Origin of the sequence: Streptomyces sp. NBC_00483 (assembly GCF_036013745.1) — a bacterium.
Lineage (GTDB): Bacteria > Actinomycetota > Actinomycetes > Streptomycetales > Streptomycetaceae > Streptomyces.
Window position 1 is genome coordinate 7,117,218 of sequence record NZ_CP107880.1, and the last position, 57,671, is coordinate 7,174,888.

General features: G+C 69.6%; 44 protein-coding genes and 1 pseudogene (2 of these 45 cut by a window edge). 27 read left to right on the forward strand and 18 right to left on the reverse strand.

Features of this window, described 5'->3' with window-relative positions; translation table 11 throughout:
• Positions 1-1,823, forward strand: the 3' portion of a protein-coding gene (locus OHA73_RS31985) for a bifunctional salicylyl-CoA 5-hydroxylase/oxidoreductase (RefSeq protein ID WP_327656746.1). The gene continues 466 nt to the left of window position 1, outside the view; the window shows 1,823 of its 2,289 coding nt (coding positions 467-2,289); its start codon lies beyond the left edge, outside the window; it ends in the stop codon at positions 1,821-1,823.
• Between the two features lie 125 nt (positions 1,824-1,948).
• Here the strand turns inward: OHA73_RS31985 and OHA73_RS31990 are convergent, their stop codons facing one another.
• Positions 1,949-2,614 carry a TetR/AcrR family transcriptional regulator gene (locus tag OHA73_RS31990; protein ID WP_327656747.1) on the reverse strand — a complete coding sequence of 222 codons (666 nt, stop codon included), beginning with the start codon at positions 2,612-2,614 and terminating at the stop codon, positions 1,949-1,951.
• Positions 2,615-2,708: 94 nt separating this feature from the next.
• On the opposite strand from OHA73_RS31990, the gene OHA73_RS31995 reads away from it, so the two are divergent.
• Complete coding sequence (locus OHA73_RS31995; protein WP_327656748.1) at positions 2,709-3,515, forward strand: enoyl-CoA hydratase/isomerase family protein; 807 nt, start codon at positions 2,709-2,711, stop codon at positions 3,513-3,515.
• Positions 3,516-3,586: 71 nt separating this feature from the next.
• Positions 3,587-3,928, forward strand: a complete 342-nt coding sequence (locus OHA73_RS32000; protein ID WP_327656749.1) for a VOC family protein — start codon at positions 3,587-3,589, stop codon at positions 3,926-3,928.
• Between the two features lie 12 nt (positions 3,929-3,940).
• On the opposite strand, the gene OHA73_RS32005 is transcribed toward OHA73_RS32000, so the two are convergent.
• From OHA73_RS32005 to OHA73_RS32040, 8 genes are read right to left on the reverse strand one after another with little or no spacing between them, the layout of a single operon-like run.
• On the reverse strand, positions 3,941-5,149 hold the full coding sequence (locus tag OHA73_RS32005; protein ID WP_327656750.1) for a sulfate adenylyltransferase subunit 1: 1,209 nt from the start codon (positions 5,147-5,149) through the stop codon (positions 3,941-3,943).
• Between the two features lie 2 nt (positions 5,150-5,151).
• Positions 5,152-6,066 (reverse strand): sulfate adenylyltransferase subunit CysD, encoded by a 915-nt coding sequence (cysD, locus tag OHA73_RS32010; RefSeq protein ID WP_327658562.1) that lies wholly within the window; start codon positions 6,064-6,066, stop codon positions 5,152-5,154.
• Between the two features lie 35 nt (positions 6,067-6,101).
• Positions 6,102-6,659 (reverse strand): adenylyl-sulfate kinase, encoded by a 558-nt coding sequence (gene cysC, locus OHA73_RS32015; protein WP_266715049.1) that lies wholly within the window; start codon positions 6,657-6,659, stop codon positions 6,102-6,104.
• On the reverse strand, positions 6,656-7,903 hold the full coding sequence (locus OHA73_RS32020; RefSeq protein ID WP_327656751.1) for a glycosyltransferase family 4 protein: 1,248 nt from the start codon (positions 7,901-7,903) through the stop codon (positions 6,656-6,658). Before OHA73_RS32020 ends, cysC begins: the two co-directional genes overlap by 4 nt.
• Positions 7,900-8,379, reverse strand: a complete 480-nt coding sequence (locus OHA73_RS32025; RefSeq protein WP_327656752.1) for a hypothetical protein — start codon at positions 8,377-8,379, stop codon at positions 7,900-7,902. Before OHA73_RS32025 ends, OHA73_RS32020 begins: the two co-directional genes overlap by 4 nt.
• A complete protein-coding gene (locus OHA73_RS32030) occupies positions 8,376-9,257 on the reverse strand; it encodes a sulfotransferase family protein (RefSeq protein WP_327656753.1) in 882 nt (293 codons plus the stop codon). Before OHA73_RS32030 ends, OHA73_RS32025 begins: the two co-directional genes overlap by 4 nt.
• Before the next feature lie 58 nt (positions 9,258-9,315).
• Positions 9,316-10,170 (reverse strand): PaaX family transcriptional regulator, encoded by an 855-nt coding sequence (locus tag OHA73_RS32035; RefSeq protein ID WP_327656754.1) that lies wholly within the window; start codon positions 10,168-10,170, stop codon positions 9,316-9,318.
• Between the two features lie 4 nt (positions 10,171-10,174).
• Entirely contained in the window at positions 10,175-11,806 is a 1,632-nt protein-coding gene (locus tag OHA73_RS32040; protein WP_327656755.1) for an AMP-binding protein, read from the reverse strand.
• A gap of 205 nt (positions 11,807-12,011) precedes the next feature.
• Between OHA73_RS32040 and OHA73_RS32045 the strand changes: the two genes are divergently transcribed.
• The 3 genes from OHA73_RS32045 to OHA73_RS32055 are packed head-to-tail and all read left to right on the forward strand — an operon-like array spanning position 12,012 to position 14,526.
• Complete coding sequence (locus OHA73_RS32045) at positions 12,012-13,223, forward strand: acyl-CoA dehydrogenase family protein (protein WP_327656756.1); 1,212 nt, start codon at positions 12,012-12,014, stop codon at positions 13,221-13,223.
• Entirely contained in the window at positions 13,220-13,654 is a 435-nt protein-coding gene (locus OHA73_RS32050; RefSeq protein ID WP_443063149.1) for a RidA family protein, read from the forward strand. The genes OHA73_RS32045 and OHA73_RS32050 overlap by 4 nt, the downstream gene beginning before the upstream one ends.
• A 26-nt stretch (positions 13,655-13,680) precedes the next feature.
• On the forward strand, positions 13,681-14,526 hold the full coding sequence (locus OHA73_RS32055; RefSeq protein WP_266715056.1) for an alpha/beta fold hydrolase: 846 nt from the start codon (positions 13,681-13,683) through the stop codon (positions 14,524-14,526).
• 82 nt (positions 14,527-14,608) lie between these two features.
• Here OHA73_RS32055 and OHA73_RS32060 read toward each other — a convergent pair whose 3' ends face one another.
• The 3 genes from OHA73_RS32060 to OHA73_RS32070 all read right to left on the reverse strand — a co-directional run bounded on the left by OHA73_RS32060 (position 14,609) and on the right by OHA73_RS32070 (position 17,933).
• The gene (locus tag OHA73_RS32060; RefSeq protein ID WP_266715057.1) at positions 14,609-16,030 is read right to left on the reverse strand and encodes an FG-GAP repeat domain-containing protein; all 1,422 of its coding nucleotides are present in this window, start codon (positions 16,028-16,030) and stop codon (positions 14,609-14,611) included.
• Positions 16,031-16,087: 57 nt separating this feature from the next.
• Entirely contained in the window at positions 16,088-17,617 is a 1,530-nt protein-coding gene (locus tag OHA73_RS32065) for a UDP-N-acetylglucosamine 1-carboxyvinyltransferase (protein ID WP_266715058.1), read from the reverse strand.
• Positions 17,618-17,717: 100 nt separating this feature from the next.
• Complete coding sequence (locus OHA73_RS32070) at positions 17,718-17,933, reverse strand: DUF4236 domain-containing protein (RefSeq protein WP_267068864.1); 216 nt, start codon at positions 17,931-17,933, stop codon at positions 17,718-17,720.
• A gap of 342 nt (positions 17,934-18,275) precedes the next feature.
• Here OHA73_RS32070 and acnA point away from each other — a divergent pair, with 342 nt between their 5' ends.
• Entirely contained in the window at positions 18,276-20,990 is a 2,715-nt protein-coding gene (acnA, locus tag OHA73_RS32075; protein ID WP_327656757.1) for an aconitate hydratase AcnA, read from the forward strand.
• Between the two features lie 64 nt (positions 20,991-21,054).
• Here the strand turns inward: acnA and OHA73_RS32080 are convergent, their stop codons facing one another.
• Both OHA73_RS32080 and OHA73_RS32085 read right to left on the reverse strand, forming a co-directional pair.
• Positions 21,055-21,297 carry a DUF397 domain-containing protein gene (locus OHA73_RS32080; RefSeq protein ID WP_327656758.1) on the reverse strand — a complete coding sequence of 81 codons (243 nt, stop codon included), beginning with the start codon at positions 21,295-21,297 and terminating at the stop codon, positions 21,055-21,057.
• The gene (locus OHA73_RS32085; protein WP_267068861.1) at positions 21,294-22,118 is read right to left on the reverse strand and encodes a helix-turn-helix domain-containing protein; all 825 of its coding nucleotides are present in this window, start codon (positions 22,116-22,118) and stop codon (positions 21,294-21,296) included. Before OHA73_RS32085 ends, OHA73_RS32080 begins: the two co-directional genes overlap by 4 nt.
• 119 nt (positions 22,119-22,237) lie before the next feature.
• Here OHA73_RS32085 and OHA73_RS32090 point away from each other — a divergent pair.
• The 4 genes and pseudogenes from OHA73_RS32090 to OHA73_RS32105 form a co-directional block, all read left to right on the forward strand.
• A pseudogene (locus OHA73_RS32090) lies at positions 22,238-22,603 on the forward strand (ATP-binding protein); the annotation flags it as partial.
• A gap of 76 nt (positions 22,604-22,679) precedes the next feature.
• The gene (locus tag OHA73_RS32095; RefSeq protein ID WP_327656759.1) at positions 22,680-25,865 is read left to right on the forward strand and encodes an NACHT domain-containing protein; all 3,186 of its coding nucleotides are present in this window, start codon (positions 22,680-22,682) and stop codon (positions 25,863-25,865) included.
• A 106-nt stretch (positions 25,866-25,971) separates the two neighbouring features.
• Complete coding sequence (locus OHA73_RS32100; RefSeq protein WP_327656760.1) at positions 25,972-28,128, forward strand: ATP-binding protein; 2,157 nt, start codon at positions 25,972-25,974, stop codon at positions 28,126-28,128.
• Positions 28,128-29,648, forward strand: a complete 1,521-nt coding sequence (locus tag OHA73_RS32105) for an ABC transporter substrate-binding protein (RefSeq protein ID WP_267068857.1) — start codon at positions 28,128-28,130, stop codon at positions 29,646-29,648. Before OHA73_RS32100 ends, OHA73_RS32105 begins: the two co-directional genes overlap by 1 nt.
• Positions 29,649-29,681: 33 nt before the next feature.
• On the opposite strand, the gene OHA73_RS32110 is transcribed toward OHA73_RS32105, so the two are convergent.
• Entirely contained in the window at positions 29,682-33,554 is a 3,873-nt protein-coding gene (locus tag OHA73_RS32110) for a GH92 family glycosyl hydrolase (RefSeq protein WP_267068856.1), read from the reverse strand.
• Between the two features lie 259 nt (positions 33,555-33,813).
• On the opposite strand from OHA73_RS32110, the gene OHA73_RS32115 reads away from it, so the two are divergent.
• On the forward strand, positions 33,814-34,878 hold the full coding sequence (locus OHA73_RS32115; RefSeq protein ID WP_267068855.1) for a PP2C family protein-serine/threonine phosphatase: 1,065 nt from the start codon (positions 33,814-33,816) through the stop codon (positions 34,876-34,878).
• A gap of 45 nt (positions 34,879-34,923) precedes the next feature.
• Here the strand turns inward: OHA73_RS32115 and OHA73_RS32120 are convergent, their stop codons facing one another.
• The gene (locus tag OHA73_RS32120) at positions 34,924-35,775 is read right to left on the reverse strand and encodes an SDR family oxidoreductase (RefSeq protein ID WP_267068854.1); all 852 of its coding nucleotides are present in this window, start codon (positions 35,773-35,775) and stop codon (positions 34,924-34,926) included.
• Between the two features lie 92 nt (positions 35,776-35,867).
• Between OHA73_RS32120 and OHA73_RS32125 the strand changes: the two genes are divergently transcribed.
• From OHA73_RS32125 to OHA73_RS32175, 11 genes are all read left to right on the forward strand, one after another.
• The gene (locus OHA73_RS32125) at positions 35,868-36,239 is read left to right on the forward strand and encodes a winged helix-turn-helix transcriptional regulator (protein ID WP_267068853.1); all 372 of its coding nucleotides are present in this window, start codon (positions 35,868-35,870) and stop codon (positions 36,237-36,239) included.
• Between the two features lie 410 nt (positions 36,240-36,649).
• Positions 36,650-38,053, forward strand: a complete 1,404-nt coding sequence (ngcE, locus tag OHA73_RS32130) for an N-acetylglucosamine/diacetylchitobiose ABC transporter substrate-binding protein (RefSeq protein WP_266715071.1) — start codon at positions 36,650-36,652, stop codon at positions 38,051-38,053.
• Between the two features lie 7 nt (positions 38,054-38,060).
• Positions 38,061-39,119: a carbohydrate ABC transporter permease gene (locus tag OHA73_RS32135; RefSeq protein WP_267068852.1), complete on the forward strand. Its 1,059-nt coding sequence runs from the start codon at positions 38,061-38,063 to the stop codon at positions 39,117-39,119.
• On the forward strand, positions 39,116-40,024 hold the full coding sequence (locus OHA73_RS32140) for a carbohydrate ABC transporter permease (RefSeq protein WP_267068851.1): 909 nt from the start codon (positions 39,116-39,118) through the stop codon (positions 40,022-40,024). Before OHA73_RS32135 ends, OHA73_RS32140 begins: the two co-directional genes overlap by 4 nt.
• 196 nt (positions 40,025-40,220) lie before the next feature.
• On the forward strand, positions 40,221-41,432 hold the full coding sequence (locus tag OHA73_RS32145) for an ROK family transcriptional regulator (RefSeq protein WP_266715074.1): 1,212 nt from the start codon (positions 40,221-40,223) through the stop codon (positions 41,430-41,432).
• A 121-nt stretch (positions 41,433-41,553) separates the two neighbouring features.
• The gene (locus OHA73_RS32150) at positions 41,554-42,672 is read left to right on the forward strand and encodes an ABC transporter substrate-binding protein (protein ID WP_266715075.1); all 1,119 of its coding nucleotides are present in this window, start codon (positions 41,554-41,556) and stop codon (positions 42,670-42,672) included.
• 187 nt (positions 42,673-42,859) lie between these two features.
• A complete protein-coding gene (locus OHA73_RS32155; protein WP_266718957.1) occupies positions 42,860-43,651 on the forward strand; it encodes an ATP-binding cassette domain-containing protein in 792 nt (263 codons plus the stop codon).
• Between the two features lie 17 nt (positions 43,652-43,668).
• Positions 43,669-44,958: a sugar ABC transporter permease gene (locus OHA73_RS32160; RefSeq protein WP_266718959.1), complete on the forward strand. Its 1,290-nt coding sequence runs from the start codon at positions 43,669-43,671 to the stop codon at positions 44,956-44,958.
• 238 nt (positions 44,959-45,196) lie between these two features.
• Positions 45,197-47,119, forward strand: a complete 1,923-nt coding sequence (dxs, locus tag OHA73_RS32165) for a 1-deoxy-D-xylulose-5-phosphate synthase (RefSeq protein WP_327658564.1) — start codon at positions 45,197-45,199, stop codon at positions 47,117-47,119.
• A gap of 184 nt (positions 47,120-47,303) precedes the next feature.
• Complete coding sequence (locus OHA73_RS32170; protein ID WP_327656761.1) at positions 47,304-48,821, forward strand: amino acid permease; 1,518 nt, start codon at positions 47,304-47,306, stop codon at positions 48,819-48,821.
• An 83-nt stretch (positions 48,822-48,904) separates the two neighbouring features.
• Positions 48,905-50,374 carry an ArnT family glycosyltransferase gene (locus OHA73_RS32175; protein ID WP_327656762.1) on the forward strand — a complete coding sequence of 490 codons (1,470 nt, stop codon included), beginning with the start codon at positions 48,905-48,907 and terminating at the stop codon, positions 50,372-50,374.
• A gap of 14 nt (positions 50,375-50,388) precedes the next feature.
• Here the strand turns inward: OHA73_RS32175 and OHA73_RS32180 are convergent, their stop codons facing one another.
• Positions 50,389-50,742 carry an NTP pyrophosphohydrolase gene (locus tag OHA73_RS32180; RefSeq protein ID WP_266715079.1) on the reverse strand — a complete coding sequence of 118 codons (354 nt, stop codon included), beginning with the start codon at positions 50,740-50,742 and terminating at the stop codon, positions 50,389-50,391.
• A gap of 51 nt (positions 50,743-50,793) precedes the next feature.
• On the opposite strand from OHA73_RS32180, the gene OHA73_RS32185 reads away from it, so the two are divergent.
• Both OHA73_RS32185 and OHA73_RS32190 read left to right on the forward strand, forming a co-directional pair.
• Positions 50,794-51,819, forward strand: a complete 1,026-nt coding sequence (locus OHA73_RS32185; RefSeq protein ID WP_327656763.1) for a hypothetical protein — start codon at positions 50,794-50,796, stop codon at positions 51,817-51,819.
• A gap of 155 nt (positions 51,820-51,974) precedes the next feature.
• The gene (locus OHA73_RS32190) at positions 51,975-53,096 is read left to right on the forward strand and encodes a hypothetical protein (protein WP_327656764.1); all 1,122 of its coding nucleotides are present in this window, start codon (positions 51,975-51,977) and stop codon (positions 53,094-53,096) included.
• Positions 53,097-53,118: 22 nt separating this feature from the next.
• Here OHA73_RS32190 and OHA73_RS32195 read toward each other — a convergent pair whose 3' ends face one another.
• Complete coding sequence (locus tag OHA73_RS32195) at positions 53,119-54,216, reverse strand: LCP family protein (RefSeq protein WP_327656765.1); 1,098 nt, start codon at positions 54,214-54,216, stop codon at positions 53,119-53,121.
• A gap of 407 nt (positions 54,217-54,623) precedes the next feature.
• On the opposite strand from OHA73_RS32195, the gene OHA73_RS32200 reads away from it, so the two are divergent.
• Both OHA73_RS32200 and OHA73_RS32205 read left to right on the forward strand, forming a co-directional pair.
• Positions 54,624-56,240: a stealth family protein gene (locus OHA73_RS32200; RefSeq protein WP_327656766.1), complete on the forward strand. Its 1,617-nt coding sequence runs from the start codon at positions 54,624-54,626 to the stop codon at positions 56,238-56,240.
• A 15-nt stretch (positions 56,241-56,255) separates the two neighbouring features.
• Positions 56,256-57,671, forward strand: partial view of a sugar phosphotransferase gene (locus OHA73_RS32205; RefSeq protein ID WP_327656767.1) — the 5' portion only. It continues 198 nt past the right edge of the window; 1,416 of the gene's 1,614 nt are visible here — the first part of the coding sequence; it begins with the start codon at positions 56,256-56,258; its stop codon lies off the right edge, out of view.

Here is a 57,671-nt window from a genome sequence, read left to right on the forward strand (position 1 = left end):
TCGGGCCGCACATCGAGGAACACCGCAACCGCTACATCTGGCTCGCCGCCGACTTCGCCTTCGACGCCTTCCGCTTCGACATCGCCGAGACGGAACACGGCGTGATGCAGCTGCACGGATACCCGTTCAGCGAGGGTGGGTCCACGGTGATCGTGGAGATGCGCGAGGAAGTGTGGCGAGCGGCAGGCTTCGCCGACATGGACGTACGCGAATCGATCGAGGCCTGCGCGAAAATCTTCAAGGACGCGCTGGGCGGCCGGGCTCTGAGGACCAACAACTCCTCGTGGGCGACTTTCCGGACTGTCGTCAACGACCGCTGGTCGCACGAGAATTGCGTGCTCATCGGCGACGCCGCGCACACTGCGCACTTCTCCATCGGCTCCGGTACGAAGCTCGCCGTCGAGGACGCGCTCGCGCTCGCCGCGTGCCTGACCGAGCAGCCGACGACCGATGCGGCGCTGGCCGCGTACGAGGAGGAGCGCAGGCCCGTCGTGGCGTCGACGCAGCGGGCGGCGCGGGCCAGCCTCCAGTGGTTCGAGGAGCTGGGCCGCTATCTCGACCAGCCGCCGCGCCAGTTCGCGTTCAACCTGCTCACGCGCTCGCGCCGGGTGACGCACGAGAATCTGCGGCTGCGGGACGCGGGGTTCACGGAGGCGGTGGAGCGGGAGTTCGGCTGCCCCGAGGGCACGCCGCCGATGTTCACGCCGTTCCGGCTCGGTGGCCTGGAGCTGCGCAACCGGGTCGTGGTCTCGCCGATGGACATGTACTCGGCGGTGGACGGGGTGCCGGGCGACTTCCACCTCGTGCACCTGGGGGCGCGGGCGCTCGGGGGCGCCGGTCTCGTCATGACGGAGATGGTGTGCGTGAGCCCGGAGGGCCGCATCACGCCGGGCTGCGCGGGCCTGTACGCACCCGAACAGGCGGCGTCCTGGCGCAGGATCACGGACTTCGTCCACACGCAGTCACCCGGCACGGCGATCGGGGTGCAGCTCGGCCACTCGGGGCGGAAGGGTTCCACGCGCCTCATGTGGGAGGGCATGGACGAGCCGCTCCCGGCGGCGGACGACAACTGGCCGCTGGTCGCGGCGTCCGCGCTCCGCTACCGGCCGGACAGCCAGCTGCCGCGCGAGTTGGCGGTGGCCGAACTGGCGGATGTGCGTGAGCAGTTCGTGGTTGCGGCACGGAACGCGGCGGACGCGGGCTTCGACCTCCTCGAACTCCACTGCGCGCACGGGTACCTTCTCTCCGGCTTCCTCTCCCCGCTGACGAACCGGCGCACGGACGCGTACGGCGGCTCGCTGGAGGGTCGGCTGCGGTTCCCGCTCGAAGTCTTCGACGCCGTACGCGAAGTGTGGCCGGACGACCGCCCGATGACGGTGCGGATCTCGGCCACGGACTGGGTGGAGGGCGGCACCAGCGCGGAGGAGGCCGTGGCGATCGCCCGTGCCTTCGCCGCGCACGGAGCCGACGCGATCGACGTGTCCACGGGGCAGGTCGTCTCGGACGAGCGGCCCGCGTTCGGGCGCTCCTACCAGGTGCCGTACGCGGACCGGATCCGGGCGGAGGCCGGTGTCCCGGTCGTCGCGGTCGGCGCGATCTCGTCGTGGGACGACGTCAACTCCCTTGTCCTGGCAGGCCGTACGGACCTGTGTGCGCTGGCCCGCCCGCACCTGTACGACCCGAACTGGACGCTCCACGCGGCGGCGGAACAGGGGTATGCGGGGCCGGGGGTGGTGTGGCCCCAGCAGTACGGTGCGGGGTCCCGGCGGCCCCAGACGGGTCGGCTGGATGCGCCTAAGCCGAGGCTGGTGCTGCCAGGGTGACCGGGTGATCGGTGGGCGCCCATGGCGACGGTTGGGCGGTACCGGGGGTTCGGCGGCCCGGGGTGTCGGGGCCACTCGCTCCCGTTGCGCGGCACCGGCACCGGCACCGGCGCCGGTGGTTGCGCTTATGCCGGCGTCCCGGCCGCGTTTCCTCGCCCATCTCCCACCCGCCCGCCCCCTCCGGGGGCTCCGGCCGCGTCGGTGCGGGGCCGTACGCCGGTGATCACGACGTCGAGCAGATGGTCGGCCTGCCTCTCCCGGTCCGGCACGCGCTCGGTGGCAACCGCGATCCCGTTGGCCAGGTTGAGGAGATCCGAGATCGTGATGCCGCTCCGGGCTCCGCCCGCCTGCTGCGCCTGATGCAGAAGCTCTCCGCCCGCCGCGCGCACCTCGTCATGCCGTGCTTCCACATGATGTCCGGGCTCGGCAAGTTCCTCGGACAGCAGCGTGGCAAGGCCACGGAACGTGTTGTTGTGCGCCACGACCGCCCGTAGCCACACCTCAAGGGCCTGCCCGGGTTCGAACTCGGCCGAGAGCCGGCGCGCTCGTGTGCACAGGGCCTGGACCCGCTCGTCCATCACCGCGACGGCAAGTGCGCCTCGCCCCTGAAAGTGGCGATGCAGCGTCGCCGAGCCCACCCCGGCGTGCCGGGCAATCCGCTCCAGGGACACCAACACACCTTCTGCGGAGAACAGTTGACCGGCGGAGGCCACGATCCGCTCGCGGCTGATCCGGGCATCGGCACGCACGGGGCGGCCGTCGCCCGCACGTTCCTCGTTCGCCGGCTGCATTCTTTCCCGCCTCCTCATTAAGTGGGGTCTGACCCCACTTAATATGGCACAGTGAAGGCGCCAGGCTCTTGCCGATCGAAAGGTTCGATGCCCGATGCCCGATGCGCTGGATGATCGCGACAGGCTTCTCGGCGGCTTCGTGGAACGCCCGGCCCTGAAGCGGTACAAGGCCACGTTCGCCGAACACTTCGACATCCACCGGGACTCGGGGGTCATCGAGATCCGCATGCACACCGACGGTGGACCGGCGGTCTTCTCGCGTGCGCTGCTGAACGCTTGGGGCAGAGTGCTCTCGGAAGCCGGCGCGGACCCGGACAACGAGGTCCTGATCATTACCGGGACGGGCCGACAGTGGATGGCCGGGGTCGATCCGCAGTCGTTCGCACAACCGTTGTCACAGTGGTCCAGCGACCTGCTGTACGAGCAGTATTCCGACGGGGCGCGACTCCTTGAGGGGCTGGTCCTGGGCGTCGACGTACCGACCATCGGGGTACTGAACGGACCCGGTCCACGCCAGGAACTGGCCCTGATGTGCGACGTCACCCTGTGCGCCGACGATGTGGTGATCGCCGACGGGAATTTCGCCGCAGGGTCGGTGCCCGGCGACGGCATGTACCTCGCCCTGGAGGAGCTGCTCGGCACCAAGCGTGCCGCCCACCTCGCCTACACGGGCGGGGGGATCGATTCCGCGACCGCACTGCAATGGGGGCTGGTCAACGAGGTGCTGCCGAGGGATCAACTGATGGACCAGGCCCGCCGAGTCGCAGAAACAATCATGGCTGCGCCCCGCACTACCCGTCGGCTCACCCATGCGCTGATCAGCCGCCCTTGGCGACGCCGGATCACCGAGGAGCTGCGTAGCGGATACGCGACGCAGCTCCTCGCGAGCAGTGGCAATTAGGGCCCTGGCGTTGCCGCACCCCCCGCCGACACCAGCAGAGACGCACCCTACGAGGAGCTACGGCAACGACGATGAAGATCGACTCAGTGATCACACGACAGTGTGTCGACGACCTGGACGCGGCCATCACCTTCTACGAGAGGCTGACCGGCGGGACAGCCGCCCGCTTCGCCTTCGCCGGGGTGGATCTGGCGAGCGTCGGTCCCTTTCTCCTGTTCAGCGGGCCCGACGAAGCGGTGCGACGGGTCGCCGGAGTCGGGGCCACTCTCGTGGTCGCCGACCTGGACACGGCAGTTGAGGAAGCCGTGGCGGCCGGGGCCACCGTGGTAAGGCCGGCGCAGCCCACCCCCAATGGCCATCGTGCGGTGCTTCGTCACCCCCACGGGGGCGTGTACGAATACGTCGGCTCCTGAGCGGCCGCCCCGTCAGGGAGACAGATCCGTCATACCCGCCGTCAGCGTCGTTCCGTCCGACGGGTCGACCAAGAGGAACGATCCCGTGCGACGCACCTCCGCGTACGCGTCGAGTACCAACGGCTCGGCCGTCCGCAGCACCACCGACCCGAGGTCGTTCGCGGTCAACTCATGCGCTCCGCCAAGCGACTTGACGATCCCGCGCACCGTGCGGGTCGTGTGGCGCACCAGGACGCGCTGGCCGACCCGCAGCGCCCGGTCCGCCACATGGCACACCGAACCCCGCACATCCTGCGTCACCGTCGGCGCCCGGTCGGTGCTCGACGCGATCAAGTCGCCGCGTGCCACGTCGAGTTCGTCCGAGAGGCGCACCGTGAGCGAGGCCCCCGCGTGCGCTTCCGTCACCTCCGTGCCCAGTACGTCCAGCCCCGCGATCGTCGACGTACGGCCCGAGGGGTGCACCGTAACGGTGGAGCCGACCCGGAGTGTTCCCGATACCAACTGGCCCGCGTAGTAGCGGGATTCTCCGTGCCGGATCACGTACTGGACCGGGAAGCGGGCAGGCGCCGACGGGGATTCGGCCGTCGCCGGGACCGTCTCCAGGTGTTCCAGGACCGTCGGCCCGCCGTACCAGTCCATGCGCTCGGACGGGTCCACGACGTTGTCGCCCGCGAGCGCCGAGATCGGGATCGCGGTCACCTCCGGAATCCCCAACTCGTCCGCAAGCGCCGCGAACGCCTCCGTGATCGCGCCGAACGCGGACTCCTCGTACCCGACGAGGTCCATCTTGTTCACCGCCAGGACCACATGCGGGACCCGCAACAGCGCGGCGATCGCCGCATGCCTGCGGGTCTGCTCGACGACCCCGTTCCTGGCATCGACCAGGATGATCGTCAGCTCCGCCGTCGAGGCGCCCGTCACCATGTTCCGCGTGTACTGCACGTGGCCCGGCGTGTCCGCCAGGATGAAACGGCGACGCGGCGTCGCGAAGTAGCGGTACGCGACGTCGATCGTGATGCCCTGCTCGCGTTCGGCCCGCAGCCCGTCCGTGAGGAGCGCCAGGTCGGGGGTTCCCGTGCGGGAGATCGACTCCAGCTGGTCGGCCAGAACCGACTTGGAATCGTGCAGCAGGCGGCCGACGAGCGTGGACTTGCCGTCGTCGACGGACCCGGCCGTGGCGAGCCGCAACGTACCGACGTCGGCGATCGTGGAAACAGACATCTCTAGAAGTACCCTTCGCGCTTGCGGTCTTCCATGGCCGCCTCTGACAGCTTGTCGTCGGCGCGGGTGGCGCCTCGTTCGGTGAGTCGGGAGGCCGCGATCTCCGCGATCACCTGGTCGAGCGTCTCGGCGTCGGAGTCGACGGCGCCGGTGCAGGACATGTCGCCGACCGTGCGGTAGCGGACGAGTCGCTTCTCGACGTGCTCGCCCTCCTTCGGGCCGCCCCACGCACCGGCCGTCAGCCACATGCCGCCCCGGTCGAACACCTCGCGGCGGTGCGCGAAGTAGATCTCCGGCAGCTCGATCCGCTCCCGCGCGATGTACTGCCAGACGTCCAGCTCGGTCCAGTTGGAGAGAGGGAAGACGCGGACGTGCTCGCCGGGTGCGTGGCGGCCGTTGTACAGCTGCCACAGTTCGGGGCGTTGGCGGCGCGGGTCCCACTGCGAGAACTCGTCCCGCAGTGAGAACACCCGCTCCTTCGCCCGCGCCTTCTCCTCGTCGCGGCGGCCGCCGCCGAACACGGCGTCGAAGCGTTCGTCCCGGATGGTCTCCGTCAGCGGCACCGTCTGAAGCGGATTGCGGGTCCCGTCGGGGCGTTCGCGGAGCACACCCCGGTCGATGTAGTCCTGTACGGACGCCACATGGAGTGTCAGCCCATGTGCGGCGACCACACGGTCCCGGTACGCGATGACCTCGGGGAAGTTGTGCCCCGTGTCGACGTGCAGCAGCGGGAACGGCACCGGCGCGGGCGCGAACGCCTTCAGCGCCAGATGCAGCATCAGGATCGAGTCCTTGCCGCCGGAGAAGAGGATCACCGGCCGCTCGAACTCGCCCGCCACCTCGCGCAGGATGTGCACCGCCTCGGACTCCAGAGCGTCCAAGTGGCTGAGTTCATAGCTGAGTTCATAAGCGTTCAGGTCGTCCGAGTGGCTCGGCGCGTAACGGAAGTCGCTCACAGCAAACCCCTCGCCACCAGCACCGCCCGCACCGAACCCGCCGACTGCTGCGGCGTCTGGAACTGCGTCTCCAGGGCCAGGTCCGGGTCGACCGGAGGCTCGTACGGGTCGTCCACCCCGGTCAGCCCCGTCAGCTGGCCCGCGGCCTGACGCGCGTACAGGCCCTTCACGTCGCGCTCGCTGCACACCTCGACCGGCGTCGCGACATGCACCTCGACGTACGGGGTGTCGCTGGAGGCGTGCCGCTTGCGGACCGCCTCGCGGCTGTCGGCGTACGGAGCGATGACCGGGACGACGGCGAACACCCCGTTGCGGGCGAGGACTTCGGCGACGAGGCCGATGCGCTGCACGTTCGTGTTCCGGTCCTCGCGGCTGAAGCCGAGGCCCGCCGACAGGAAACGGCGGATCTCGTCGCCGTCGAGCACCTCGACGCGCCGGCCCTCCGCGCGCAGCTGCCCCGCGAGGGCGCGCGCCACGGTCGTCTTGCCTGAACTGGGCAGCCCGGTGAGCCAGATCGTGGCCCCTTGCGGGCGGGCCTTCGTGGCCGTGGTCATACGTGCAGTCCTTCCGCGGCGCCGGACGCGGGCCGCAGCTCATCGGAGTCGGAGGAATCGGATTCGGTCAGTTCGGTGAAGAGGGCCTCCCACCGCGGGTGCACCGCGTCGGGCCCGTAGGCGGCCGCCGTGAGCAGCGCCGCCGTGCCCATCTCCGCGCGCAGCTCGCGGTCGCCCATGAGCCGGACGAGCGCGTCGGCGAGGGCATCCGGGTCCTGCTCCGGCACGAGCAGCCCGTCCACGCCGTGCGTGAGCACGTCGGCGGGGCCCGTGGGGCAGTCGAAGGAGACCACAGGGAGGGCGTGCGCCATCGCCTCGATCATCACCATCGGCAGCCCCTCGAAGCGTGAACTCAGCACATACAGCGAGGACTTGGCGAGCTCGTCGTCGAGCCGGTCGGTGTGGCCCATCAACAGGACGTGGTTGTAGAGGTGGTGCTCCTCGATCAGGGCCCGCAGCTGCGCCTTCTTCTCGCCGCTGCCGTAGATGCGCAGTTGCCAGTCGGGGAACTCCCGGGCGAGCTTCGCCCACGCGGGGATCAGCAGGTCGAAGCCCTTCTGCGGGAAGAGCCTGCCGGCCGCGACCACGATCTTGGAGGCGTGGTTCGCCGGGACCTGGTCGAGGGAGTGCACGGCGTTCGGGATCCGTACGACCCGCGCGGCGGGCAGCAGCCGCGCGTACTCGCTCCGGTCGCGCTCGGTCAGTACGGCGACGGCCGAGAAGCACTCGTACGTCTCGACGATGCGCCGCTGCACGTCGGGGCGGTGCGTGCCGTGGTTCATGTGCTCCTGCGCCACCCGCACCACGCCGTTCGTGGCGTGCGCGGCGGCGAGGAAGTTCAGGCCGGGGCGCGTCGTGACGAGCACGCCGTCGGTGAGCGAGCGCAGGTAGTCGCCGAGGGCGAGTTCGAGTCGCCGGTCGAAGTAGCGGTGGCCGAACTCGCCGCGCGGGATCTCGCGGGCGGGGCTCGCGGCCAGCTTGTCGCGCCGCCGCGCACGCCACCAGCCGCCGAGCCCCGGCTCCGTGGCCTCGGGGGCGGCACTCTCGCGCAGATCGACGACCGTCGTCACCGGCACCCGCTCGTCCAGCGGGAACTGAAGCGCCTCGCGCCGCCGCACGGCGCTGACGATCTCGACGTCCCAGCCGGCCGCGGCAAGGGAGTTGGCCTGGTTGAAGACGGTGCGGATGGTGCCGCCGCGCCCGTAGGCGTGCAGCAGCAGGTACCGGATGCGGGTGTCCCTCATGCGCGGCGCTCCGGCGACAGGGCGCGGCTCTCCAGCGACAGGGCCCGGCGCTCCGGCGACAGTGCGCGGCACTCCAGCGACAAGTTGTCCTCGACGGTGAAGTACGGCCGTACGTCGAACCCCGCCCCCGGCACCGCCTGCCGCGGATAGACGTAGATCGCCTTCTTGCCGCGGATGTCGTCGAGCCGCCGCCCGACGCGCAACGTCCGCCGCCCGTCCGTCAGATGCAGATCCCACTGGTCGGCGCCGCTGAACCCGTCGTCGTACGCGGCGAGATCGGCCACGTCCCACGCGCAGTTGAACCGCTCACCGTTCAACTCGGCGTCGTAGCACAGCACTTGACCGACGTGCGACCGTCGAGTCACCGTCAGCTGCCACGCGCCACCGGCCCCCGCGCCCAGTCCGACCAGCCGCCCGACGATCCCGATCCGCCCGTCCCGTGGCCACACTTCCTCGACCTCGGCCCGGGGCTTCACTTCAGGTACCCCCACGCCTTGCAGATGGGACGCAGCACCTCGGGGATCTCGTCGTCCTTCGGTAGCTCGCGCCCCGCCTGCACGCTGCCGCTGCGGATCTTGTCCCGCCAGTCGCCGAGCCCCTTCTGGACCTGCGTCTCGTCGCGGGCGCCGTACTCCAGCATCGACGGCTCGAAGTCGACCCCGAGGAAGGTGCACAAGGCGCGCATCCTCCCCTCCGGATCGGCCGTGATCTCCTCGTAGCGCAGGGTGTGGCCGCCGGTGATGCCCTTGCGGGCGTTGTCGACGGCCTTCATGTAGCGCAGCGCGTCCGCGCAGGCCTCGTCGTACGTGCGCTTCTCGGGGTCGCCCTCGTGCCAGGACTGGGCGATGGAGACGGGGTGACGCAGCAGGAACACGAATCTGGCATCGGGCCAGCAGTCGCGGATCCGCTGGTAGGCGAAGGCGTTGCTGGGTGTCTTCTCGACGATGAAGTCCTTGCCGGACCTGGTGAGTTCACGGTGCAGGACGCGGTCCCACAGCAGGTGCTCCAGGTCGCCGCGGCTCAGGTCGAGGGCGTCCATGGCGCGCCGCGACAGCTTGCTGCCGTAGTCGACCTCGAGGCGCCGGATGTGCAGCTCGTGCGGGGCGTGCAGCCGGGGGTGCGCGTCGAGCAGCATCCGCAGCAGGGTCGAGCCCGAACGCACCGGAGACATGATGAACACGGGCCGGCTGAGCAGCCGGTCCGTCCCCGGGTCGTCGGTACATCGATACTCCGGAACGGCCCGCCGCGCCGGCGCCGCCACCTTTTGCACAGGGGCGGGCCCCTTGGGCGCACGGCGCACCTGGAGGCCGGTGGTGGCGGTCAGCGCCCGGTTCATGTTGCCCATCAGACTCATGCGAACCGACGCTAAACAGGCTCTCTGAGAGGAGCCGTGGAAGAACCTGAGGGTTCCCTTAGCGAGCCGAAGCCGAAGCGGACCCCGACCCTGGCCCCGCCCCCGGCGCGTCCGCGAATTCCGCCCCCGCCCCCCGCAACCGCCCGTCCAGCGCCCGGAACACCTCCGCCGCCCGCACCCCCGGCCACCCCTCCGGCAGGAGTTCCGGTGGCAGGCCCGGGTCCGCGTACGGGAGGTGGCGCCAGGAGTCGAGGGCCAGGAGGTAGTCGCGGTAGGCCTCGCGCGACGGGGTGTCCTCGCGGGTCTCCCACGCCCGCAGTACCGGCTCGTGCTCGTCCAGGAACGCCTCGTGGAGCTTGGCGAGGGCGGCGAGGTCCCACCACTGGGCCACCGCGTCGGCCGTCGCGGCGAAGCCCAGGTGTTCGCCGCGGAACAGCTCCACGTACCCGGCGCAGCCGATCCGCTCCAGCGTGTGCCGGGTTTCCTCGTAGACGGCGAGGGGCGCGAGCCACACGCCGGGCGCCGCCGTCCCGAAGCCGAGGCCGGTGAGCGTGGAGCGCAGCACGTGCCGCTTGGCGCGCTCGGACTCCGGCACGGAGAAGACGGCGAGCACCCAGCCGTCGGCCGAGGAGCCGCTTCCGTAGATGCGGCGGTCGCCGTCGTCGAGGAGCTGGCGGGCGTCGTCGGAGAGCGCGTAGCCGGCCGCACCGGAGGTGGTGCGGGCCGGGAGCAGCAGGCCGCGGCGCTTCAGGCGCGACACCGCCGAGCGGACGGACGGCGCGTCGACGCCGACCGCGCCGAGCAGCCGGATCAGCTCGGCGACCGGCAGCGACCCCGGCAGGTCACGGCCGTAGGCGCCGTACAGGGTGACGATGAGGGAGCGGGGGGTGTGGGAAGTGGGCTGCTCGGACACGCGATCACTCTACGGCTGAGGGCTCGCGGAGCCGGAACCGCTGGAGCTTTCCCGTGGCCGTGCGCGGCAGCGCGTCCAGGAACTCGATGGCGCGCGGGCATTTGTACGGGACGAGCTCCGCCTTCACGAACTCCCTCAGCCCCTCGGCGTCCTGGCGGGCTCCGGCCCGCAGCACCACGTACGCGACGGCCACCTGCCCACGCTCCTCGTCGGGGCGACCGACCACGGCCGCCTCCGCCACGTCCGGGTGACGCAGTAGCGCGTCCTCCACCTCCGGGCCCGCGATGTTGTACCCGGCGGAAATGATCATGTCGTCGGCGCGGGCCACGTACCGGAAGTAGCCGTCGGGCTCGCGGACGTACGTGTCCCCGGTGACGTTCCAGCCGTGTTGTACGTACACGGTCTGCCGCTCGTCGGCGAGATAGCGGCAGCCGACGGGTCCGCGTACGGCGAGCAACCCGGGTTCCCCGTCCGGGAGTTGGCGGCCCTCGGCGTCGACGATCCGGGCCTCCCAGCCGGGCACGGGAACGCCCGTCGTCCCCGGCCGGATCGCGTCGTCGGCCGCCGAGATGAAGATGTGCAGGAGTTCGGTCGCGCCGATGCCGTTGATGATGCGCAGGCCGGTCGCCTCCTGCCAGGCGTGCCAGGTCGCGGCGGGCAGATTCTCGCCCGCGGACACACAGCGGCGCAGCGAGGAGATGTCGTACGAGGGGGCCTCCGCAAGCAGAGCGAGCATCGCCCGGTACGCGGTCGGCGCGGTGAACACGACCGACACCCGGTGCTCGGCGATCGCGGGCAGCAGCTTCTGCGGGCCCGCCTGTTCGAGCAGCAGCGCCGAGGCGCCGGCCCGCAGCGGGAAGATCACCAGGCCGCCGAGTCCGAACGTGAAGCCCAGCGGCGGGCTCCCAGCGAACACGTCGTCGGGTTCGGCCCTCAGCACGTACTGCGCGAAGGTGTCCGCGACCGCGAGCACGTCCCGGTGGAAGTGCATGCACCCCTTGGGGCGCCCGGTGGTCCCCGAGGTGAAGGCGATCAACGCGACGTCGTCGGCGGCGGTCGCGACGGCCTCGTACGCCGCCGGTTTCCCGGCCGCACGGTGTAGCAGGTCGTCGGGCCCGTCCCCGCCGAACGTGGTGATGCGCAGCCCCGGCACCTCGGCCTTGGCCAGGTCGTCGACCGAGCGGATGTCGCACAGGGCGTGCCCGACCCGCGCGATCCCGCACACCGTGGCCAGCTCGCTCGCCCGCGCCCCCGCGAGGACGGTCACGGCGACGGCCCCCGCCTTCATCACGGCGAGCCAGCAGGCCGCGAGATGCCGGGTGGTGGGGCCGCGCAGCAGCACCCGGTTGCCGGGGACGACGCCCAGGTCGTCGGTGAGCACGTGCGCGATCCGGTCCACGGTCGCCTTCAACTCGGCGTACGACCAGAGGGCTTGGCCGGGGGAGTGGAAGGCGGGGCGGTCCGCGCCGTGCCGTTCCACGGTGGCGTCGAGCAGCTCGGCCCCGCAGTTGAGCCGCTGCGGGTAGCGCAGCTCGGGCAGGTCGAAGCCGAGGCCCGGCCACAGCTCGGCGGGCGGCAGATGGTCGCGGGCGAAGGTGTCGACGTGGGCGGAAGGGCTGAGCGGATGGTGGGTCATGGCCTGGCGCCCCCTCGTGGTGAGTGGCTCGCATGCCGTCGCCGGGTGAGGCGCCGCGCATCGAGCGTATCGTGATGGTGACGACAGTCAACGGGGCGCGATACGGTTCCCGGGTGCGGCCGGTGGGCAGTCGTGGACCGGTAGGCGGTTGTGAACCGATAGGCGGCCCGTGAACCGGTAGGTGGCCGTGAGAGGAGCACCACGTATGGGGACATTCTCGCTCGAACCGGAGCAGCTCGCGTGGTGTGGGGAGCTGCGGGCCCTCGCGGCCGACCGCCTCGCCCCACTCGCCGAGAAGGGTGAGCCGGGCCGGGTCAACCGCCCCCTCGTCGCCGAGCTCGGCCAACTCGGGCTCCTTGAGCGCCTGTTCACCTCGGGTGCGCTCGACCTGTGTCTGCTGCGCGAGTCCCTGGCCCGCGTCTGCACGGAGGCCGAGACGGCGCTCGCGCTTCAGGGGCTCGGGGCGTACCCGATCCACGCGTACGGCAGTGCGGCGGTGCGCGAGCGGTGGGTGCCCCAGGTGGGCGCGGGCCGGGCCGTGGCGGCGTTCGCGCTGAGTGAGCCGGGGGCGGGCTCGGACGCGGCGGCGCTGTCCCTGCGCGCGGACCGGGACGGCGACGGATGGCGGCTGACCGGCGAGAAGTGCTGGATCTCGAACGCCCCCGAGGCCGACGTCTACACCGTCTTCGCCCGCACCACCCCCGACGCGGGCGCGCGCGGCGTGACGGCCTTTGCGGTCCCCGCCGATCGCCCCGGGCTGACCGGCGAACACCTCGACATGATCTCCCCGCACCCCATCGGCACGCTCGCCTTCGACGGCGTCCCGGTCACCCGCGACGACCTGCTCGGCGAGGTCGACGCAGGGTTCCGCGTCGCGATGGGCACGCTGAACCTGTTCCGGCCCAGTGTCGGCGCGTTCGCCGTCGGCATGGCACAGGCGGCCCTCGATGCGACGCTCACGCACACGTCCGAGCGGGAGGCGTTCGGCGCCCCGCTGAAGGAACTCCAGACCGTCGCCCACCAGGTCGCCGACATGTCGGTACGGGTCGAGTCCGCGCGCCTCATGGTCTACGCGGCGGCGGCCGCGTACGACGAGGGCGCCCCGGATGTGCCGCGCCGCGCGGCCGCCGCGAAGCTCATCGCCACGGAGGCGGCCCAGCAAGTCGTCGACGCCGCGGTGCAGTTGCACGGAGCGCGGGCGCTGCAACGCGGCCACGTCCTGGAGCACCTGTACCGCGAGGTCCGGGCGCCCCGCATCTACGAGGGCGCCTCCGAGGTCCAACGAGCCATCATCGCCCGCGAGTTGTACAAGGAAAACAAGGAAAACAAGGAAAACAAGGAAAACAAGGAAAACAAGGGGAACAAGGAAAACAAGGAAAACAAGGGGAACAAGGGGCACAAGGAGGAGACCTCGTGAGCGGCAACAGCAGCAACGGCGGCAGCAACAGCAGCAACCTGCGGCGCATCAACCCGCCCGAACTCTCCCCGTCCACCGGCTTCTCCCACGCCGTCGTCGCGACGGGTGGCCGCCTGGTGATGCTCGCGGGCCAGACGTCCCTGGACGCCGACGGCAAGGTCGTGGGCGACACCCTCCCCGCACAGTTCACCCGCGCCCTGACGAACCTGCTCACCGCCCTGCGCGCGTCGGGCGGCGCGTCGGAACACCTGGCCCGCGTCACGGTCTACGCCACGGACGTGGCGGACTACCGGGAGAACGCCCGCGAACTCGGCCGGATCTGGCGCGAGTTGGCGGGCCGCGACTACCCGGCGATGGCCGTGATCGGCGTCAGCCGCCTGTGGGACGAACAGGCCATGGTGGAAATCGACGGAGTAGCGGTACTTCCCTGACACCGACCCGCATCTAGGGTCAGGGCATGACGCAACAGACGGAACTCTCGGTGGACCTCTCCGTGGGCCCGATCGCGTACGAGGACTCGGGAGGCGACGGCACGACCGTCGTCCTCCTCCACGGGCTCGCCCAGAACGGCACGGTGTGGCGGCACGTCGTCGACGAACTCGGCACGTCCGTGCGGTGCGTCGTGCCCCACCTCCCGTACGGGAGTCAGCACACGCCCGTGCGCCCCGGCGCCCGGATCACCCCGCACTCCGTGGCCCTGCTCATCGGCGAGTTCGCCGACGCGCTCAAGCTGGGCGACGACACGGTGTTCGTGGAGAACGACGCGGGCCGCCTCCAGCAGCTCGCAGCCGAACGCCCCGACCGGGTGGGGCGCATGGTCATCGCGGGCTGCGAGGCCTTCGACAACTATCCGCCGGGCCCGTCGGGCAAGCTCCTGGAGGTCATGTCCCGGGTCCCCGGCGGCATCTCACTGCTCGCGCGCACCCTGTCCGTCCGCCCCCTGCGCCGCATGCCCGGCACGGGCTACGCGGTGATGTCGCAACGCCCGGTCCCGCACGAACTCATCGACCACTGGATCGAGCCCTTGCGCAAGGACCCGGCGGCACGAAAGCTCCTCCTCCACTACCTCCGCTCCAGTGTGAAGACGGAGATGATGGAGGCGGCGGACGCCCTGCGCACGTACGACCGTCCGGCCCTGGTGGTGTGGGGCAAACAGGACAAGATGATGCCCCTGGCCCACGGCCGCCGCCTCGCGGAACTGCTGCCGCAGGGGCGCCTGGTCGAACTGGACGACTGCGGCACGCTCATTCCCTTGGACCAGCCGAAGGCCTTGGCGGCGGCGATCCGGGAGTTCGTCGGATAGTTCCCCTGCACCGGTCCCAGGTGCACCGGTCCCAGGTCGCGGGGCTCCGCCCCGGGCCCCGCTGCTCAATCGCCGCAGGGGCTCAATCGGTCGCGAACGAGGTCGCGTCCCGGCCGGACGTCCCATCCGTGATCCACCAGTGCGTCGGATGCTCCCCGTACAAGGTGAAGAGCCCGTCCGCCGCCCACGCCAGGACCAGCTCCTCCTTGCCGTCGGCGTCGAAGTCACCCGCCTCGACCGGCCGTGCCCGACGCGCGTTGTCCGAGCGCTTCTTGCCGTCCACCTCCGCGGGCCCCTGCCGCAGCACGGGGATCCGCTCGTTCCCGTCGATCAGCGTCGCCCCGTCGTACGTGGCGACGAGGATGCCGTCCCGCCCGTCCCCGTCCGGATCCGCGGCGACGTACCCGCCGGGGCCGTAGTCGCCGTGCCGCCCCTTGCCGGGCTCGGGCAGCTTGTACGTCTCCGGGGCCCCGCCCCCGCCAGGGTACACCGCCAACGACCCGTCCACGTCGGCCGCTTCCGTCTCGGAGCCGGGCTCGTCGTTGCGGCTGCCGTCGTCACCCACGGCCAGGTCCCGCCGCCCGTCCCCGTCGAAATCGCCGAAGGCGTGCGCGTTGCCCGCGCGCAGCTCGCGGCCCTGGCCCGTGCGCGGGTCGGCGTACAGCGTGCTGGTCGTCTGCTCCCCGTCGCCCACTACGCGGGCCAGAAGCCCGGTGACACGCGGCTTGCCGGTCGGGTCGATGTCGTCCGCCACCAGGTCGATGCCGTGTCCGGGCAGTGAACCGGTGCGGGCCGGCGCGCCCGAGCGGTCGAAGGGGCCGTACAGGATGTGCGCCTTCGTGCCGTTCTCGCCGAGGCCCGCCAGATCGTGGTGGCCGTCCCCGTCGAAGTCGCCACGCGTGAGACCGTCCAGGCCCAAATGTGCTGCGGTGGAGGGGAGTTGGATAGGGGTGGCCGTACGTCCCTCCTCGCCGGGGCCGGTCGGCGTGCCCCACGCCACGTAGGGGACGTGGCGATAGTCGCCGCTGCGATCGCCGGACTCCTCGGCCACGGTGGTGACGAGATCGGGGAACCCGTCCCCGTCGAGGTCGGCCGTGGTCACGTTCTCCGCGGCGATGTTCTCCTCGGGCCCCTGGTCGGCAAGGTTCGAGCGCGGAATCCCGAGGTCCGACCGCCCGTACACGGTGCGCGTTGTCGGGTCGAGCCCGCGGGCGGAGCCGAAGATGACGCCGACCCGCTCGTCGCGCTCATGCGTGTCCGGGTTCACGTGCGCCGCGACGGGCACGAGGAGGTCCCGGTGCCCGTCGCCATTGAGGTCGTCGGGGTCCTTGGACCCCTTCCCTGCCGCCGGGGCCCGGCTGGCCGAGGGCTCCTGGGGCACCCCGCCACTGCCCCCGCCGGACGCGGACGGCTTGGATTCCGGCGCGCCGTGCCCGGTCCCGCAACCGGCGAGCAGAACCAGGGAGGCGCACGCGGCGAGGGCGGCGGCGGAGGGACGCTTCATGCGCCCACCTTCACACCCCGTCCACCCAAAGGGCAGACGGGAGTTGAAGGCCAGGGATCAGATGTCCCGGAACGTCTCGATCTGCGCGCCGACGGAGTTGAGCCGCTCCGCCAGCTCCTCGTAACCGCGGTTGATCACGTACACGTTGCGCAGCACCGACGTGCCCTCGGCCGCCATCATCGCCAGCAGCACGACCACGGCGGGACGCAGCGCCGGCGGGCACATCATCTCGGCGGCACGCCACCGCGTCGGCCCCTCGACCAACACCCGGTGCGGGTCGAGGAGTTGGAGGCGGCCGCCGAGCCGGTTCAGGTCGGTCAGATAGATCGCCCGGTTGTCGTACACCCAGTCGTGGATGAGGGTCTTGCCCTGCGCCGACGCCGCGATCGCCGCGAAGAACGGCACGTTGTCGATGTTCAGACCGGGGAACGGCATCGGGTGGATCTTGTCGATCGGCGCTTCGAGCTTCGACGGGCGGACCGTGAGGTCGATGAGGCGCGTGCGCCCGTTGTCGGCCGGGTACTCCGCCGAGCGGTCGTGGTCGAGGCCCATCTCCTCCAGGACCGCCAGCTCGATCTCCAGGAACTCGACCGGCACGCGCTTGACCGTGAGTTCGGACTGCGTGACGACGGCCGCGGTCAGCAGGCTCATCGCCTCGACCGGGTCCTCGGACGGCGAGTAGTCCACGTCGACGTCGATGTGCGGCACGCCGTGCACGGTCAGTGTCGTCGTGCCGACGCCCTCGACCTCGACGCCCAGCGCCTCCAGGAAGAAGCACAGGTCCTGGACCATGTAGTTGGACGAGGCGTTGCGGATGATCGTCGTGCCGTCGGCGCGGGCCGCGGCGAGCAGCGCGTTCTCCGTCACGGTGTCGCCGCGCTCGGTCAGCACGATGGGGCGGTCCGGCGCGACGTCCGGGTGGACCTCCGCGTGGTAGAGCCCCTCGGTCGCCGTGATGTCGAGGCCGAAGCGGCGCAGCGCGATCATGTGCGGCTCGATCGTGCGGGTGCCGAGGTCGCAGCCGCCCGCGTACGGCAGCTTGAAGCGGTCCATGCGGTGAAGGAGCGGGCCGAGGAACATGATGATCGAGCGGGTGCGGCGCGCGGCCTCCGCGTCGATGGCGTTCATGTCGAGCTCGGCGGGCGGCACGATCTCGAGGTCCGCGCCGTCGTTGATCCAGCGGGTGCGGACGCCGATCGAGCCGAGTACCTCCAGGAGGCGGTACACCTCCTCGATGCGGGCGACCCGGCGCAGCACGGTGCGGCCCTTGTTGAGCAGCGAGGCGCACAGCAGCGCCACGCACGCGTTCTTGCTCGTCTTGACCTCGATCGAACCCGACAGCCGGCGTCCGCCGACCACGCGCAGGTGCATCGGTCCCGCGTACCCGAGGGAGACGATTTCACTGTCGAGAGCTTCGCCAATTCGAGCGATCATCTCAAGGCTGATGTTTTGGTTCCCGCGCTCGATGCGGTTCACCGCGCTCTGGCTGGTGTTGAGCGCCTCCGCAAGCTGCGACTGCGTCCAGCCCCGGTGCTGGCGGGCGTCGCGGATGAGCTTGCCGATACGTTCGAGGTAGTCGTCTGCCATAGCGGCAGTTTATCTCAAATATGAGATGTTGCATGCCGGTGGGGCCATGTGGAGGAGTGCCCTCCATGTGACCCCAGTGGACTCGGTGGCCTCGGCGGCCTCAGTGGCCTGCGTGACCTCGACGGCGCCGGGTGGTCCGGGTGCGGCGCCAGCCGAAGGGGCCCGGCAGGTCCATGGAGGTGGTTCGGCGGCCGGTGCTGCTGTGGGTCCGCTTCGGGCCGTGCGGCCCGCCGGTGGTGATCGACCAGGACCGGCGATTGATGTTGAGGCGCACGCCGGGAAGGATGCGGAAGCTCTTGCGGAAGGTGAGTGCCATGAGTGTGCCCCCCTCTTCGGTGGAGCTCTCCGAGTACCCGCGCCCGCCCGGATCAGTCGCCGGGTCGCCGGATCGGTCGCCGTACCCACTGGCCCGCATCCGGTCCGCGTACGACCATGGGGGGAGCGCGCACGGGTATGTGCACGGTGGCGCTTGAAGGCACCACCGAGTGATGTATTAGAGTTATCTCGACATCGAGATATCTACCGAGGCGCTCCGTGGCCGCACGGTATCGAGGGTCGGACGGTAAGGCATACCTAACTTAGCCTTACCTTAGCGGATCGTCGAGTCGGCGTGGCGGCAGGATGCGGTGGAACGCGCACATATATGAAGGAGACTGTCGTGTCGGCGAACAGCTTCGACGCCCGCAGCACGCTGCGCGTGGGCGACGAGTCGTACGAGATCTTCAAGCTGGACAAGGTTGAGGGCTCGGCCCGCCTTCCGTACAGCCTGAAGGTCCTTCTGGAGAACCTGCTCCGCACCGAGGACGGCGCGAACATCACCGCCGACCACATCCGTGCGCTCGGCAACTGGGACTCCCAGGCTCAGCCCGCGCAGGAGATCCAGTTCACGCCGGCCCGCGTGATCATGCAGGACTTCACCGGCGTCCCCTGCGTCGTGGACCTCGCCACGATGCGTGAGGCCGTGAAGGCCCTCGGCGGCGACCCGGCGAAGATCAACCCGCTGTCCCCGGCCGAGATGGTCATCGACCACTCCGTCATCGCCGACAAGTTCGGCACCAACGACGCGTTCAAGCAGAACGTGGACCTGGAGTACGGCCGCAACAAGGAGCGCTACCAGTTCCTGCGCTGGGGCCAGACCGCGTTCGACGACTTCAAGGTCGTCCCGCCGGGCACCGGCATCGTGCACCAGGTCAACATCGAGAAGCTGGCCCGTACGGTCATGGTCCGTAACGGCCAGGCCTACCCCGACACCCTGGTCGGCACGGACTCGCACACCACGATGGTCAACGGCCTGGGCGTCCTGGGCTGGGGCGTCGGCGGCATCGAGGCCGAGGCCGCGATGCTCGGCCAGCCGGTCTCGATGCTCATCCCGCGCGTCGTCGGCTTCAAGCTGACCGGCGAGCTGCCGGCCGGCACGACCGCCACCGACCTGGTCCTCACGATCACCGAGATGCTGCGCAAGCACGGCGTCGTCGGCAAGTTCGTCGAGTTCTACGGTGAGGGCGTCGCCGCCACCTCCCTCGCGAACCGCGCCACCATCGGCAACATGTCGCCGGAGTTCGGCTCCACCGCCGCGATCTTCCCGATCGACGACGAGACGCTGAACTACCTGCGTCTGACCGGCCGTGACAAGCAGCAGGTCGCGCTCGTCGAGGCCTACGCCAAGGAGCAGGGCCTCTGGCTGGACCCGGCCGCCGAGCCCGACTTCTCCGAGAAGCTGGAGCTCGACCTCTCCACGGTCGTCCCGTCGATCGCCGGTCCGAAGCGCCCGCAGGACCGCATCGTCCTCGCGAACGCCGCCGAGCAGTTCGCGGTCGACGTGCGCAACTACGTCGCCGACGACGAGGAGGCCGGCAAGGAGTCCTTCCCGGCGTCCGACGCCCCGGCGCACACCAACGGCGTCCCGTCGAACCCGGTCACCGTGACCGCCGCCGACGGCTCGACGTACGAGCTGGACCACGGCGCCGTCACCGTCGCCGCGATCACCTCCTGCACCAACACCTCGAACCCGTACGTGATGGTGGCCGCGGCCCTCGTCGCGAAGAAGGCCGTGGAGAAGGGCCTGACCCGCAAGCCGTGGGTCAAGACCACCCTCGCCCCGGGCTCGAAGGTCGTCACCGACTACTTCGACAAGTCGGGTCTCACCCCGTACCTCGACAAGGTCGGCTTCAACCTCGTCGGCTACGGCTGCACCACCTGCATCGGCAACTCGGGCCCGCTGCCCGAGGAGGTCTCGAAGGCCGTCAACGACCACGACCTGGCCGTGACGTCCGTCCTCTCCGGTAACCGGAACTTCGAGGGCCGCATCAACCCCGACGTCAAGATGAACTACCTTGCGTCCCCGCCGCTGGTCGTCGCGTACGCCATCGCCGGTTCGATGAAGGTCAACATCACCAAGGACGCCCTCGGCGTCGACCAGGACGGCAAGCCCGTCTTCCTGGCCGACATCTGGCCGACGGAGGCCGAGGTCAACGACGTCGTCGCCAACTCCATCGGCGAGGACATGTTCTCGAAGTCCTACGAGGACGTCTTCGCGGGTGACGCCCAGTGGCAGGCCCTCTCGGTCCCCACCGGCAACACCTTCGAGTGGGACAGCGAGTCGACCTACGTCCGCAAGCCCCCGTACTTCGAGGGCATGGGCATGGAGCCGGCCCCGGTCGAGGACATCGCGGGCGCCCGCGTCCTCGCCAAGCTCGGCGACTCGGTCACCACCGACCACATCTCCCCGGCCGGTGCGATCAAGGCCGACACCCCGGCGGGCAAGTACCTGTCGGAGCACGGCGTCGAGCGTCGTGACTTCAACTCGTACGGTTCGCGTCGTGGCAACCACGAGATCATGATCCGTGGCACGTTCGCCAACATCCGCCTGCGCAACCAGATCGCGCCGGGCACCGAGGGCGGCTACACCCGCGACTTCACCCAGGCCGACGGCCCGGTGTCGTTCATCTACGACGCGTCGCAGAACTACCAGGCGCAGGGCACGCCGCTCGTCATCCTGGGCGGCAAGGAGTACGGCTCCGGTTCGTCCCGTGACTGGGCCGCCAAGGGCACCGCGCTTCTCGGCGTCAGGGCCGTCATCACCGAGTCGTACGAGCGCATCCACCGCTCGAACCTCATCGGCATGGGCGTCCTCCCGCTCCAGTTCCCGGAGGGCCAGTCGGCCGACTCCCTCGGCCTGACCGGCGAGGAGGCCTTCTCGATCTCCGGCGTGACCGAGCTCAACGAGGGCCGTACCCCGGCCACGGTGAAGGTCACGACCGACACCGGTGTCGAGTTCGACGCGGTCGTCCGCATCGACACCCCCGGTGAGGCGGACTACTACCGCAACGGCGGCATCCTTCAGTACGTGCTGCGCAGCCTGATCAGCGAGTAAGCAGGTCAGTAACGCAGTTGGGCCGCGATCCCCGTGGGGGTCGCGGCCCTTCGCGTTCCGCGATTCAGCGGTTCGCGCCGCGCAGGAACGCGGTCCACGCCTCCGGCGCGACGGTGAAGTGCGGGCCGCCGTCGGCGTTCTTGGAGTCGCGGACGTGGACGGCGGTGGGGTGGGTGGCGACCTCTACGCAGGCGCCACCTTCGTCGCCGCTGTAGCTCGACTTCCGCCAGGCGTAGGCGACTTCGAGGCAGGCGCCACCTTCGCTGCCGCTGTAGCTCGACTTGAACCAGGTCAATGCGGTGGTCATAGCTCTCCTAGCAGCCGGTCCAGCAGGCCCACGGACTGCTCGGGCGTCAGGGCCTGTGATCGCAGCATCGCATACTTGCACGCCAGGGAGGACACCTCGCTGGGGTCGCAAACCCACTGGCTGCCGCGCTGGGACTCGGTGTACGCAAGGTGCTGGTGCTCCGGTGTCTCCAGGAGGATGAAGGCACCGTTGAGCCCGGCATGCGTGGGTGCGTCGAGCGGCAGGAACTGGAGTGCCAAGCCCGGGAGTTCGGCGCACGCCCGCAGGTGCCGGAGCTGCTCCGCTCGTGCCAGTGGGTCGAGGTACGCCAGCTTGAGCGCCGCCTCCCAGACGACGAAGCTGAGCGTCGGCGGGCACTTGCGATGCAGGACCTCCTGCCGCTGTACGCGCGCGGCCGTCTTGGTCTCGATCTCGTCCTCGTCGTACGCCGGGACCCGGTTGCGCAGCACCGTGCGGGCGCAGTCCTCGGTCTGGAGGATGCCCGGCACGGTCAGGACGTCGTACCAGGACAGCGCGATGGCCTCCCGCTCGTGCGCCATGTACGACTCCGCCCACAACGGAAACTGGTCCACCTCCGGCATCGCCGCCACCGCCGCGGCCAACGCCCCCTTGGTCTCAAGGAGTTGGTCCATCGAAGCCGCCAGCTTCGGTACCAGCGGGCGGCGCGCCTGCTCGATCGCCGCGATCGTCGACTCGGCCACTATCAGCCGCTCCGCGAGCGCCGCCTGCGTGTAACCGGCGGCCTTCCGGAAGAGGGCGACGAGGTCGGCGACCAGCCTCATCGCCGACGGATTCTTCGGCGGATGTTGCGCAGGGCTCATGACGGGCAATCTCCCCGCCCCCGTTCTTTCTTGACCCCACTCGAACCCCGACAAAAAATCTGTCGGGGTTGATTCACTGTTGCCAGTCAATCACTCTCCGCAACATTCCACTTGTGAACCTGGAACCCCGCGAGCACTTCTACCGCCGCGAACGCCAATCCGTCCCCGCCGCCCGGGAGTTCACCCGCGCCGCGCTTGCCGACTGGGGCGTGGGGGACGACCGCGCGCACGACGTCCTGCTGTGCGTCAGCGAACTCGCCACCAACGCCCTCCTGCACGGCGTCCCGCCCGGCCGCGGCTACCTCCTGCGCCTCCTGCCCCACGCGGATGCGCTTCGCGTCGAGGTCCACGACAGCGGCAACGGCGTGCCGCACATGGTGCGGCCGGACGAGGGTGGCCGGGGGCTGATCCTCGTCGAGGCGCTCGCGGACACGTGGGGCGTGGGGGAGCGGGACCCCGGCAAGGTGGTGTGGTGTGAGTTCGGGCATCTGGTGCCCCGGCCTCGTACACGTAAAGTAGGAGACACGTGGGCGACGGGGGTGAGCGGTGGAACTGGGCGCAATGGGGCTGAAGCTCGCGTCCTCGGTGGTGGTGCCGCTGCTGAAGCGGTTCGTGCTGCCTCCGGCGAAGGTGGCGGGAGCCGAGTTCCCCGGTGAAAAGCCCGTGCGCGTACGGTCGTTGCTGTCCTTCGTCGGCGATCATCCCGCCCTCAGCCGTGACGACATGCACCGCCTTTCGCGGGAGCTGGTGCGCCGCGCCGTGCGGGCCGCGCCGCCGCACGAGGCCAGGCTGCCCGACGACGAGCACGACGCGGTGGGCCAGGCCCTCACCCGTACGCTCTTCGCGCTCGGCCAGCTCGACATGAACGACGTCGACGTGGTGGTGCTCGGGCCCGAGGAACTGGCCGCCACGCTGTCCAGCGCGGCGGAGGCGGACATCAAGGGGCTGCTCACCGCGGACGCGGCCCGCTTCCACGACGCGCTGCTCGTCACCGCCTGCGTGCACCTCGTGCGATTCTTCACCGAACGCCCCGGCTTCGAGGCCCGCGCCCAGTTGTCGAACTTTCGCCAACTCCGCGAACAGAAGGAGCTGTTGGAGCGCGTGCTGCGGACCGTGTCCGGTGAGGACCACCAGGCCGCCGACATCCGCTTCGAGGAGCAGTACGCCGACTACGTCGTCGGGAAGCACGGTCAGCTCACGATCTACGGCGTCGACCTGCGCGACCCCGCCGGACCCGAATGGCCGCTCGACGACGCCTACTTGAGCCTCACCGCCGTACCGATCGTGGCCGCGGAGGAGGACGGCGACTACGAGACCGTGCCCGAGGAGAGCGTCGAGACCGCGCTCGCCGGGCGCGGCAAGGTCCTGCTGCACGGCCTCGCCGGCACCGGCAAGACGACGCTCGTGCAGTGGCTCGCGCTGACCACCGCGCGTCAGGAGGCCGTGCCCGTCGCGCTGCCGCAGCTGATCGGGCGCGTCCCGTTCGTGCTGCCGCTGCGCACCCTCGCCCGCCAAGGGTCCGAACTCCCGCTGCCCGAGGAGTTCTTGGAGTGGATTCGCTGCGGCCTCAGCGGCAGCGAACCCGACGGCTGGGTCGTCCGCGTTCTGCGCAACGGCCGCGCGGTGCTGCTCGTCGACGGCCTCGACGAGATCCCCAAGGCCGACCGGCGGCGCGCCCGCCAGTGGCTGCGCGACCTCGTGCAGCAGTTTCCGGGCAACCTGTGGCTGTGCACCACCCGGCCCTCCGCGCTCGAACCGGGCTGGCTGCGCAGCGAGGGCTTCCACGAGCTGAGCCTCAACCCGCTCGGCTCCGAGGATCTGCGCCGCTTCATCGCGCGGTGGCACATCGCGGCCGGGGCGCGCGAAGGGCTCGGCGAGGAGCTCGTCGAATCCCTGCGCTCCAACCCCGAGTTGAGCCGTCTCGCCACCAACCCCCTGATGTGCAGCCTCATTTGCGCCCTGCACCGCGAGCGCCGGGGTTTTCTGCCGAACGGGCGGGCCTCGCTCTACCGGGCCGCCCTGTCCATGCTCCTTGAGCGGCGCGACGTGGAGCGGGACCTGTACGGGCGGGGCGACGACCGGCCCCGGCTCGACGAGGAGTCCGCGACCGAGCCGCTCAAACGGCTCGCGTACCGGCTGATCCGCAACGACGACACGCAGATGGAGCGCGACGACGCCATCCATGAGCTGAGCAGACTCCAGCCGCAGGTGCCGAGTCTCGAACGGCTCGGCGGGCCCGAGCACGCGCTGGAATACCTGCTGGAGCGCTCCGGACTGCTCCGCGAGCCCGCTCCGGGAGCCGTTGACTTCATTCATCGTACGTTTCAGGACTACCTGGGTGCCAAGGCTGTTCTTGAGGACCGTGACTTCGGCATGCTGGTGAAACACGCTCACATGGACCAGTGGGAGGACGTGGTGCAGATGGCTGTCGCGCAAGCCGATCACAATGGGCGGGCCGACCTGCTGATGCGCCTCAGCGACCGCGGAAAGCGAGAGAAGGACGTCACCGTCCAGGCCAGGATCCGCCTCCTGGCGCTCGCATCCCTCGAACAGGCCACGCGGCTCGAACCCGCCGTGCGGCAGACCATCGAGGCCGAGGCCGCGAGCATGCTCCCGCCGCGCAGCCTGCGCCAGGCGCGCGTCCTGGCACGTACGGGGCCGCTGCTGCTCGGGCTGCTCCCGAGGGCCGATGAACTCGACGGGGACGCCGAGCTGGCGACCGCGCACGCCATCTGCCAGATCGGCGGCGACGCCGCCATCCCGCGGCTGCGCGAGTTCCTCACCACCTCCCAGTCCACCGTGCGGGCCCAACTCCTCGGCCACTGGGACCGCTTCGACACCGAGACGTACGCCCGCGAGATCATCGCGCCGCTCCTCGAAGCCGCGCCCGGCGAACCCGTCACCGTCCGCTCGCAGGCCGAACTCGACGCCCTCTCACGGCTTCCGGGATGCGAGCGCGTGGGCATCCACGGCGACTTCGCCCCCGACGCCGTACGCGCCGCCCTGTCCCCGGAACACCTGCGCGAGCTGCGGCTGCGCGGCGCGCTACAGATCGACGACCTGTCCCTCCTCCACGACTTCCAGCACCTGGAGAGCCTCACCCTCCAGGGCTGCCGCAACGTCAAGGACCCGCAGCCGCTCACCGGCCTCCCTCAACTGCGCAGCCTCGTCCTGGAGAACGTGCCGCAGTTCGAGCCGCTGGAGCAGCTCGACCAGTGCGCGCGCCTCGAAGCCCTGCGCATCGGCGCGGGCGTCCCCTGGCGCGGCGTCGCCGAACTGCCCAGGCCCGGCCGGCTCAAGACGCTGTCGCTGCCGCCCGGCACCTCCGACCTCTCCGACATCACCCGGTGCGTCGCGCTGGAGGAGCTGCACCTCCAGGACGCGAGCAGCCGGCTGCTGCCCGACGGCTGGGGCGCACTCCTCGGCCGGCTGCCCGAACTGCGCACGCTCTGCCTCTCGGCCGAGCAGCTCAGCACCCTCCTCTTCAACCCGACCAGCCAGATCCCGCAGTTGACCAAGCTCTACGTGTACGCCCAGCAGGGCACCCCGCTGCAACTGCGGCGCATGTCCCGCCGCTTGCAAGGTCTTGAGGAGCTGCACGTGACGCAGGGGGGCGACATCGACCTCGCCCCGCTCAAGGGAATCGCGTCGCTGCGCAGGGTCCGGATCGCCTATCCGGGCGGCGTCATCCAGGGCGTCGAGGAGCTGCCCGAGGGTGCCGAGCTGGAGATTTATCCGCAACCGTAAAGGGCTCCGCGGCCTTGTGGTCCATCTGGCAAGAGATCGGCGTCACAGGTAAGTTCTAGGGTTCACGCTGTAGTTGACGATCCCTAGGGAAGCAGGACAGCCGAAGATGGCCCGGCCCAAGGCGCCCTTTCTGTACGGGCGCGAACCCCTGGTGGGATCGCTCGTCCCCTCGCTCACCGGGCTCGCCTTCTACGAACGCGCCCGCACGAAGCGCGAGTTCGGCTCCGGCGTGCCCGTCGTGCTGCTCACCGGCGAGCACGGCACCGGACGCAGCGCCCTCCTCGACACCCTCGCCCGCGGCTACCGGGGCCGCCTCCCGCTCGCCCATGTGCGCGCCGTCGTGCCGGGCTCGGTCGCGGCCGGCCTCACCGAGGAGGTCCCCGAGGGCAGCGTGCCGCCGCAGAACGCCGCGTCGCCCGCCGAGATCCTGGAGCGCCTCGTGTGCGCGCTCACCCCCACGTACGGCATCTTCCGGACGCTGCTGCCCGCCCTGTTCGCCGTGTCCGGCTGGCACGTGGGGCAGACGGACGAGCGCGACGAGGTGTGCCGCCGGCACGCCCGGATGCTCATCGCGAGCGGCCTCGCGCGCGGCGCCGAACGCGAGGTCGCCCGCGACTGGGCCACCCAGGTCGAGACCTCGCTCAGCCGGGCCGCCGCCCGCGACGGCGACCCCGACGACCCGGACGGGACACAACCCGTCACCGCCGCCCTGCTGCGCCAGCTCGCCGCCAGGATGCCCCTCGACCCGGCCCGCACCTGGTTCCGCAAGCGGCACACCACGCCCGACGGCACCATCGCCGAAGAGGACCCGCTGTGGCTGCTGTCCCGACGCTTCCACCGCGGCGGCGACTACCTCCACGCGGCGGAACAGGCCCTGACCGCCGCCTTCCTGGAGGAGCTGGCCCACGCCCACGGTGTGGTGCGCCGGCTCAACCGTGAGCCATGGCCGCTGATCCTGCTCGACGAGGCACACACCCCCGCGGGCAACCGCTTCCTGGAACTCCTCCTGGAGCAGCGGGCCCTGGGGGAGCGCAAGTACGACGACCGGACCGTCGTCGTCGCCACCCGGCTCGGCGACCTGCCGCGCGAGGACGCGCCGTACGCCGTACGCCGGGAACTCGTCGACCTGCTGCCGCCCGGCGGCGTCAGACGACCCGGACACGCCGCCACCCTGTGGAAGCGGACAGGACACGAGCCGTCCGAGGGCCTCCTCGTCCTCCCGCTCACCCCGCTGACCAGGGACGACATCCTTTCCATGCTCGACCGGGCGTCCTCGCGCCTGCTCCACCCGCACCTCGCCTCCGCGCTGCACGCGCTCACCGGCGGACACCCCTCGGCCAGCACCGTCCTCGCCGACGCCGCCGTCGAGACCGCCAAGCAGAACCGCACCGTCGTCCCGCGCGACCTGCTCGACCTGCGCGTCGAGGGCGGCCGCGCCGTCACCGAGGTGCTGCTGCGGGACCTGCTGCCCGACCGCAGACAGCGCGACCGCCTCGTCAAGCTCTGCCTCGCCAGGGACTCCAAGGCGGCCGAGGCGCTCGCCCAGGACCTCGGCCTCGTCGGGCCCGAGCAGCTGCCCGCCACGGCCGCCGCGCAGTACCTCGTCGAGCGCAAGTGGCAGGAACTCCCGACCTCCGACGGGCCGCTGGTCACCAGCGGGCTGCTGCGCACCCTCCTCGTCCACGAGGCGCGGCGCACCCTGCCGCCGGGCGACGAACCGCACGGCTGGCGCTCCGTGCACGCGTTCCTCCACCTCCACCACGTCCAGCGCGCCGAGACCGAGGAGGCCGACGCCCTGCGCCACAACCTCGCCGCCGGAAACCCGCAACAGGTCGTCGCGATGCTCGCCGACGAGTTCGACGCGGAAGAGGCCGAACAGAGCGTCGAGCACTGGCTGTTGTGCCTCCAGCGCTGCGCCAGCGCACCCGTGCCGCCCGCCGACGAGACCTGGCGCGACCAGCGCGTCGAGATCGCCGACGGCGAGCACGCGGCCCGCTACGCACGCCTCGACCCCTCGGGACGCAGCATCAACCGCCTGCTGCACGCCCTGTGGTACCTCTCCGAGCCGTACGCCGACGCGGCGCTCGACCCGGACGCCGACCGGATGTGCAGGGCCGTGGGGGAGGAGCTGGGCTTCCTCGCCCGCCGCCACCCCACCTGGTACGCGGCCCTCGGCCAGGCGGCCCGAGACTGGCCTACGGCCGCCCGCAAGAGGCAGGAACTGCCCGTTCCCGCAAGCGCCAACTCCGGGGAGGGAGGCTGATGTTCGGCAGCAGGATCAGGGAGTGGGGTCCGCTGGACTGGTGCGTCGCGGTGCTCGTCGTGCTCGCGCTCGTGGCGGGCGGGATCTACGGCGGCTCGAAGCTGCTGCGCAAGTGCGACAACGGGCTGAGCGACATCGACGGGCAGTGCATCGGCGTGACCACCCGGTCCTTCGAGGCCGACGAAGGCATCGGCTCGCTCCTCGACGCCATCGCCGACGAGAACGACCAGGTCGCCTCGGAGAGCGGCACTCCCTACGTCCGTGTCGCCCTGATGATGTCCTTCACCTCCGGAGACACGAGCGCGATGACCGGCGACATGATCCGCCGCGCCCTCGCGGGCTCCCTCGCCGCGCTCAAGGAAGCGAACGCAGGGGCGGGCGGCCCGCAGGTCCAGCTGATGCTCGCGCCGGTCGGCCGGCAGCTCGACCAATGGCGGCCGGTGGTCGATAAGTTGGGCGAACTGTCCGCGGACCCGAAGCACCCGCTCGTCGGCGTCACGGGCATCCCCAGCAGCCAGACGGACACCAAACAGGCCCTCGAGGAGCTGAGCACCCGCAAGATCCCCACGGTGGGGCCGGTGATCAACGCCTCGTCGATGAACTTCGAGTACTTCTTCAAGACGTCGCCGGACGACAAGGAGTTCGCGAACGCCCTGAAGCACTACCTCGACACGTACCCGCAGGGAAAGAAGAAGGGGCTGCTGCTCCTCGACCGGCACACGGGCGACGTGTACTCGGCGGATCTGACGAACACCCTCAAGAGCCGCTTCGCCAAGGACTACGGCCTCACCACCAGATCGTCGCTCTTCACCGGTTCCTCCGGCAGTGACGAGGGCGAGCCGGGCATCTTCGTCGACGCGGTCAACAAGATCTGCAGCGAGCGCACGGACACGGTCTTCTACGCGGGCCGCGACCAGGACCTCCCGGGCTTCATCGACGCCCTCTCCGACGCGGGCAGCTGCAACCACGGCAGCCCTCTGCGCATCGTGAAGACCGGCATAGGCCTTGAGCCCAGCCTCACCAGGAAGGAGGTCGAGCGCGATCTGAAGAAGGCGAAGGCCACGATCGTCGACGCCGCCTCCTTCGACCCGGGCTGGGAGAAGAAGGGCTCCGCGGACCGCCCCGCCGGCATCGACGACTTCCTCGACCAGTTCAACGAGCTCAAGTCCGCGCACACGCTGGGCGAGAAGCCCCTGGACGACGGCTACGCGGCCTCGTACTACGACGGCCTCCGGCTGCTCACCGAGGCGATGAAGCGCACCTTCGTCGAGATGAACAAGGACAAGGACACCGAGCAACTGCCCACCAAGCAGGAGCTGTACACGACGCTGTCGCAGTCCACCGTCAACAGCACGGGCATGCTCCAAGGGGCCACGGGAACGTACGGCTTCGCGGGCCAGAGCACGAACAACAGATGGTCGACGTGCAAGCCGGTGCCGGTCGTGGAGTTCCCCGCACCACACCACAACCGAAAGCTGTCGCTGTACCGAACCTACGACAAGGGCGACTGCCCCGGGTGACGCGCCGCGCGCGGCACGCCACCCGGGACCGCGTCACGACAGCAGCTCGACCTCCGCCACCGTCGCCGCCCCGCCGGTGAACACCAGCCGGTAGTGCTGATGCGCCGCCGGGGACGGTACGGAGAACGCCCGTGTCTGCTTGTCCCAGGCGAAGGACTCGCCGGAGCGCTGGTCGATGGTCTTCCAGGCCTTGGCGTCGTCCGACGCCTCCAGCTTCCAGCCGGTCGGCGCCTTCGCCTTGTCCTCCGACGTCAGCGTGTACTGGACCGCCTTCGCGCCGTCCGCGCCCACCGGCAGCTCCACCGACTCCGAACTCGCGCTCGTGTCAGAGGTGTTGTCGAAGAGCGGACCCGAACCGGTGATCGCGTCCGAGCGTGGCGAGGGCACCTTGTCGTCGTTCGTGATCGACGTCGGCGCCGCGTCGGCGCCCGTGCCCCACTTCGACGGCTTGTCACCCATCGCGAACTCGATGACGCCGCCCTTGGCGATCGCCGAGTGCGGCAGCGAAGTCTTCGTCCACGTACGGCCGTTGACCTTCACGCCCTGCACGTAGATGTTCTTCGCGCTGTTCTTCGGCGCCTTGACGACGAGGTCCTTGCCGCCGTCCAGGTGCAGCGTCATTTTCGTGAACTGCGGGGAACCGATGGCGTATTCGCCGCTGCCCATGACCAGCGGGTAGAAGCCCAGCGAGGAGAACAGGTACCAGGCCGACTGCTCGCCGTTGTCCTCGTCGCCGTGGTAGCCCTGCCCGATCTCGCTGCCGGTGTAGAGCCGGGAAAGGACCTCGCGGACCTTCTCCTGCGTCTTCCACGGCTGGCCCGCCGCGTCGTACATGTACGTGACGTGGTGCGCGACCTGGTTCGAGTGGCCGTACATGCCCATCCGTACGTCACGCGCCTCGGTCATCTCGTGGATGACTCCGCCGTACGATCCGGCGACGTCCTTGGAGCCGGTCTCCGGAGTGTCGAAGTACGTGTCGAGCTTCTTGGCGAGACCGCTGCGGCCGCCGTACAGATTGGCGAGGCCGCGGCTGTCCTGGACGGCGGTGAACGCGTAGCCCCAGGCGTTGGTCTCCGTGTAGTCGTAGCCCCAGATCGCCGGGTCGAAGTCTTGGGACTTCACACGCCAGTTGCCGTCCTTGCCCTTGCCCTGGAAGAAGCCGGGACTGGAGCTCCCACCGGCCGCCTTGTCGTCGAACATGTTGACGTAGTCACGGGCGCGGTTGAGGAAGTACTCCGACTCCTCCTTGTAATGCTTCTCGCCGGTCTTCTTGTAGAGCTTCTGGCCCATCTCCGCGATGCCGTAGTCGTTGAGGTATCCCTCCATCGCCCACGACATGCCCTCGTGCGTCTCCGACGGCGTGTAGCCGAGGAAGGGCGACGTCTCCATGCCCTTGCGGCCCACACCGGCCGTCGGCGCCACCACGGTCGCGTTCTTCACGGCCGCCTTGTACGCCGACTCCACGTCGAAGTCGTCGACACCCTTCACGTACGCGTCCGCGAAGGCCACGTCGGAGGAGGTGCCGGTCATCAGGTCCGCGTAGCCGGGGGACGACCAGCGCGAGGTCCAGCCGCCGTCCCGGTACTGCTGCACGAACCCGTCGACCAGCTCACCGGCCTTCTTCGGCGTCAGCAGCGAATAGGCGGGCCAGGTGGTCCGATACGTGTCCCAGAAGCCGTTGTTCACATACGGCTTGCCCTCGACGATCTTCGCGCCGGTGTGGGTCGGGGTGTCCGGACCCGGCATCGGCGAGAACGGGGAGGCGTACTTGTACGTCGACTTGCCCTTACCGCCCTGCGAACGGACCTTCTCGAAACCGGAGTTGGGGTACAGGTACAGGCGGTACAGCGACGAGTACAGCGCCGTGCGCTGGTCGTCCGTCGCGCCCTCGACCTCCACCTTCTTCATCAGCGTGTCCCACTGGGCGCGCGCCGCGTTCCGTACGTCCGTGAAGGACCGCTTCTGCGGCAGCTCCTGCGCCAGGTTGTCCTTTGCCTGGTCGAGGCCGATCAGGGACGTGGCGAGGCGCAGCGTGACCGTGCGGTCCTTGCCCGCGTCGAACGTGAAGTGGCCCTTCACGCCCGACGAGTCGGCGTCCTTCACCGGCTTGTCGAAGACGCCGTAGACGAACAGTCGCGTCGCGCCCGCCGACAGGCCCGACTTCACGTCCGAGTAGCCCGTGACGACCCCGTTCTCCTTGTCGAGCGTGAGGCCGCCCTGGTCGGAGACGTTGTCGAAGACCACGCTCGCGTCGTCGTCGGGATAGCTGAAGCGGAGCGCCGCCGCGTGGTCGGTCGGCGCCATCTCCGCCCGCACACCGTTCTGGAACTTCACGCCGTAGTACGAGGGCGTCGCCGTCTCGTCGTCGTGCTTGAACGGCAGCGCGCGGCCCGAGCGGGACGTGTCGAGCGCGTCGCCCGACTTCGCCGACGGCATCACCTGGAAGGTCTGCCGGTCGCCCATCCACGGGCTCGGCTCATGGCTCGCCGCGAACGCCTCCATCGTGGGCAGGTTGTCCGCGTTGTTGTCGCGCGCGTAGTCGTACAGCCAGCTCAGCGAGCCCGCGTTGGTCACCGGCGTCCAGAAGTTGAAGCCGTGCGGGACGGCCGTCGCCGGGAAGGTGTTGCCGCGCGAGAAGTCACCGGTGGAGTTCGTGCCGCGCGTCGTGGACGCGTAGTCGCTCAGGTGCGCCTTCGGCTTCGCCGGTCGGGCCTTCGCGATGCTCACGTCGTCGAGCCAGCCACGGAACTTCGCCGGCCCCTTGGGGGAGTCGTACGCGACGAGGACCCGGTCGACCGTCTTGCCGGCCGCGACGGACCCGATCCCGGACTTCACGGCGTTCCACTGGTTCACGTAGAGCCGCTTGGCCGCGCCCTGCCCCTGCGGGGTCAGCGCCCCGCCGTAGGAGTCGAGGGCCTTGAGGTCGCTGAGGTACGTGCCGTCGGTGAAGGCGAGGTCGACGGAGACGTTCGTGGCGTCGTAGTCGCGGTCCCCTGCTGCCATGGACGGGAAGATCTTGTACGCGAGCTCGGTGTCCTTGGCCACCGCCACATCGACGTCGAAGACCTTGTTGTACGAGTAGGCGCGACCGTCACCCTTGTGCGTACCCGCGTAGCGCAGCGCGCGCGTACCGGTGAAGCCGACGCCCGCCTTGGCGGTCGGCGAGGCCGTCGGCCCGCGGTCCACCAGCGAGAGCATGTCCTCGGGGGCCGGGGTGGAGTCGCCGCCGGTCGACAGCTGGAGGTCGGCGAGCTGCACCGCGTCGCTCGCGCCGTTGTTCTTCGTGAACTCGATACGGAAGTGGGAGTAGTCCGCCGGGCTCTGTATGTCGTACGACTTCAGCTGCTGGCGCTTGTCGAACGTCTCACCGGAGCGGGAGTCGAGCGTCTTCCACTCCTTGCCGTCCGTCGAACCCTTCAGGGTCCAGTCCTTCGGGTCGCGCTCGTCGTGGTCATTGGCCGACGTGAGCGCGTACTTGGAGATCTTGACCGGCTCGTCGAGGTCGTACTCGACCCAGGCCGTCGGCGTGAGCGCCAGCCACTTGGTCGTCGCCTCGCCGTCGACGAGGTTCTCCTTGGTCTCACCGCCGCCCGCGTTCTCGCCGCTGGCCCGGATGTCGGTGACATGGCCGTTCACATTCCCCGGCATGCCGCTGCTGTACGCGCCGTCGACCCCGCTCGCCCGCTTGCCGCCGTCGGCGTCGGTGTCGACGGTGTTCAGCCAGTCGGGGGCGGGCTGACCTGCCTCGAAGGAGGAGCGGAACTCCGGCTTCCCCTCGGCGGCGTGCGCGGTGGGGGCGGGGCCGAGGCCCTGTCCTGCCGCCGTGAGCACAAGAGCGGCCGCGCCGAGCGCGGCCACGGTCCCGAGTCTGTGTCTGGATCTGAGCTGTCTGGAATCGCCACGCATAAAGGGCGCACCCTCCGGCTACTGGACAACGTTGTCAGTTGGTGAACAGGGTCCAGTAGGGGCTCAAGTCCCCAGCGGTGTCAAGGGTGTTGAACCCTTTGGGCGGTTCGGGTGGGAAGGGTGGGTCCGACACGCCGTGTGCGCCCCTTCTTAACGGGCTGTGATCGCCCGGTCGCTTGGGTGAATCGCCGATGTACAGTGGCAAATCTTGGTAAAAACTCCCATTTGCGCCCTTTTGCTGGGCGCCCCAGGAGGCGTCATGCGCGCTCCCGCGCTCCCCGCGTGGCCCGCCGCGCTCTGCCCCGGCCTCGTCGCCGCGGCCGGTGTCGCGGTGCTCGACGTGGTGCTCGGGGCGGAGGTCGGCCTGCTGCCCCTGTTCGCGGTCGGGCCCGCGCTCACGGCCTGCTGCGCGGCGGCCCGCCAGGTCGTCACCTGCGGACTCGTCTCCTTGGTGCTGTGCGCCGCGGTGGCGGTGTACGACGACCTGCTCTTCACCCGGCGCGGTGTGGTGGCTCTCGTCAGCGTGGCCCTGGTGACCGTGGCCTCCGCCTTCGCCGCGCACGCGCGCGTGCAGCACGAGCAGCGGGCCGCCAGGCAGCGCCGGATCTCCGAGTTCGTGCAGGGCGTCATCCTCGCCCCGGTGCCGCAGGACACCGAACCCGCCCGGATCGCCGCCTCCTACGTCTCCGCCACCGAGGACGCCCGGATCGGCGGCGACTTCTACGAGGCGGTCCCGGCGCGCGAAGGCGGTGTGCGCGTCGTCATCGGCGACGTACAGGGCAAGGGACTCGGCGCCGTGCGCACGGCCACCATCATGCTCAGCGCCTTCCGGATGAGCGCCCATGACGCGGCGGACCTGGACGAGGTCGCCGCCAAGATGTCCGGGGCGCTCGGCCGCAGGGGCGTCGACGAGCAGTTCGTCACCGCGGTCCTCGCCGAACTCGCCCCGTCGGGACGGCTCACGCTGCTCTCCTTCGGGCATCCGCCGCCGCTCGTCGTGCGGGCCGACGGCAGCCACGAGCTCGCGCACCCGCCGAGCCCCGCCCTGCCGTTCGGCCTCGACTGGCTGGAGCAGGACCCGCCGCGCCCGAGCCACGTCGAGCTGGCGGACGGCGACCGCGTGCTCCTCTACACCGACGGGCTCGCCGAGGCGAGGGACGCGGAGGACGCCTTCTATCCGCTCGTCCAGCGCGTCTCACTGCTGCGCGGCGAGTCCCTCGACGACTGCCTGGTGCGGTTGCGCGGCGATGTGCAGGCGCACACGGACTCGGGTGTGGACGACGATTCCGCGTTGCTGCTCATGGAGTACCGCACGCCGGTGTAGACGGTCCCGGCGCCCGCCCCTGCCGATACGCCCGCGCCCTTTGCCTCAGCCGAAAGCGGCGAGGTTGCGGGCGACCCAGTCGCCGAAGGGGCGTGGGGCGTGGCCGGTGACCCGTTCCACGTCCGGGCTGATCCGCAGCTCGGCGGCGTTCGGGGCGCCGATGATGTCCAGCGTGTCGTCGGCGAGCTCCGGCGGTACGAACCGGGTCATCGCGGCTTTGGCCTCGTCGCGGGTGAGCTCCTGGAACCGCACCGGTGAGCCGAGCGCGGCCGCGATGGCCGCCGCCTGCCCGCGCGGCGTGATCACCTCGGGGCCGGTCAGTTCGTAGACCCCGCCGGAGTGCCGGTCGTCCAGCAGGCAGGCGGCCGCGACCTCGGCGATGTCCGCCGGATCGACGACCGGAACCCCGACATCCCCGAAGGGTGCGGCGACCGTCCCCTGCGTACGGACGGACTCCGCCCAGGCCAGCGCGTTGGAGGCGAAACCGCCCGGTCGCACGACCGCCCAGTCCAGGCCCGACTCCCGCAACGAGTCCTCAAGGGCGCGCATCGCGACCCGCGTTGTACCGAGCGGCCTGGTCGACACGCCCTGCGAGGACAGCAGGACGACCCGGCGAACCCCGTTGGCCGCGGCCAGGTCGATGATGTCGGCCGGCCTGGCGTCAGGTGCGTGCAGGTCGCCGGAGAGCAAGAGGAACAGTGCCTTCGCCCCGTCCAACGCGGGTGCGAGGCCCGCCGGTTGGGACAGGTCGGCCGCCACGTGCCGAACCCCGTCAGGCGTCGCCGCCGACGCCTGCGCCGCGTTCCGCGACACGGCCGTCACCTGCTCGCCCGCCTCGGCCAGGGCCTGCGTCAAAGGCCGGCCCACGTTTCCGGTAGCTCCGGTTACCACGATCATTTTCAGCTCCAAGTCCGTTGTTCGCTAAGGCAATTGACGCTAGGACCCGGACTTACTTTCCGTAAGAACATACCCGGAGGTAAGCTCAAGACATGGGGGAAAGTGTGCAGTTGACACAGGGTGGGGCGGACGCTCGGTATGAGGTGTTTCACACCGACTGCCCGGCGCGCGACATGGTCGACCACGTCACCAGCCGATGGGGTATCTGGGTCCTGATCTCCTTGCGGAGCAACGACCTTCGGTTCTACGAGCTGCGCGACAGCATCCAGGGCGTCAGCGAGAAGATGCTCGCCCAGACCCTGCGCGCGCTGGTCAAGGACGGACTGGTCTGGCGGAAGGTCGAACCGACGACCCCGCCCCAAGTCACGTACGGACTGACGGAGTTCGGCCGGGATGTCGGCGAGCCGCTGACGGACCTGTTCGACCGGATCACGCGGCGTCTTCCGCCCCGCGGCGAGCGATAGCCGAAAAGCGGGATTCCACAAGCGGCGCGACGCATTCCGTTACACCCTTTGTATGCAAGGAAGTTGGAAAGCTCGGTTCGTCGCTCGTGCGACGTATTTCCGGGAGGTCTCAACTCGGAAAAGACCGATGCCCAAACCTGCATTCGATCTTGCCCCCCTCACAGTGAGTGGACTATACCTGTCGCCACCGCCCCGGCCGTGCGTCCTGCCGGGCGGGTACCACCCAGCTCCACCTGCGTTACGCCTTGTCCGACATCGCTCAGCTGATCACCATCGGTGCCTCTGAGGGGCACCGAAACCAGGACGCGCTCACGGAGAAGTGCGGCACGCGCATGGCCAATCTGGCCCGGCAGCCGAACATGCAGCAAACCGTCAGAGATCCAATCGATCAGTTCAGTGAGGATGCAGAGATGACCATTCGTGCCGGCTCTCTTGACAGGCGGACGCTCCTGCGCGGGGCGATCGCCACCGCGGCCATGGGTTCGTTCGCCGTTGCGTGTGGCTCCCCCTCCAGCGACGACAGCAACGACGGCTCGAAGGGCAAGTCGAGCAGCAAGAACCCGTTCGGTGTCGCCAAGAACTCCAAGGTCGACGCGGCCATCTTCGACGGCGGCTACGGCACCGACTACGTCGACTACGTCAACAAGGTCATCGGATCCCAGATCGCCGGAGTCAAGGTCGACGTCAAGCCGGTCGTCGACATCGCCCCGGAGCTCCAGCCCCGGTTCGTCGGCGGCAACCCGCCGGACCTCATCGACAACTCCGGTGAGGACCAGATCGGCTTCCTCGGCATCCTCGACCAGCTCGAGGAGCTCGACGACGTCTTCGAGGCCAACAACTACGAGGGCAAGAAGATCGCCGACACGGTCTACCCCAACGTCAAGGAACCCGGCACGTACAACGGCAAGTTCGTCGGGCTCAACTACGTGATGACGGTGTACGGCGTCTGGTACTCGAAGACGCTGTTCGAAGAGAACAGCTGGACCCCGCCGAAGACCTGGGACGAAGCGCTCGACCTCGGCCAGAAGGCGAAGAAGAAGGGCAAGTACCTCTTCGTCTTCGGCAAGGAAGCCGCGACCTACTACCAGACAATGCTGATCAACGGGGCGGTCAAGGAGGGGGGCGACGAGGTCCGGCTCTCTCTCGAAAAGCTGGAGAAGGACTCCTGGTCGCAGCCGGCCATCCAGGACATCCTCAAGGTCATGGAGACCATGGTCAAGGAGAAGATGTTCGTCCCCGGTGGCTCCGGCACCCAGTTCCAGAAGGCGCAGGCGCACTGGAGCAACGACCAGAAGGCTCTCCTCTACCCGAGCGGTGGCTGGATCGAGAACGAGATGGCGAAGGCCACCAAGAAGGACTTCCAGATGACCGGCATCCCGGAGATGACGGTCACCAGCAGCCCGAAACTGCCCTACGAGTCGATTCGCGCGGAGGCGGGCGAGCCGTTCATCGTTCCCAAGAAGGGCAAGAACGTGGCCGGCGGTAAGGAGACGCTGCGGGCGATGCTGTCCAAGGAGGCGGCCGCCAACTTCTCCAAGACGAAGAAGGCCCCGACCATCGTCAAGGGCACCGTGCCCGCCGACGGCTACGGATCGTCGGCGCTGGTCTCGCAGACGAAGATGCTCGAAGCCGCGGGCACGAACATCTTCAACATCCAGTTCATCTTCGCCTACGGGATGAACACCGACATGCTGGTGCCGTGGAACTCCTTCCTCTCCGGTGACCTCGACCGCAAGGGCCTGACCTCGGCTCTGCAGAAGATCTCCGACAAGATCCGGGAAGACGACTCCGTCAAGAAGCTCGAGGTCAAGTAGCACCGCCATGAGTGACACGACCACCAATCCCAAAACCGCGAGCCGCCGGCCCGAGCCGGCCGCTCGCGGCGGGCGGCCCCGGCGCCGCAAGCTCACCTTCGACCGGGTGACGTTCTTCCTCGCGTTCCTCGGCGTCCCGTTGGCCGTCTTCGTGCTCTTCGTCCTGTACCCGTTCGCCCAGGCGATCTTCTGGGCGATGACCGACTGGCGCGGCTTCAGCCCGGACTTCAACTTCATCGGGCTCGACAACTTCACCAAGATGTTCCAGGACGACATCTTCCTGAAGGCGCTGCGCAATGTCGCGTTGCTGGCGGCCGTCGTGCCCTTTGCGACGTTGACGCTCGCCCTGGGGGTCGCAGTGGCTGTCACGCTGGGCGGGCCCAGCATCGGCCCCGTCCGAGGGATCCGGGGAGCGTCGTTCTACCGGATCATCTCGTTCTTCCCCTACGTCGTGCCGGCCATCATCGTCGGTCTGATCTGGGCGCAGATGTTCGACCCGAACGCCGGCCTGCTCAACGGCATCCTCACCAAGCTCGGTCTGGACTTCGAGGAGTTCTCCTGGCTGGGCGAGCAGGCGACCGCGATGCCGGCGCTGATGTTCGTCTTCGTCTGGGGGCTCGTCGGGTTCTACGCGGTGCTCTTCATCGCCGCGATCAAGGGAGTTCCCTCCGAGCTGTACGAGGCGGCCAGGATCGACGGGGCAGGCCGATTCCGGATGACGATCTCGGTCACCCTGCCGGCGATCCGGGACAGCGTGCAGACGGCGTACATCTACCTGGGCATCGCCGCGCTGGACGCGTTCGTCTACGTACAGGCGCTGTTGCCGGGCGGTGGGCCGAACAACTCGACCCTGACGATCAGCCAGGATCTGTTCAACACCGCGTTCCGGAAGGGGCAGTTCGGATACGCCACCGCGATGGGGGTCGTCCTCGCCGTGGTCACCCTGGTGTTCGCGGCGCTGGTGTTCCTCGTCAACCGCCTGAGCGGCGGTGGCGAGAACGAGGGCAAGAAGAAAGCGCCAGGGTTGAAGGCTCGGCGTGCTGGAGCCAAGGGAGGTGCTCAGTGAGCGCCATAGCCGCCGACCGGAAGCAGGCGAGCGACCGCAAGCCGGCGCGGGACCGGAAGCTGACGCGCGCCGTCGTGAGCAGCGACCGCAGGTTCGCGGCGCTCTCGCACGGCTTGCTGATCCTGTGGTCCGTGATCGTGATCGTGCCCATGCTGTGGGTGCTGGTGTCGTCCTTCAAGTCGACCAGCGAGATCCTTTCCTCGCCGTTCACGCTGCCGGGTCACTGGAGGATCGAGAACTACGTGAACGCGTGGACCGACGCGAACATCGGGAAGTTCTTCCTGAATTCCGTGATCGTCGTGGTCTGCGCGCTGTTCCTGGTGATGCTGCTGGGCGCGATGTGCGCCTACATCCTCGCCCGGTTCGAATTCCCCGGACGCCGGGTGATCTACTACGTGATGCTCGCCGGGCTGACCTTCCCGGTCTTCCTGGCGATCGTGCCGCTCTTCTTCCAGCTGCAGAACTTCGGGCTGCTGAACACGCGGCCGGGACTGATCCTCACTTATGTCGCGTTCGCGCTGCCGTTCACGATGTTCTTCCTCTACGCGTTCTTCCGGTCACTGCCGCATGACGTCTACGAGGCTGCGCAGATCGACGGCGCGGGTGAATGGCGGGCGTTCTTCCAGGTGATGCTGCCGATGGCCAGCCCGGGCATGGCCGCGGTGGCGATCTTCAACTTCCTGGGACTGTGGAATCAGTTCCTGCTGCCGGTGGCGCTCAACACCGACCAGGACAAGTGGGTGCTGACCCAGGGGATGGCCGCCTACGCGTCTTCGCAGGTTTACGACATCGACTACGGCGCGCTGTTCGCGGCGATCGTGATCACGGTGGTGCCCGTACTGATCGTGTACGTCATCTTCCAGCGCCGGATCGCCGGTTCGGTGTCGCAGGGCACCTTCCGCTGAGGCCCATCCGTCGCGCAACAGGGGTCGGGCCCCGGAGAGAGAACTCTCCGGGGCCCGACTCCTGCCCACGGTGGAAAGAAGCTATTTCCGTCAAGGGCTTGACGCCGGAGACACCTTCAGCGGAGTTTGGAGTTCATAACTTGTACAAGGTCTGGTCACGTAGGGTGACGTGGGCCAAGGGACTAAGGGTGGGTCAATGGAGACTCCGGGGTCGCAGTCCTCGCTGCACCGGGCCAATCTCGAGCGGGTCGTACGTGCCGTACGTCTTGCCGGATCGCTCACGCAGGCCGAGATCGCGAGGACGACAGGCCTGTCCGCCGCGACGGTCTCCAATATCGTCCGGGAGCTGAAGGACGGCGGAACCGTCGAGGTCACGCCCACATCGGCCGGGGGACGAAGGGCCCGCAGCGTCTCGCTGAGCGGGGACGCGGGCATCGTGATCGGCGTCGACTTCGGCCACACCCACCTGCGCGTGGCCGTCGGCAACCTCGCCCACCAGGTACTCGCCGAGGAGTCCGAGCCGCTCGACGTGGACGCCTCCGCCGCGCAGGGCTTCGACCGGGCCGAAGAGCTGGTCGAGCGCCTCATCGTCGCCACCGGTGTGGACCGCGCGAAGGTCGCGGGCATCGGGCTCGGCGTACCGGGCCCGATCGACGTGGAGAGCGGCACGCTCGGCTCCACCTCGATCCTGCCGGGCTGGTCCGGCACCAAGCCGGCCGAGGAGCTCGCCCGCCGCCTCGGCGTGCCGGTGCACGTCGACAACGACGCCAACCTCGGCGCCCTCGGCGAGCTGGTGTGGGGCAGCGGCCGGGGCGTGAAGGACCTCGCGTACATCAAGGTGGCCAGTGGTGTCGGTGCGGGCCTCGTGATCAGCGGGAAGATCTACCGGGGCCCCGGCGGCACGGCGGGGGAGATCGGGCACATCACGCTCGACGAGTCGGGGCCCGTGTGCCGCTGCGGCAACCGCGGCTGCCTGGAGACCTTCACCGCCGCCCGCTACGTGCTGCCGCTGCTCCAGTCCAGCCACGGCACCGACCTCACGATGGAGCGCGTCGTGCGGCTCGCGCGCGACGGGGACCCGGGCTGCCGCCGCGTCGTCGCGGACGTGGGCCGGCACATCGGCTCCGGCGTCGCGAATCTCTGCAATCTGCTCAACCCCAGCCGGGTCGTCCTCGGCGGCGATCTGGCGGAGGCCGGTGAGCTGGTCCTGGGGCCCATCAGGGAGTCCGTGGGGCGCTATGCGATCCCCAGCGCCGGACGCCAACTCTCGGTCCTCCCAGGGGCGTTGGGGGGCCGCGCGGAGGTGCTCGGGGCGCTGGCCCTCGCCCTGAGCGAGATGGGCGATTCGATGCTTTTGGACGGGTCCGGTGCGGGTGCTGTGCCCGCAGCTACACCTGCCTTCACTTAGAGAACGCATGACACCGTTGCCAACCCGTTAAGGATTTACTCCTTGACGCTGCGGTTGCGGCCGAGTTGACTTCCAGCCACCTCGGCCGCAACGACGCGGCCTCGTCAGGGAGGTTTCTGAAGTGAACACGCGTATGCGTCGTGCCGCCGTTGCATTCTGTGCCACCGCCATGGCCGTGTCCCTCGCCGCCTGTGGCAGTGCCAAGGAGTCCGGTGGTGAGGGCGACAAGTCCACCGCCAAGAACACCGATGCGCTGAAGATAGGCCTGCTCCTTCCGGAGAACCAGACGGCGCGTTACGAGAAGTTCGACAAGCCCATCATCGAGCAGCAGGTCAAGAAGCTGACGAATGGCAAGGGCAAGGTCCAGTACCTCAACGCCAAGCAGGACGCGTCCGTCCAGTCGCAGCAGATCGACACGATGATCACCAACAAGGTGGACGTGCTGATCATCGACGCGGTCGACTCCAAGGCCGTCGCCGGCGGTGTGAAGAAGGCCAAGGACGCGGGCATCCCCGTCGTCGCCTACGACCGCCTGGCCGAGGGCCCGATCTCCGCCTACACCTCGTTCGACAACGAGGAGGTCGGCAAGGTTCAGGGCAAGGCCCTGCTGAAGGCCCTGGGCGACAAGGCCAAGCCGAGCAACGAGATCGTCATGATGAACGGTGCCGCCACGGACCCGAACGCCGGCGACTTCAAGAAGGGCGCCCACTCCGTCCTCGACGGCAAGGTGAAGGTCGCCAAGGAGTACGACACCAAGGAGTGGAAGCCGGAGAACGCCAACGCCAGCATGGAGGCCGCGATCTCCGCCCTCGGCAAGGACAAGATCGTGGGCGTCTACTCCGCCAACGACGGCCTCGCCGGCGGCATCATCACCGCGCTCAAGGGCGCGGGCGTCTCCAAGCTTCCCCCGGTCACCGGCCAGGACGCCGAACTCGCGGGCGTGCAGCGCATCGTGACCGGCGACCAGTACATGTCGGTCTTCAAGTCGTACCCGCAGGAGGCCGAGACCGTCGCCAAGATGGCCGTCTCGATCGCCAAGGACGGTAAGCTCGACAGCTCGCTCCAGACCACCAAGGTCGACAGCGGCACCGAGAAGGGCATCCCCTCCGTGATCGTCCCGGTGGTCTCGTTGACCCAGGACAACATCAAGGACACGGTCATCAAGGAGGGTTACTACACGGTCAACGACATCTGCACGGCCAAGTACAAGAAGGCCTGCGACAAGATCGGCCTGAAGTAACCCGAGTGAACCGGGAGCGCGCAGCAGCCTCCCTTGCGGCCCTGACGGGCCCCTGATGCACGTCCGGCGCCCCGCCGCCAACAGCCCCGCAAAGCTCAACGGCCGGGCGCCGGACGGAACACCAACACCCCCCTCATTCTTCTGAGTTCAACCTCCCGCCGGGTTCAGACCTTTGGCGGTGAAGGAGATGGTTCACGTGTCCGCTACGCCCGTGCTGGCGTTGCGCGGGGTCTCCAAGCGATTCGGTGCCGTGCAGGCGCTCACCGACGTAGAGCTTGAAGTCCACGCCGGTGAGGTGGTCGCCCTGGTCGGCGACAACGGTGCCGGAAAGTCCACCCTGGTCAAGACGATCGCCGGCGTGCACCCCATCGATGACGGTGTCATCGAGTGGCACGGCAAGGCCGTCGCCGTCAACCGGCCGCACGATGCCCAGGACCTGGGGATCGCGACCGTCTATCAGGACCTCTCGCTGTGCGACAACATCGATGTCGTCGGCAACCTGTTCCTGGGACGCGAGATCAAGAAGCGCGGCATCCTCGACGAGGTCGAGATGGAGCGCCGCGCCCAGGAGCTGCTCGATACCCTTTCGATCCGGATACCCAGCGTGCGGATCCCGGTCGCCTCGCTCTCCGGCGGTCAGCGCCAGGTCGTGGCGATCGCCCGCTCGATGCTCGGCGAGCCCAAGCTGGTGATCCTCGACGAGCCGACCGCCGCCCTCGGCGTCGAGCAGACCGCTCAGGTCCTCGACCTCGTCGAGCGCCTTCGCGAGCGCGGCCACGCGGTCATCCTCATCAGCCACAACATGGCCGATGTGAAGGCCGTCGCCGACAAGGTCGGCGTGCTCCGACTCGGCCGCAACAACGGCGTGTTCGACGTCAAGAGCACGTCCCAGGAAGAGATCATCTCCGCCATCACCGGCGCCACGGACAACGCCGTGACCCGTCGTGCGGCACGCGCGAACGTGGAGGCTCAGAAGTGAGCGTCAACAAGCCCGAAGTGAGCGTCACCAAGGCCGACAGGCCCGAGTCCGCCGTGGACGCCCCGGGAGTCGCCGCCGGCGCCGCCGTGACCGCCATCGACCCCCGCCTCCTCGTGCGCGAGCAGGGCTTCGCGGGCTACATCAGCGAGTTCAAGCGCAAGGTCAAGGGCGGTGACCTGGGCGCCATCCCGGTCGTCATCGGCCTGATCGTCATCGGCGTGATCTTCCAGAGCATGAACTCGGCGTTCCTGGGCGCGGAGAATCTCAGCAACATCTTCGTCGCGATGGTCGCCACCGGCATGATGTCGGTCGGCATCATCTTCGTGCTGATGCTCGGCGAGATCGACCTGTCGGTCGGCTCCGTCTCCGGTGTCTCCTCGGCGATCACCGCGGTGCTGAGCGTCACGCACGGCATGAACGAGTGGCTCGCCGTCCTCATCTCGCTCGCCGCGGGCGCGATCATCGGCGCCCTGCACGGCTTCTTCTTCGCCCGGCTCGGCGCTCCCGCCTTCGCCGTCACGCTGGCGGGCCTGCTGTTCTGGAACGGCTTCATGCTCCAGATCCTGGGCTCCAACGGCACCATCAACCTCGACGGCGACGGTGTGGTCGGCAAGCTCACCACGTACTACTTCTCGGACGTCGCCGCCGCCTACGTCCTCGCCGTCATCGCGGTCCTCGGCTACTTCGTGCCGACCTTCCTCGGCAACCGGCGCCGCGAGGCCGCGGGGATCCCGTCCCGGCCGCTCAGCGACATCGTGCTGCGCACGGTGCTGCTCGCGATCGCCGTCTTCGGCGTGGCGATCATCTTCAACCAGTACAAGGGGCTGCCGCTCGCGGTGCTGCTGTTCGGCATCGTCCTCGTCGGCACCGACTTCATGCTGCGCCGCACTTCGTACGGCCGAAAGATCAACGCGCTCGGCGGCAGCGTCGAGGCCTCCCGGCGTGCCGGCATCAACGTCACGGCGATCCGGATCTCGGTCTTCTCCCTCGCGGGCCTGTTCGCGGCGGTCGGCGGCCTCTTCTGGGCCTCCAAGATCGCGGCGGCCAACCAGGGCGCCGGCGCCGGTGACCTTCTGATGAACGTCATCGCCGCGGCCGTCATCGGCGGCACCAGCCTCTTCGGTGGCCGGGGCCGCACCTGGAACGCGCTGCTCGGTGTGCTGGTGATCACGTCGATCCAGTACGGCCTCCAGCTCCAGGGCATCGCCACCCCGATCCAGTACATGATCACCGGCGCTGTGCTCCTCGCCACGGTCGTCATCGACTCGATCACCCGTAAGACCCAGAAGACGGCCGGCCGCGCCTGACGGCTGCCGCGCCCCTTCTGGCCTCGATCGACTGTGCCCGGCGTCAATGGTGACGCCGGGCACAGTCACGCGTACGCCCTGCGTGCGGGGCGTGCCGCTGGTTCTGTTTCGTGACGAGGGCGTGACGAGGAACGCACGGCCCGCACGCCGCCGCGAGTGGCGGAACATTAGAATGGACAGGCCCGGCAAGCTCGACAGCTCAACCAGCTACTCACAGCTCTATCGCAAGGAGGCACGGGTGCCGCTGCTGACCCGCATCACGGGACCGCGCGATCTGGACCGGCTCAGCCTGGAGCAGTTGGACCAGCTGGCAGGCGAGATCCGGACCTTCCTCGTCGACGCGGTCTCCAAGACCGGCGGCCACCTCGGCCCGAACCTGGGCGTCGTCGAGCTGACGATCGCCCTGCACCGCGTCTTCGAGTCCCCCCAGGACAAGGTCCTGTGGGACACCGGCCACCAGTCCTACGTGCACAAGCTGCTCACCGGCCGCAAGGACTTCTCCAAGCTGAAGATGAAGGGCGGCCTCTCCGGCTACCCCTCGCAGGCCGAGTCCGAGCACGACGTGATCGAGAACAGCCACGCCTCCACGGTCCTCGGCTGGGCCGACGGCCTGGCGAAGGCGAACGAGATCCAGGAGCGCGACGACCACGTCGTCGCGGTCATCGGCGACGGCGCCCTCACCGGCGGCATGGCCTGGGAGGCGCTGAACAACATCGCCGCCGCCAAGGACCGCCCCCTCGTCATCGTCGTCAACGACAACGAGCGCTCGTACGCGCCCACCATCGGCGGCCTCGCCAACCACCTCGCGACCCTGCGCACCACGGACGGCTACGAGCGCTTCCTGGCCCGCGGCAAGGACCTCCTGGAGCGCACCCCGGTCGTCGGCAAGCCGCTGTACGAGACGCTGCACGGCGCCAAGAAGGGCCTCAAGGACTTCATCGCCCCGCAGGGCATGTTCGAGGACCTCGGCCTCAAGTACGTCGGCCCGATCGACGGCCACGACATCGAGGCGCTCGAATCGGCCCTCACCCGCGCCAAGCGCTTCGGCGGCCCGGTCATCGTGCACTGCCTCACCGAGAAGGGCCGCGGCTACAAGCCCGCCCTCCAGGACGAGGCCGACCGCTTCCACGGCATCGGCCCCATCCACCCCGACACCGGCCTCCCGATCAAGGCCTCCGGCGCCGACTGGACCTCCGTCTTCGGCGACGAGATGGCCAAGCTCGGCCGCGAGCGCGAGGACATCGTGGCGATCACCGCCGCGATGCTGCAGCCGGTCGGCCTGAAGAAGTTCGCCGAGGAGTTCCCCGAGCGGGTCTACGACGTCGGCATCGCCGAGCAGCACGCGGCGACCAGCGCGGCGGGCCTCGCCCAGGGCGGCCTGCACCCGGTCTTCGCGGTCTACGCGACGTTCCTCAACCGCGCCTTCGACCAGCTCCTCATGGACGTCGCCCTGCACAAGTGCGGGGTCACCTTCGTGCTTGACCGGGCCGGCATCACCGGCACCGACGGCGCCTCGCACAACGGCATGTGGGACATGTCCCTCCTCCAGGTCGTCCCCGGCGTCCGCATCGCCGCGCCGCGCGACGCCGACCAGGTCCGCGCCCAGCTGCGCGAGGCGGTCCAGGTCGACGACGCACCCACCGTCGTCCGCTACTCCAAGGGCGCGGTCGGCCCGGCCGTCGAGGCGGTCGGCAAGGTCGGCGGCATGGACGTACTGCGCGAGCCGAAGTCCGACAAGCCCGACGTCCTCCTGGTCTCGGTCGGCGCGCTCGCTCCGATGTGCCTGGAGATCGCCGACCTCCTCGACAAGCAGGGCATCACGACGACCGTCGTCGACCCCCGCTGGGTCAAGCCGGTCGACGAGGCGATGGCCCCGCTGGCCGAGCGCCACCGCGTGGTCGTCACGGTCGAGGACAACTCCCGCGTGGGCGGCGTCGGTTCGTCCATCGCGCAGGCGCTGCGCGACGCGGGCGTCGACGTCCCGCTGCGCGACTTCGGCATCCCGCCGCGCTTCCTGGAGCACGCCTCCCGCAAGGAGATCATGGCGGAGATCGGCCTCACGGCCCCCGACATCGCCCGCCAGGTCACAGGCCTCGTCTCCAAGCTGGACGGCCGCCGTGAGGCTGCCGCCGTGGACGAGATGGAGCCGGCACGCGACTGAGGCCTTTTGAGCGCCCGCGCCTCAAACGTCGGCGGGGCTGAATTTGCCGAGGTGGCACGTGGGGTCGACCGATCCCCCATAAGGGGGCCCGGTCGGCCCCATTCGTATGAATACGCAGGACTCACCCGCCCGCCGGAGGCTACTCGTCTCGATCATGGGACGACGAAGCCTACGGAGGTAGCCGGTGAGCACCCAGCCAGACACGGGCCCGGAGCGGAGCCGCAACGGCCTGTTCAGGACCAAGTCCATCGAGCAGTCCATCCAGGACACCGAGGAGCCCGAGCGCCAGCTCAAGAAGACCCTCTCCGCCCTCGACCTCACCGTCTTCGGCGTCGGCGTCGTCATCGGCTCCGGCATCTTCGTCATCACCGGCACCGCCGCCACGGACTACGCGGGCCCGGCGGTCACCATCTCCTTCGTCGTCGCCGCCGTGGTCTGCGCCCTCGCGGCGCTCTGCTACGCGGAGTTCGCCTCGACGGTCCCGGTCGCCGGATCCGCGTACACCTTCGCCTTCGCCTCCCTCGGCGAGTTCCCGGCATGGATCATCGGCTGGGACCTGATCCTCGAACTAGCCCTCGGCTGCGCGACGGTCGCCGTCGGCTGGTCGGGCTACGTACAGTCGCTCCTCGACAGCTGGGGCATTCCCCTACCGGCGGCCCTCCAGGGCCCCGGCTCGGGCCACGACGGCTTCAGCTTCAACATCGCCGCGTTCCTGCTGGTCCTCGCCGTGATGACGGTCGTCGTCATCGGCATGAAGCTGTCGGCCTGGGTGACGTCGGTGGTCGTGGCCATCAAGGTCACGGTCGTCCTGATCGTGATCGCGGTCGGCGCCTTCTTCATCAACGGCGCCAACTACACCCCGTACATCCCGCCCGCCCAGGACAACAAGAGCAGCTCGGGGCTGAGCGCCACACTCCTCGAAGGAATCGCCGGCTTCACGCCCTCCAGCTTCGGCGTGATGGGCATCTTCACCGCCGCGGCCGTCGTCTTCTTCGCGTTCATCGGCTTCGACGTCGTCGCGACGGCGGCCGAGGAGACCCGCAGGCCGCAGAAGGACGTCCCGCTCGGCATCCTCGGCTCCCTCGCCATCTGCACGGTCCTGTACGTGGGCGTGGCCGCGGTCGTCACCGGCATGCAGAACTACAAGGACCTCGACCCGGGCGCCCCGCTCGCCGAGGCCTTCAAGTCGGTCGGCCACCCGTTCTGGGCGGGCCTGATCTCCTTCGGCGCGGTCGTCGGCCTCACGGTCGTCTGCATGATCCTGCTCCTCGGCCAGAGCCGCGTCTTCTTCGCGATGAGCCGCGACGGCCTGCTGCCCCCGGTCTTCAGCGCGGTCCACCCCAAGTTCCGCACGCCGTACCGTTCGACGATCATCCTGGGCTTCCTGACGGCCCTGGTGGCGGGCTTCATCTCCCTCGAAGAGCTCTCCAAGCTGGTCAACATCGGCACCCTGTTCGCCTTCGTCGTGGTGGCCCTTGGCGTCCTCATCCTGCGCCGCACCCGCCCCGATCTCCCGCGCGGCTTCAAGGCCCCGTGGGTGCCGTTCCTGCCCATCGCCTCGGTGGCGTGCTCGGTGTGGCTGATGCTCAACCTGTCCGTGGAGACGTGGCTGCGGTTCGTGGTGTGGATGCTGGTCGGCGTGGTGATCTACTTCATCTACGGCCGCCGCCACAGCCGCGCGGCGCGGGGCAACGCACAGTAGTCGCCGTGTGAATCGTCGTGTGAATCGCTGCCCCTGTATGTCCCTGCCAAGTGGGACATACAGGGGCGGATAGTTTGGCGCCCATGCTCACCGAGGTGCCCCCGTCGCGACTGTACGTATCCGAAGGCCGCGGCGGCACCTCGGGACGCAGACGCACTCGCCACTACTGGCCCCGCCTGCTGCTCTCCCTGACAGCCCTCGCCTGCCTCACCCGCCTCCCGTCCTTCACCCGCCCGCTCTGGAACCCGGACGAGGGCTATCTCGCCGTCCAGGCAAGGATGTTGGCGCACGGCGGCACGCTCTACGAAACCGTTGTCGACCGCAAACCCCCGCTGGTTCCCTGGCTGTACGAGGCGGTGTTCGCGCTCTTCGGCTCGGACTCGCTCACGCCGGTGCGGGTGTGCGCGGTGGCGGCGCACGTGGTGACGGCGGTGTTCCTGGCGTCACTGGCCCGCCGCCGCTGGGGCGACACGGCGGGCCGCACGGCAGGAGCCCTGTACCTCGTCCTCTCCATCGGCCTGAACCCGGAGGACACGCAGGCCGCGACCTTCGAGGTCTTCATGCTGCCGTGGACCGCGGCGGCGCTGTGGTGCGCGGACCGCCGCAGATGGGGCTTGTGCGGGCTGGCGGTCGCGGGCGCGTTCCTGTCGAAGCAGACCGGGGGAGCGGTGCTGGTGCCGGTGGTGTGCATGCTGTGGCGGGCGGGTCGGCCACGAAGTGCCGTACTGCGGTGCGCTGTTGGGGCACTCGCCCCGGTCGCGGCCGCGGCCCTCGCCACCAACCCCACGGGCTTCGCCTTCTGGACGGTGACGGGCTCGGGCGCGTACGCCTCGGTCACCGGCTCCGAACTCCACGTCCTCCTGCGGGGCTTGACGAACGCGGCGATCCTGTCGGTGGCCTGCGCGGGCGTGCTGCCGCCGATCGTACGGGTGCTGAGGATCGCCCGGACGGGATGCAGGGAGCTGTGGCTGTGGCTCGCTTCATCCGCCGCGGCGGTGATCTTCGGCTTCCACTTCTTCGGCCACTACTACCTCCAACTGGTCCCGCCCCTGACCCTGTTGGGAACGCTGGCGCTGCACATTCTCCCCCGCGAACACCTGAGACGTTCCCTGCTCGCCTCGGCGTGCGCCGGCGCCCTGTTCCTCACGTGGGGCCTGCTGGCCCCCCGCACCGAACTCGCCCACACGGAGCAGGTGGCCACGGCCGTCCGCGAGCACACCGCACCGACCGAGCGCGTCCTGGTCTGGGGCATGCACCCGGAAACGTACTGGCTCGCGAACCGCCCACCGGCAAGCCGCTTCCTGACGGCGGGCCTGCTCACGAACTTCAGCGGGGGCCGGGACGGGGGCGGGGTGGGCGAGCGTTTCGCGGTGCCGGGCAGCTGGGCCACCTTCCGCTCGGAGATCCGGGCCCGGCCACCGGCGATGATCGTCGACGATTCGCGGGGCGGACCCTATGGGCCGGGGCGGGTGGGCTCGTTGAGACGGATCCTGGGGGAGTACCGCGAAGTGGCCCGGGTGGACGGGGCGGTGGTGTACGTGCGGGGTGGGTGACGGCGGCGCATGAGCTACGGGTAGACGGTCCGCGGCCCCACGCATGTCGCCCCCAGTGACTCCACCCGACCGCGCAGCTCGCGGTCGGCCGTCACCACCACGCAAGGTTCGGCGGATTCGGCGACCACGGCGACGATGTGCGAGTCACCGTCGGTGGGTGCCTCCGAGACACGTACTCCGGGAACGGATGCCACCCCGCGGGCGGCGCCCTCCAGGACAAGGACCACCTCGGCCTCCGGATGGTCCTCGGCGTAGTCCGCCAACCGGTCGCGCAATCGGACCGCGGCTGCTCTCCGGTCGCGCCACCAGCCGTCGGGCACGGACCCCACCACGTTGGCACCGTCGACCACCACAAGTCCCGCGTTCATGGGGCCAGGGTCCCACGCGAGGTTCCGGACCACCCGATTAAGGTGGAGTACGTGAACGGCGACTGGCTGGTACGGGCACGCGACGGCAGGCTTTGCGCGTATGAGTACGCCTCCGAGGGCGATGCCATCGACTGCCGTCTGGAGTGCGGCCCGGACGGGTCGTGGAGCGCCGGTCGCACCGTCGGGGGCGAGCAGCGCCTCCTCCGCGGCCTCGCTCTCGCCCAAGGCCCTCATCGCTACGTCCACTTGGTCTCCTGGCGGCCCACCGTGCCCGGGGAGGCGGGGCTGGTGCACTCGACGCATTTCCAGCCCCACCTCGCCGCGCTCGACTGGACCCCGCTCGGCCACCCGAACAAGAAGGGCGACCGCACCGGGCCGCCCGCCGTCGCCGTGGACGCTCAAGGGCGTGCCCACGTCTTCGTACGCAATGGCGGGGGTGGCCTGAGCATGCGCGTACAGGGAGAGAAGGGCGGCTGGGGCGCGTGGGTCGATCTCAAGGGGTCGGGGGTGCGGGACGAACTCGCCGCGGTGGCAGGGGAGTCGGGCCTGGTGGAGGTGTATGCGGTCACGGCCGACGGGATCGCCTGCTGGCGACAGCGGGAGCCGGGCGCGAAGCCGGTGAATGACGGCGGGGCGCTGTCGGTCAGGGCCCGCGAGTCGAGCCTGACCGCTCTGGCCACATCCGCGACCCACAGCACGCTCTTCTTCACGGACGAGGACGAGGTGCTGCACGCCTGGCGCGGGGACGCGCAGCCCGTGCCTCTCCTCAAGGCGGCCGGACCGGGCCCGGTCGCGGCCGTACGGTGCATGCTCGACGGCCACGACTGCACGGTTCTCGCGCAGCGCACGACCTCCGGCCGCGTGGCCCTTGCCGCGTACCCCACGGAGCAGGAGTCGGCCGGTGCTTGGTGGGTGGAGTCGGGGCCGGGCCTGCCGGAGGACGCGGAGGTGGCGCTCGCTCTCGATCACCGGGGCGATGTCACCGCGGCCTCGGCCTCGTCGTCCACGGGGCAGCTGCTCGTCGCGCGACGCAAGGACGAACCGGGGCTCGCGCTGACCGCCTGGCAGCCGGTCTGAACCGAGGTCCCAGCACCACTGAACGCGGTGCTGCACGGGATCATCGCGCCATGTTCACTGGTCCGTCACTTTATGATGGGACGGCTCGGGGCGCACACAGGTTCGGAACAGATGATCGGTCGCCGCCCCGCGTCAGAGAAGGGGCAGGTCACGTCATGCGGACCAGATCCGGGCGCGGCGCCGCCCGCGACAGAGCGATCGTCGAGACGGACAGCGCGGTGGACGGCTCTCGGGGGGCCGAGGGGCCGGTGGCCGGCCGCTGGCTGGTCCTCGGCAGGGACGGCCGGCTCACCGCCTACGCCCGCACCCGCACCGGGCTGCTGAGGTGGACCGAGCGGCGGCCGGGCGGACCGGACTGGCAGGGCCCCGACGTCATCCCGGTCGCCGGCCTGACCCATGTGTACGCGGCCCAAGGGGCCGACGCCTACGTCCACTTCGTCGGACGCCGTCAGGTGCGCAAGGGTGACGGGCCGCCCGCGGTCGACGTCGTGCACGCCATCCAGTACCAGACCGGACGCCCCGTCACCGAGTGGCGCTCGTTGGGCAATCCGCACAAGGACCGGGAGAAGGCGGCCCGCTTCGGCGTCCCGGTCGCCGCGGTCAGCGCCTCCGGCACCGTCTACGTCTTCGTCCGCAACGCGGGCCGCGGCGTGATGCTGCGCAGGGAGCTGCCCGGTGGCACGTGGGGCGGGTGGACCGACCTCAAGGGCAGTCAGGCCGAGGAGCCGGTGGTCGTGGTCGACCACTCCTCCGGTCATGTCGAGGCGATGGTCCCCGGCCCGAACCTCATCATGCGGTGGGCCCAGGAAGAGCCCGACGGAGACGTCCGACAGCAGCCCGACATCCCCGTCACGGTGGCTCCCGGCAGCGCCGTTGCCCTGGAGACCGCGCCGGGCCGGACCACGTACTACTGGACCGATCCCACCACCGGTGGGATCGCGGGGCATCGGCCGGGAGGTTGGGTGTACCCGCTGGGTGGAGCGCCCGGCGAGGGTGTGTTGGCCGCGCTGCGCGCTCCGATCGACGGCTACGACTGCACCGTACTGGCCCATCGCGACGTGGACGGGCAGGTCATGCTGGCCGCCTTCGGCACGGAGAACGAGCAGGCGGGCCTCTGGTGGTCGGCGACCGGCGAGGGCTGCGTGGGCGCTCCTGCCCTTGCGTGCGACGCGTTCGGGCGGGTGGTGCTCGGCATGATCGGTGCGGACGGCGGTCTGCACATCGCGCGCCAGACCGTTGAGTCCGGCCTGCGCCTCGCGCCGTCGCAGCGGGCCTGATCGCAGGGTCGGCGGGGGAGGGTCAGCCGGAGGTTCCGCCGGTGGCCGGGGACTTCTTCGCCGACTCGGGGATCTCCTTGTCCGTGCGCAGCGCCTTCCACAGCGTGCTCGCCTGCGGCTCCGCGGCCACGACGCGATTGCGGTCCTGTTGGTCGTAGGCCACCGGAAGCATGACCGTCTCCATGGAGCCGGGATCCACGCCGTTCATGCTGCGCGCGAAGTCGGCCAGCTTGGTCAGCGAGGAGAGGCCGGAGTCCGTCGTCATCGACTCGGTCAGATTGTCCGCGATCTTGTACGCCTTGGTGGGACTGCCCAACAGGTCCTGCTTCTTGATCTCGGACAGCAGGGCGATCATGAACTTCTGCTGCAGTCCGATGCGGCCGAGGTCGCTGCCGTCGCCGATGCCGTGCCGGGTGCGGACGAACGCCAGCGACCGGGTTCCGTCCAACGTGTGTGTGCCGGCTTCCAGGTCGAGGCCGCTGGACTTGTCGTGGATGGCCTTGTCGACAGTGACCGGAACGCCGCCGATCGCGTCCACGAGCCCCTTGAAGCCGGCGAAGTCGATCTCCACGAAGTGGTCCATGCGCACGCCGGACATCTGCTCCACCGTCTTGACCACACAGGCCGGACCGGCCGCGGAATAGACGGAGTTGAACATCACACGCTTCGCGGACGGCAGGGCGGAGCCACTGGTTGCCGTGCACTCGGGACGGGTGACGAGGGTGTCGCGCGGGATGCTGATGGCGACGGCCTGTTGCCGGCCCTCGGGTATGTGCATCACGAGGGCGGTGTCGGAGCGGGCGCCGGAAACCTTGCCGGTGCCGAGCGAGGCGTTGGCGCCGGAGCGCGAGTCGGAGCCGAGCACGAGGATGTTCTGCCCCGAAGTGGGCAGCTTCTCGGGCCTGTTGGTCCCGATGGCCTTGTCGAGGTCCACGCCCTTCAGGTTGCCGTCGAGGTTGCTGTAGAGCCAGTACCCCGTGCCGCCCGCGGCCAGGAGTACGACGACCAGGGCCAGCAGGATCCAGCGCCACACGCGTCGTCGTCGCGGCTTGCCCCTGCGGCGCCCGGGTGCGCGCCTGGATCTACGGGTCTGCTGCGGCTCCGTCAGGGCGTGCGTCATGCCGCGGTGTCCTCTCTCGCAGGTGGCTCGGCGCAAGGAGGCACCGACCCGGGTGATGACGGGTGGGGAGGCCACGAGTGGGGGAGAGGCAGGCCGCGGGGCCGACCGGCGGGCCGTGCTGTGCCCGAACTATAGACCGACTCCGAACTTTTTGTTTTGTGGAACGAGTCATAACCCCTGTTGACAGATGTGTGATGGCTTAGTGAAGATGTGCGCGACATCTGTGAGGCTGAATAGGTCTTTCGGTGATCAAATCCGGCTATTTATTGCCGGTTGGTGAGCGGTCGCGGTTTTCGAGCCGGGGGGCACAAGGGCGTGCGACCGCTGGGGCTCGTTCTCGGCTCAGTGCCGGGCGAGAAGGGGAGGGGTGAAGTGCGACTTCTGCACGCCCTTGAAGGGCAGCGCCGGTGACAACCGTTTCGGAATCCGCCGTCCACCATGTTGCGCCTCGCATCTCGGTCGGACCGGCGCAGCACACGCCTGCCGTTCCCACGGGAAGCGCGGCCTCCGGGGAGCACTCCGACGTCTACGTCGAGCCCGGTGTCACTCCGTTGAGCGCCCGCGAGGCGAACCGCAGGGCGCTCACCTCGCTGCTCGACGCCGCGGGCGTGGGCCACTTCGCGGTGCGCGGCACCTCCGACCACGGCACCGTCGTGGCTGTTGCCGAGCACGACCGGGAGAAGGCGCTCGGCGCGGTCTTCCGGGGTCTCGGCCAGTACCCCGGCCACCTGAGCGTGGTGGATCCCGACGCCCTTCGCCCGGCCAAGCCCGTCTCCTCGCGGGACCCGAAGGCGTGGCGCGACGTCTCCGGTGCCCGCGTGCTGAACGTGAGTTGGTACCGCACCGACCAGGGCCGGCATCTGCTGCTCGGTCACGAGTACGGCTGCGCCATCGAGTTCTGGCAGCAGCGCGGCACGTACCTCGTCGCGCCCCGCGCCAACCGGGCCACCTGGGCCGTGGCGGCGGACGGCGCGAACGTGCTGGGCGCCGCCCGTCTGTTCAGCCGCTTCGTCTCCGACTGGACCGACCCGAACCTCGCGCCGCCGCTGCCCACCCGGCCCGAGTTCCTGGTGAACTGCGCCGACGACATCGCCTTCCCCATCGACGCCGTTTACACGTGGGTCGACGGCAACGACCCCGCCTGGCAACGCCGCAAGGCGACCGCGAAGGGCGAGGCGTACCACGCGGAGTCGGCCAGCGACGCGCGCTTCATCAGCCGTGACGAGCTGCGCTACTCGGTGCGCTCCCTGCACCTGTTCGCGCCCTGGATACGCAACATCTACATCGTCACCGACGACCAGGTGCCGGACTGGCTGCGCGAGGATCTGCCCGGCCTGCGGACAGCCGACCACCGGGAGATCTTCCGCAACCCGGCGGACCTGCCGACGTTCAACTCGCACTCCATCGAGAGCCAGTTGCACCACATCGAGGGGATCGCCGAGCACTTCCTCTACTTCAACGACGACATGTTCATGGGCCGGCCCGTCGCCCCGCACGCGTTCTTCACGCCGACCGGCGTCGCGCGGTACTTCCCCTCGCGCAACCGCATCCCCCAGGGCCCGGTCGCTCCGACCGACACCCCCGTCGACGCCGCCTGCAAGAACAACCGCGCCCTGCTGCGCGAGCGCTTCGGCCGGGTCATCACGCAGCCCATGGAGCACATCCCGTACGCCCTGCTCAAGTCGGCCATGGACGAGGCCGAGCGGGACTTTCCCGAAGCCTGGGCCCGCACCTCGGCCAGCCGGTTCCGTGCGATCACGGACCTCTCGCCCACCTCGTCGTTCGCGCTCTACTACGCGGCCCTCACCGGCCGCGCCCAGCCGGGCTCGATGCCCTTCGCCTATCTCCAACTGGCCGTGCCCGACCTGGCGGACCGCTTGCAGCGGCTCCTGGACGGCAGGAACCAGGACTCGTTCTGCCTCAACGACGCCTTCTCGACCCCCGAGGACATCGAGGCCCAGCAGGAACTCCTCGACGGATTCCTCACCTCCTACTTCCCCACGCCCAGCCCCTACGAGCGATGAGACGGAGTTCATGACGTGGCAGATCAGACGTCGCTGAGCTCCGCGGCCCACGTATACCGGCGGCTCGTCCCGCAGCCCGTGCGCTCCGTCGCCACGACGACGGTCCCCAGACGGGTGCGGCGCAAGCTCCAGAGTTCGCTGGCGCAGACCCTCCGCCGCCGCGAAGCACGCCTCCACCGGCGTGCGCTGCGGCGCGTCCGCAGAGTCGAACTGGGCCGCTCCGAGCGCCGGGTCGCGGCACCGGACAGCCGTATCGGGCACGTGCACACCGGGCTCACCTTCGACCTGGCCCGCAGGCTCGACCTCCGCCTCGTCGCCCACGCGCTCGACGCGGCCGAGATCCCCTGGTTCGCGGTCCCGGCCCTCGACGACCGGCGTATCGCTCTCGCCGTGGACCAGCGGGACAAGGGAGCGGTGCGCCGCGCCCTGCGCGCCCTGCTGGAGGAGCACACCGGGTACGTGGTGTCGGTGTCGCCGGCCAACAGCGACACGCAGTCGATTCCCGGCAGCCATGTGAAGGCGTGGAAGCACTTCGGCAAGGCGCGCGTCATTCGCCTCGTCTGGCTGCGCACCGATCCGACCGAGAACCTCTGGCTCGGCGACGACCAGGGCATCGAGATCGAGTTCTGGACCCACAACACCGACCTGCCCCAGGAACGGCTCGTCGGCCCCCGCCCCAACCGGGTGCAGCGGGCCGTGCCCGCGGACGCGCGCGGCATCGAGATCGCCCTCGACCGGCTGAGCGGCTATTGCGACATCGAAGGCGACATGGAGCCGACGGTCACGCTGGAGCACTTCGACGTGCCTCGGCTCGAAGAGGTCACCTTCCCCGTCGATGCCGTCCTGCTCTGGCAGCACCCCACCCTCTGGGGCGAGGAACTGCTCAGGGCCGCCCTGCGTTCCGTGCACCAGTACGCACCGTGGATCGATGTCGTTCACGTGGTCGCCCAGGCGCCCGTGCCCGGCTGGCTGCACTCCGACGACAGGCTCAGCATCGTCCCCGCGGGCCCCGGCGCCGAGTGGCAGCTGCACCAACTCCCCGATGTCGCAGAGCACTTCTTGCTGCTGCGTCCCGGTGCCCTGTTCGGCCGGCCGGTGCGCCCCTTCGACTACTTCGGCCCGCATGGCGTCACCCGCCCGCGCCGAGGGCGGTGGACGGCCGAGGAGTCGTTCGCCCCCTGGACCCGGGCCGCCTACACGGCAACCGGGAGTGTCACCGCCCACGGCTACGCGGGCGGCCCACAACCCCATCGCTGCGCCACCCTCGAACGCCTCACGCAGTCGGTCTCCGCGACCCTGCCGCTGTTCGACGGGCAGACGGTGCCCGCGATCCCCGGTGGCCACCCGCTGGACAGCGTGCTCCATCACATCGGGTACACGTCCGCAATCGCCGACCCGTCCGGTGAGGCGTCCACGGCGCTGCACGCGGCC

What these genes read in the sequence shown, in the direction of transcription:
- OHA73_RS31990 (WP_327656747.1), bottom strand. Translation starts at nt 2,614, where the DNA reads ATGCAGCCGGCGAACGAGGAACGTGCGGGCGACGGCCGCCCCGTGCGT.
- OHA73_RS31995 (WP_327656748.1), top strand. Translation starts at nt 2,709, where the DNA reads ATGCCCGATGCGCTGGATGATCGCGACAGGCTTCTCGGCGGCTTCGTG.
- OHA73_RS32000 (WP_327656749.1), top strand. Translation starts at nt 3,587, where the DNA reads ATGAAGATCGACTCAGTGATCACACGACAGTGTGTCGACGACCTGGAC.
- OHA73_RS32005 (WP_327656750.1), bottom strand. Translation starts at nt 5,149, where the DNA reads ATGTCTGTTTCCACGATCGCCGACGTCGGTACGTTGCGGCTCGCCACG.
- cysC (WP_266715049.1), bottom strand. Translation starts at nt 6,659, where the DNA reads ATGACCACGGCCACGAAGGCCCGCCCGCAAGGGGCCACGATCTGGCTC.
- OHA73_RS32020 (WP_327656751.1), bottom strand. Translation starts at nt 7,903, where the DNA reads ATGAGGGACACCCGCATCCGGTACCTGCTGCTGCACGCCTACGGGCGC.
- OHA73_RS32030 (WP_327656753.1), bottom strand. Translation starts at nt 9,257, where the DNA reads ATGAGTCTGATGGGCAACATGAACCGGGCGCTGACCGCCACCACCGGC.
- OHA73_RS32040 (WP_327656755.1), bottom strand. Translation starts at nt 11,806, where the DNA reads ATGACCCACCATCCGCTCAGCCCTTCCGCCCACGTCGACACCTTCGCC.
- OHA73_RS32045 (WP_327656756.1), top strand. Translation starts at nt 12,012, where the DNA reads ATGGGGACATTCTCGCTCGAACCGGAGCAGCTCGCGTGGTGTGGGGAG.
- OHA73_RS32055 (WP_266715056.1), top strand. Translation starts at nt 13,681, where the DNA reads ATGACGCAACAGACGGAACTCTCGGTGGACCTCTCCGTGGGCCCGATC.
- OHA73_RS32060 (WP_266715057.1), bottom strand. Translation starts at nt 16,030, where the DNA reads ATGAAGCGTCCCTCCGCCGCCGCCCTCGCCGCGTGCGCCTCCCTGGTT.
- OHA73_RS32065 (WP_266715058.1), bottom strand. Translation starts at nt 17,617, where the DNA reads ATGGCAGACGACTACCTCGAACGTATCGGCAAGCTCATCCGCGACGCC.
- OHA73_RS32070 (WP_267068864.1), bottom strand. Translation starts at nt 17,933, where the DNA reads ATGGCACTCACCTTCCGCAAGAGCTTCCGCATCCTTCCCGGCGTGCGC.
- OHA73_RS32080 (WP_327656758.1), bottom strand. Translation starts at nt 21,297, where the DNA reads ATGACCACCGCATTGACCTGGTTCAAGTCGAGCTACAGCGGCAGCGAA.
- OHA73_RS32085 (WP_267068861.1), bottom strand. Translation starts at nt 22,118, where the DNA reads ATGAGCCCTGCGCAACATCCGCCGAAGAATCCGTCGGCGATGAGGCTG.
- OHA73_RS32095 (WP_327656759.1), top strand. Translation starts at nt 22,680, where the DNA reads ATGGGGCTGAAGCTCGCGTCCTCGGTGGTGGTGCCGCTGCTGAAGCGG.
- OHA73_RS32100 (WP_327656760.1), top strand. Translation starts at nt 25,972, where the DNA reads ATGGCCCGGCCCAAGGCGCCCTTTCTGTACGGGCGCGAACCCCTGGTG.
- OHA73_RS32105 (WP_267068857.1), top strand. Translation starts at nt 28,128, where the DNA reads ATGTTCGGCAGCAGGATCAGGGAGTGGGGTCCGCTGGACTGGTGCGTC.
- OHA73_RS32110 (WP_267068856.1), bottom strand. Translation starts at nt 33,554, where the DNA reads ATGCGTGGCGATTCCAGACAGCTCAGATCCAGACACAGACTCGGGACC.
- OHA73_RS32115 (WP_267068855.1), top strand. Translation starts at nt 33,814, where the DNA reads ATGCGCGCTCCCGCGCTCCCCGCGTGGCCCGCCGCGCTCTGCCCCGGC.
- OHA73_RS32120 (WP_267068854.1), bottom strand. Translation starts at nt 35,775, where the DNA reads ATGATCGTGGTAACCGGAGCTACCGGAAACGTGGGCCGGCCTTTGACG.
- OHA73_RS32125 (WP_267068853.1), top strand. Translation starts at nt 35,868, where the DNA reads ATGGGGGAAAGTGTGCAGTTGACACAGGGTGGGGCGGACGCTCGGTAT.
- ngcE (WP_266715071.1), top strand. Translation starts at nt 36,650, where the DNA reads ATGACCATTCGTGCCGGCTCTCTTGACAGGCGGACGCTCCTGCGCGGG.
- OHA73_RS32135 (WP_267068852.1), top strand. Translation starts at nt 38,061, where the DNA reads ATGAGTGACACGACCACCAATCCCAAAACCGCGAGCCGCCGGCCCGAG.
- OHA73_RS32145 (WP_266715074.1), top strand. Translation starts at nt 40,221, where the DNA reads ATGGAGACTCCGGGGTCGCAGTCCTCGCTGCACCGGGCCAATCTCGAG.
- OHA73_RS32155 (WP_266718957.1), top strand. Translation starts at nt 42,860, where the DNA reads ATGGTTCACGTGTCCGCTACGCCCGTGCTGGCGTTGCGCGGGGTCTCC.
- OHA73_RS32175 (WP_327656762.1), top strand. Translation starts at nt 48,905, where the DNA reads ATGCTCACCGAGGTGCCCCCGTCGCGACTGTACGTATCCGAAGGCCGC.
- OHA73_RS32180 (WP_266715079.1), bottom strand. Translation starts at nt 50,742, where the DNA reads ATGAACGCGGGACTTGTGGTGGTCGACGGTGCCAACGTGGTGGGGTCC.
- OHA73_RS32190 (WP_327656764.1), top strand. Translation starts at nt 51,975, where the DNA reads ATGCGGACCAGATCCGGGCGCGGCGCCGCCCGCGACAGAGCGATCGTC.
- OHA73_RS32195 (WP_327656765.1), bottom strand. Translation starts at nt 54,216, where the DNA reads ATGACGCACGCCCTGACGGAGCCGCAGCAGACCCGTAGATCCAGGCGC.